The sequence below is a fragment of the Bradyrhizobium septentrionale genome, assembly GCF_011516645.4.
Taxonomy (GTDB): Bacteria; Pseudomonadota; Alphaproteobacteria; order Rhizobiales; family Xanthobacteraceae; genus Bradyrhizobium; species Bradyrhizobium septentrionale.
Genome location: NZ_CP088285.1, coordinates 1 through 56,398, shown reverse-complemented (window position 1 = coordinate 56,398; position 56,398 = coordinate 1). Strand labels below are relative to the sequence as shown.

Sequence of the window (56,398 nt, the reverse complement as noted above, 5' to 3'; positions counted from 1 at the left end):
AGGCGGATGTTGGCGTAGCCGCTGTGCAGGATCAGCGAGTCGACCAGCGCGTAGACCACCAGATCGTATTTGCGTTCGGTGGTGCGCAGGAAATGCCTTCCGTCATCGAGATGCGGCACCACCCGCGGATCCTGATAGGGCTTGTCGGGGTGGTTGTTGATGCCGATGTTCTGGATCACCGGATCGATCTCGACCGCATCGATGCGGTCGACGCCGAAGCGCAAGGCGTGCGCCAGATCGTTGCCGGAGCCAGCGCCGATGATCATGACGTCCTTGAATGGCGCGCCGCCGCTGTGCTTCTGCAGCAGATGGATCAGCGAATAGGACGAGCCACGGTCGCTGAACGGCATCATTTCCTGATGGCCGATATTGTTGACGGTGATCTCGCCGCTCGATTTGTTGAGGTCGACGGCGTAGTAGGGCGACCAGCGGTTTTCATGGGTCTCGGAACGATCGGTGTAGAACCCGATGAAACCCACCACCACGATCAGCGTAACCAGACGCAGGATCGACAGCGCCTTGTCCTGGTAGAGCAGATAGACGATGCCGGCGCAGCTGATGCCGAACCAGACCATCGGCGGCGCCTGCGCGAACGACAGCAGCGAGAACCCGACGATGCCCGCGAGGCTGCCGCCGATGTTCAGCGAATAACCGGCGACCCGGTTGGGGTAGGCGTCGAAGGCGCGGCCAAGCGCCTGGCCGGGGCCGACGAACATCAGCGCGATCAGCACGAAGAACAGCCCGGCGATCGCCTCGATCGGTACGACGAATTGGGCGAGATCGGGGTTGCGATACTCGGTGCCGAAAAACACCTCCTGGGGCGAAGCCTGATTGCCGACGTCGACCGCGAGCCCGCCCCAGTAGGAATACAGCAGCATGATCGCGACCACGGTGGCGAAGGTCACGAAGGCGAGCCCCGGAAACAGCGCAAGCCAGTTGGTGCTGCGCCGCGCGGCGAGGCAGCCGCAGGACATGCCGAGGAAGGCCGCGAGCAGCACGATGTTGGTGAAGAACTGCAGGAAGACGACCTTGGCCGAGAACCAGCGGATGCAGGCCAGCTCGAGGAACAGGATCAGGAATCCGACGAGGAAGAGATTGAAGCCGACCTGTCGCTGGTTGAGCTCTTCTCGCTGGTTGAGCCCTTCGGCCAATTTCGTCGCGGGCATCATATCTCCTTAACCAAAAAGTCTTCGCCTGGATCGTCGGCAAATGCGCCGCGGCTACCAGGTGGTCGTCTCGTCGGCCATGGATATGAGTCCGCTCGGGTCGCCGCCCGCAGCCTAGGTGCAACCCGTTGAACAAAGATTGATTGAGCCGGCGGCGTACGTGCCGTGGGTGGCGCCCGATGATGTCGCTTATGGTGTCATGGTGTACGTCAGGTTTCGTCGCACCTGTCCCGGCACGGGTGTGAGCGCGCGCTGCGCGGGATGTCCGGCTTCATACGTGCAGCGCGCTCAGCGCCTAATAGCGCCGACGATGCGCTGATCGGGTGACAACGTCGGAAGGCGATGGGTTTCGCTGCGCTCTACCCATTCTACGATTCTACGATTCACGGCGTCGATATCGTGAGGTGACCACGCAGGTCAGGCTCCCTCTCCCCTTGTGGGAGAGGGTTGGGGCGAGGGGTGGCCCCGGGCGAGATGATCGGTAGGGACGGCCGTTCTCACAATCTCGATCGCATCGTGATGATCCAGGCAGACATTGGAGAGAGCACGTTATGCGGCCACCCCTCTCCCTGACCCTCCCCCGCAAGGGGGGAGGGAACCCTGGTCCTAACCGGCTACATAGGTAACAGAATAGACCGGCGACATAGGTAACAGGTCAACTGATCGGCAAGGAGGAACTTGCCGATGGGGTGGATGGAGACCTGTGCTGTGGATGAACGGATGCGGTTTGTGGTGGCGGCACAAAAGCACGAGGAGTCGTTTGCGGCGGTGTGCCGGCGGTTCGGAGTGAGCCGTCGGGTGGGCTACAAATGGCTTGCACGGTTCGAGGAAGAAGGCGCGGCCGGACTGTTCGATCGTCCGCGAGCTCCGCTGCATCGTCCACAAAGCGTTGCGGAGAAGATCGCTGAGCGCTGCCTTGAGGTGCGTCGGGCGCATCCTAGCTGGGGGCCGATCAAGGTGCTGGCCTTTCTCGAACGGAAGTCACCTCGGACGGCATGGCCCGCGGCAAGCACGATCGGCGAGCTGTTCGATCGTGAGGGGCTGACGGTGAAGCGCAAGCTGCGCCGGCGCGGGCCGCCCTCGAGCGCGCCCTTTGCCGGTTGCGAGGCGGCCAACGACGTCTGGTGCATCGACTTCAAGGGCTGGTTCCTGACCGGGGACGGCATGCGCTGCGAACCGCTGACGCTCACCGATGCCTATAGCCGCTATCTGCTGCGCTGCCAGGCCTTGGCACGCACCGACACGGATCATGTCTGGCCTGTGCTGGACGCTGCGTTGCGCGAGTTTGGGTTGCCACTCTACATGCGCTCGGACAACGGCTCGCCGTTTGCCTCGCGCGGCGCCGGAGGATTGTCACGACTGTCGGTCAAGCTGATCAAAGCCGGCGTGACGCCGGAGCGCATTGCACCGGGCAAACCTCAGCAGAACGGCCGCCATGAGCGGATGCATCTGACGCTGCTGCAAGACGTTGCCAATCCGCCGGCTCCCACCATGCGCGAGCAGCTCAAGCGCTTGCACAGCTTCCAGCATCTCTACAACGAAGAGCGTCCTCACCAATCGCTCGACAACGCCACGCCAGCCGACCGTTACCAGGCCTCCTCGCGCCGCTTCGACGGTGTCTTGCGCAAGCCGGAATACGCTGACGGTCAGGACGTCCGCTCGGTCCGGCACAACGGAGAGATCAAGTGGTTGGGCAACACGATCTATATCAGCGAAGCGCTGATCGGTGAGCCCGTCGGCTTGGCCGAGGACCCGGACGGCTGGACCGTCAGCTATGGCCCGATCGTGCTCGGCACGATCGCCCATCGCGGTGACCAACTCCGCAGACCCAAACGCAAGGCAAAAGGCTGTGGACTTGAGGACAACGCTACGCGTTGCCCTCAGGGTCCACAGCCCCAACAACAGACCTGAACGAAACGAGAATTGTGTTACCCATGTCGTCGGTCTGAACCGTTACCCATGTCGCCGGTTGCTCAACCCTACTGCTGGTGCGTCCCCCACGTGTGCCGCGACCCCGCGCCAACCCGCCGCCCGCCGTTAGGTCAACCCGACTGACCATCTTTACCCATTGCGGCAGCTTGCCATAATCGTCTAGAACGACGGCGCGTAAGCGCTCCCGGCAACCAACCGTCAACGGTTTTGCCCGAGGATTTTGGCGCTCAACAGGGTCTGGCAATGCTGATTCGCGGCCAAATCGATGGGATTACGGGGGAGGTGGCCCAGGCTACCGCCACGATCCCGGCCGCGCGGCCCACCCTGCTTATTGGCGGCCTGCTTCTTACCTGCCCCTGAGGGCCGGCTGGGCGTTTGCGCCTGGGCACTCAGGGGTTTGTACGAGATCACCGGACCCTGATAACCGCCCAGGCAATCGCTCAAGCAGCAACATGACGGGCGCAAAAGCTCAAAGGAATTTCTGACATGACCACCGCGAACAAGTCCGACAAGGACCGCGTCATCATTTTCGACACCACCCTGCGCGACGGCGAGCAGTGCCCCGGCGCCACCATGACCTTCGAGGAGAAGCTCGAGGTCGCCGAACTGCTGGACGATATGGGCGTCGACGTCATCGAGGCCGGCTTCCCGATCACCTCCGAAGGCGACTTCCAGGCGGTCAGCGAGATCGCCCGCCGCTCCAAGAACGCGGTGATCGCCGGCCTGTCCCGCGCCCACCCGGCCGACATCGACCGTTGCGCCGAAGCCGTGAAGTTTGCCCGCCGCGGCCGCGTCCACACCGTGATCGCGACCTCGCCGCTGCACATGCGGGTCAAGTTGAACAAGACCCCCGAGGAGGTCATCGAGACCTCGGTCGCGATGGTCGCCCGCGCCCGCAACCAGATCGACGACGTCGAATGGTCGGCCGAGGACGGCACCCGCAGCGAGATGGACTATCTGTGCCGGATCGTCGAAGCCGTGATCAAGGCCGGCGCCACCACGGTGAACATCCCCGATACCGTCGGCTACACGGTGCCGGAGGAATACACCCACTTCATGCGGACCTTGATCGAGCGCGTGCCGAACTCCGACAAGGCGGTGTTCTCGGTGCACTGCCACAACGACCTCGGCATGGCGGTCGCGAACTCGCTGGCCGGCATCGTCGGCGGCGCCCGGCAGGTCGAGTGCACCGTCAACGGCATCGGCGAGCGTGCCGGCAATGCCGCGCTGGAAGAGATCGTGATGGCGATCAATGTGCGGAACGACAAGTTTCCGTACTGGAACAAGATCGACACCACGCAGCTGACCCGCGCCTCCAAGGTGGTGTCGGCCGCCACCTCGTTCCCGGTGCAGTACAACAAGGCGATCGTCGGCCGCAACGCGTTCGCCCATGAGAGCGGCATCCATCAGGACGGCGTGCTGAAGGACGCCTCGACCTACGAGATCATGCGGCCCGAAATGGTCGGCCTGAAGCAGTCCTCGCTGGTGCTCGGCAAGCATTCCGGCCGCCACGCCTTCATCCACAAGCTGGAGGAGATGGGCTACAAGCTCGGCGCCAACCAGCTGGAGGATGCCTTTACGCGGATGAAGGCGCTCGCCGACCGCAAGAAGGACATCTACGACGAGGACATCGAGGCGCTGGTCGACCAGGAGATGGCGGCCGCCCACGACCGCATCAAGCTGACCTCCCTGACCGTGATCGCCGGCACCCATGGCCCGCAGCGCGCGACCATGAAGCTCGACGTCGACGGCCAGATCAAGATCGAGGAAGCCGAGGGCAACGGCCCGGTCGACGCCGTCTTCAACTGCATCAAGCGCCTGGTGCCGCACGAGGCCAAGCTGGAGCTGTATCAGGTGCACGCGGTGACCGAAGGCACCGACGCGCAGGCCGAGGTCTCGGTGCGGCTCGCCCATGAGGGCCGTTCGATGACCGCCCGCGCCGCCGATCCGGACACCCTGGTCGCCTCTGCAAAGGCCTATCTCGGCGCGCTGAACAAGATCGTCATGAAGCGCCAGCGCGACGTGCCGGCCTCCAAGGTAGCGGGCTGACGAGCGCGCGCGATCGACGCATTCGGAAACGCGGCGTCCCGGCGCCGCGTTTTTCGTTTGAGCACACATTCAACCCGTCATCCTGAGGAGCGCGGAACGCGCGTCTCGAAGGATGCACGGCCCCCACGATCTGGTGGGAAGAGCCGGGCCGTCGCCCTTCGAGGCTCGCTTCGCTCGCACCTCCAGCGACAACGGCGAAGCCGTCGCGCGGGGGGACGGTGGGAGATTGCCCTGAGCGGCTTGGGATGAAATTCGCTTTCTTGGCGCATTCTTGGAATTATTTCCCAACAATCGACGCCATCCCGCGCCGCTTTGGAATCTTCCGTGCCACCCCCGGGGCTAACCTTGCGTCCTCTCCCGCCAGGACGCCGCCCATGCCGCTCGCCTCGCTCGTATCAGACACGCAACGCAGCCCCACGCCCGCAGAGACCGCGCTGACCCGCCGCGTCGATCTCACCACGCTTCGCCTGTTCGTCGCGGTCTGCGACGAGCAGAACCTCACCCGCGCCGCGCAGCGCGAGGGGATCGCGGCGTCGGCGGTGTCGAAGCGGATGAACGATTTCGAGCTGGCGTTCGGCGTCACGCTGTTCAAGCGGCTCGCCAAGGGCATGGCGCTGACGCCGGCCGGTGAGGCACTGCTGCATCATGCCCGGGTCACGCTGCTCAATGTCGAAAAGATCGCGGTCGAGCTGTCGGAATATTCGCACGGCGTGCGCGGCCATGTCCGCATGCTCGCCAACCTCTCGGCGATCGTGCAGTATCTGCCCGAGGATCTCTCCGCCTTCTTCGGCGCGCATGAATTGCTCCGCGTCGACCTGCAGGAACGGCCGAGCGGGCAGGTGGTGCGCGGCATCGAGGAGGGTGCGGCCGAGATCGGCATCTGCTCCGTGGAGGCCGACAGCCGCGCGCTCGAAGCCTTCCACTACCGCTACGACAATCTGGTGGTCGTGATGCGGCCGGACCATCCGCTGGCCGGCCGCGCCAGTCTGCTGTTCACCGAGACGCTCGATTTCGACCATATCGGCCTGCACACCGCGAGCTCGATCTATCTGCGCTCGCAATATGCGGCGACGCAGGCCGGCAAGACGATGCGGCTGCGCATCAACGTGCCCGGCTTCGATGCGGTCTGCCGCATGGTGCAGGCCAATATGGGCCTCGGCCTGATCCCCGATCGCGCCTTCGAGGTGGTCGGCGCCGGCATGGGGCTTCGTGCGATTCCGCTGCGCGATGCCTGGGGCCGCCGCGAATTGAAGATCGTGGTCCGTGACACAGCCCATCTGTCGGCCACCAGCCGCCTGATGCTGGACTATCTGCGCGCGGCGGAGACCGATGGAGCTAAACCGCTATCATCAATGCCAGCAAAATCACGAACAGCATGCCCGTCATGACGACGGCCGTCACTGCTCCGGCCGTAATCTTGGCGTTTTGACTTCGGACCCACGGAAGATCCTTCCAGCGTGTCAATGCGCCTTTCCCAACGATTCAAGCCGCCGGAAGGCCGCGCAAAAACTCGAGCAGCGCCGCGTTGACTTCGGCCGGCCGCTCCTGCTGCAGCCAATGGCCGGCGTCCTCCATGATCCGGACCAGGCGAAGGTCGGCGCAGCGCTGCCGCATCAGGTCGACCATATCGACGCCGGGGATCATGCGGAGGATCGGTTCGAGGCTGCCGGCCATGAAGGCGGTCGGTTGCGTGATCTGCCTGCCGTCGAAAACCGCCATGTCCTCGAAATCGCGCTCGGAGTTGCGGTAGCGATTGAGCGGGCCGCGGAAGCCGCTGTTCTGAAACTGGCTGGCGAAATAGTCGAGATCGGCCGCGCTCAGCCAAGCCGGAAGCGGATCGGGATCGACGAGGCGATCGAGCAGGCCGCGCGCTGCCGGATTCTCGATCTTCGCGCCGGCCTTTTGCCCTTCGCCGGAGCTCCAATAGTAGAGCTTGCGCAGGCTGGTCGGGACGTCGCCCTCGAGTTCGGCCTCGGCCACACCGGGCTCCTGAAAATAGAGCTGGTGGAAGAAGCGGTCCTTGTAGATGTTGCGAAACAGCTGGACGCTCGGCATCGGTCCCCGGCCGAGGGCCGGTGCGCTCAGTCCCGCCACGGCGCGCACGCGCTCGCGATGAAACGAGGCCGTGCCGTAGGCGATCGGCGCGCCCCAATCGTGGCCAACCACGACGGCGCGGTCCGCGCCGAGTGCTGCGATCAGGCCGTCGATGTCGGCTGCGATGGTCTTGAGCGCGTAGGCCTCGATGGCGTGCGGCTTGTCGCTGCCGCCATAGCCGCGGACGTCAGGCGCGGCAACGCGATAGCCGGCGGCTGCGAGCGCCGGGATCTGGTGCCGCCACGAATACCAGCCCTCCGGAAAGCCATGGATCAAGACCACAAGCGGGCCCGCGCCGGCCAATGCCACGCGAAGGCGGATGCCGTTGGTCTCGATGGTCTGCAAGTCTGGCGTGATGTCCGGTGTGATGGCCGGCGGCATGGGCTGTTCCCGATTCAGGGCGAGGTGAGGACCATTTTCGGTCCACCAAGGACAACGCGTGCCGACAGCTTAGCGCAATTTCGTGTCAGAATTGATCCAGATCAAGCCCAGGATTGCCCTGCTTGGAATTCTCCTCGGCGTTGAATGACCCAACAAGTTATTTGGCGGCAATAAATTATCAATGGAGGGGAAGATGCCTGCAGTTGTCATGCAGTTCGTTTCACATCCAAAACCCGGTGGCGATCTTGCGACGGTCTTGCAGCTTGCAAAGGAAGGGGCTGTCCTCTGGAGGAAACACGGGGCCGACGTGAGCTATTGGTCGGTGATCGGTGGCGAGGTCGGAAACTACGCCTTTGTCGCTCGCTTCGACAGTATAGAGGCTTATGGGCGCAGCTTGGCCTCACTTGGTGCCGATCCGGCTTTCGCGGAATTTCAAGCCAAGCGGCTGAAGGCCGGACAATCGGATTGGGTACGCTCCAACCTTACCATCCAGGTCGATATTTGACGGAGCGCCTTCTTCCTTGAGTGCGAGACCGCCTTCGGGCGGTCTCTTGCTGGCCATCGCGGTGGACGCGCGGAGACAAGTGGTCGCGCCACGGGGCTTGCGGCCTGCGCGGGATGCTGCATCCGGCTCAATATCCCAGTGTCGAATCTTCATGCGGCACGAGGCTTCCGGTCCATCATTTGCGCGCTAGGTACTGATCGACGATTTATCGCAGCAGACAGGAGCGCACATGGCCGAGATCATTTCCGGCGTTCGAATCCCGGATAGCAGGATCGCACGCGAAGCCGCCGAGCTGGTGCGGCAGCACGAGACCGAGATGTTGTTCAATCACTCGGTTCGCGTGTTCGTGTTCGGCGCGCTCAAGGGCATCAGGCAAAATCTGAAGTTCGACCCCGAACTGCTTTATGTCGCCGCGCTGTTCCATGATTTGGGTCTTGCCGACGCTTTCCACACCGAGACCAAGCGGTTCGAGGTCGACGGCGCCGATGCGGCGCGCGAATTTCTCCGCAGCCACGGCATTCCCGAGCCGAAGGCGGATCTGGTGTGGGAGGCGATTGCCTTGCACACCACGCCCGGCATCCCGCAATACATGCGGCCGGAAATCGCGCTCACCAATGCCGGTGTCCTGGTCGATGCCGTCGGCGTCGGATACGACGACTACAAGGCAGAGCAGCGCGACGGCGTTATCGCGGCGTTTCCCCGCGGTGATTTCAAGAACGAGTTCATCGCGGTTCAAACCTGCTCGGCGTTGAAGAAGCCGCACACCACGTTCGGCACGGTCAACTTCGATTTTGTCTGCGAGCAAGATCCGACGTTCCACAGGCCGAACGCCTGCACGCGGATTCGCAATACGCCGTGGCCGAGCTAGGTCGTCATCAACACCGGTGAGGCGTTGCCGTTGATGGTCAGTGGGCGCCGCCGGCGTCGAGACGATCGGGCTTCGTGAGCATGAGCGCCGCGATCAGCGCGACGATCTGCGAGACGCCGAGCAGATAGAAAGTATCGCTGAAGCCGAGAATGAAGGCCTGCTTCTGGATCACCTTGCCGATCGCGACATAGGCGTGGTGGACGGCGTCCACCCGGTCGACCACGCCATGGTTGATGAAATACTGCGTGAGCTGATCGAGCCGGGCGCGGGTTGCATGCTCGAGCATGGTGACGTGCTGCGAAAGCACGTTGGAGTGGTATTGCTCGCGCTTCGTCAGCAACGTCTGCAGCGCCGCGATGCCGATTGCGCCGCCAAGGTTTCGCATCATGTTGAATAGGGCGGAGGCCGAGCCGGCGTTCTCCTGCTCGATTCCCGCGGTCGCAACCGCGGAAAGCGGCGCGAACACCAGTGCCTGACCAAAGGCGCGGATGACATTCGGCCAAAACAGCTGGTCCGCCGCATAGTCGTTCGTGATATGGATGTTCATGAAGTTCGAACCCCCGAACAACACGAAACCGATGCCGATCACGAGACGCGGGTCGAAGCGCTTCATCAAGCGAGGCACCAGCGGGATCAGCAGGAGCTGCGGCAGGCCGGTCCAGGCCAGCACCATGCCGATCTGCTCCGAATTGTAACCCTGGATCCGCGACAGGTAGACCGGCAGGACATAGACCGAGCCATACAGTGAGACGCCGAGCAGGAAGTTCGCGAGAACGCCGAACCCGAAATTGCGGCGGAAAAGGATACGCAAGTTGAGCAACGGCCGCTTGGTGGTCAGTTCGATCGCGAGGAACAGCGCCAGCGCGACCGCAGCAATGATGGCCAGCCGAACGATGAAGGGCGACCCGAACCAGTCGTCCTTGTTGCCCTCTTCCAGCACTGTCTGCAGCGCGGCGAGCCCGATCGCCATGGTGACGATGCCGGCCCAGTCGCCCTCGCGCAGCAGCGACAGCTTCATCGGCGCAGCCTCCAGCGAGACGTACAGCATGGCGATCATGACCGCGCCGGGGACGACGTTGACGTAGAAGATGTACTGCCAGCCGAAATTCTCGGTGAGATAGCCCCCGATGGTCGGGCCGATCGCAGGCGCGAAGGTCGCGGAGATCGCAAACATCGCGAGGCCAATCGGCTGCTTCGCCTTCGGCAACAGCGTGATGATGAGCGTGAACGCCATCGGGATCAGCACGCCGCCGGTGAAGCCCTGCACGGCGCGCAGCACGATCATCTGCGGCAGGTCATGTGCCAGCGCGCACGCCGCTGAAAACACCAGGAACAGGAATGCATTGGTCAAGAGATAGATGCGGACCGAGAACACCTGGGCGAGCCAGCCGGAGAGTGGAATCACCACGATCTCGGCGATCAGGTAGGACGTCGAGATCCAGCCGCCGTCGTCGATGCCTGCACCGATCCCGCCCTGAATGTCGGCAAGCGAGGCATTGACGATCTGGATATTGAGCACCGCCATGAAGGCGCCCAGCGTCGCGCCTGTCACCGCGAGCCAGGTCTTTGCGGAGACGGCGGGATGTGCGGCCGGCAGCTGACTTTCGCTGGCGGCAACGGCATCGCCGGTAGCTTGCATTGTGGTCATGGTGGTCTCACCGCGTGCGAGGGATGATGCGTCAGTCGACCGTGGGACCGGCGCCACGCGTTGCGAGCCGCTTGTCGGAGAGTCGCTCGGCGACAGCAGCCGATTTCGTATCGACGGTCGGCTCAGCCGACATGCCCGGCCGCAGGCGGCCGCTCAGCCTCGCATCGTCGAGGACGATCTTGACCGGCACGCGCTGCACGATCTTGGTGAAGTTGCCGGTGGCATTGTCGGGCGGCAGCAGAGCGAATTCCAGGCCGCTCGCCGGCGACAGGCTGTCGACATGACCTTTCAGCCTGGTCGAATGGAAGCTGTCGACCCGCAGCTCGACCGGCTGGCCGTTGCGCACATGGGTAAGCTGGGTCTCCTTGAAATTCGCGACCACATAAACCGCGTCGAGCGGCACCACCGCCATCAGCTGGGTCCCGGCCTGCACATACTGGCCGACGCGGAGCGTTCGCGCGCCCACCGTACCGCCGACCGGCGCCGTGATCTCGGTATAGGAGAGGCTCAGAGCAGCCTGCTGTTCGACCGCCCGGGCGTGGCCGAGCTGCGCGACGGCCTGCGCGCGCTGCGTCGCGAGGACCTCGATCTTCTTGTTGGCCGCGATCAATCCGGCCTTGCCTTGCTGCAGCTGCGCAGTTTGTGCGCGCAACGCGGCGTCGGTCTGCTGGGCGCGCTGGATCGTGCCGGCACCGGTTTTCATCAGCTCGTCGTATCGGGCGCGTTCCTGCTGCGCGAATTTCAGGCTGGCATCGATCGCATCGACTTCGGCCGCCTGTTGCTGAATCAGCGGCTCCTGCAATTCGATTTGCACGTTGAGGTTCTTGACGGCAGCGTCGGAGGCGGCGACATCCGCCTCGGCCTGCTTCAGCGCGGCCCTGAAGTCGCGATCGTCGATCCGCGCCAGCGTCTGGCCGGCCTTGACCGGCTCGTTGTCGGAGACGAGCACCTCGGCGATGTAGCCCGAAACCTTGGGTGCGATGATCGTGGAGTCGGCCTTGACATAGGCGTCGTCGGTCGTTTCCAGGTAGCGGCCGGTGGTGATGTAGTAGTAGCCGAAATCGGCAGTGCCCGCGACGCCGAGCGCTGCGGCGAGTGCAAATGCTGCGCGTCGGATGGCATGGCGCGACGGAGACGGATGCGTGGTGATTTTCTGCTCGGCGGCATAGGGAAGGCTCGACATGGGATTCTCCGAAAGTTGTGGCGCAAGAGTTCAAACGGGTGAGAGGCGCAGGCCGTGAGGCCGGATGCACGCGTCACCGTCGCGTCTCGGAGAGACCCGCGATCGCCAACGGTGCGAAGCTGTGAGAGGAATCTATCCGGCGCTTACGGAGCGCCGCATGTCGGCGCCAATGCCATGGGTATGGCGCGTCCACACCCCGCATGACAGCGTCCGGCAGCCGGCGGCTGGGTGAGTCGCAGAGCGATCGGCTGCGCCAGCCTCAGCGGCCAGCCATTGTCGGATGTTGGCGTATCGTCTGTTGTCATGATGGACGCCGTGGCGAGCGAGTGAACTTCCACCTGTTCGCCCGTGGCTGAGGTGAAACGGACGCCCAGTGAGAGACCGTAGACGAGGGCGGTCGCAAGGGCTCGCCGTGGCGGAACGATTGCAGGAAGGGCGGCGACACATGTCTTCCAGTTCATCGCTAGTCTCCATCCGTTGCAGGTCTTTGCCATGCTGATCTACCGGATCGACATTGCGGCTGCTCCAGAGCGATTGCCGTACTTGCAGATCAATTGCGGCTAACGGGCGCGTCGCCGCCAATCGCGCGGTGCTTCGCCGGTCATCTTCTTGAACGCGGCGGCAAAGGCGGTCTGCGAGGCGTAGCCGAGCTCCGCCGCCACCGACACGATTGGCTCATCGGTGTTTTGCAACATGTTCATCGCCTGCTCGAGCCGGTGCTGGCGCAGCCAGGCATGGGGTGACAGTCCGGTGCTCTCCCTGAAGGCGCGACAGAAGTGGAAGCGCGACAGGCCGGCCTCCGACGCGAGCGCGGCCAGGGACACGTCAGCATCGCTGTCGGAGCGCAAGCGCTCGATCGCGCGAAGCAGCGCCTTCGGCGCCAGTCCTCCCCTGACCGGCTGGATCGTGGTTGGCGAACTGGCGTGCGCCAGCAGGAGGCGGGTGGCCAGCAGCTCGGTCAGTTGCTGCCTGAACAACGTATCCAGCGCGTCATTGCTCTCCACGATCTCCGATGCGCTGAGCAGCAATCGAGATGTGATGGCATCGGGATGCCCTGTGCGCTCCAGGATGTCCTTCGGCGCGGCCGCGTCGGCTTCGTTCGCAACGCGTGTGAGCATGGCGTGCGGAAGATAGAGCTGAACCACGTCAACAGGTTTTGGAATATCCCATCGTGAGCTCGATCCTTCCGGAATGATGATCACGACGCCGGGCCGGAACGTTCCTGTCGCAACCGATTGTCCCGACCGCCGCTCCACGTGCTGGACCGTGCCGTTGTAGGCCATGATGACGTGATGGGTCATCGGCTCGACGACGTCGTGCAATGGATCATGTTTCCAGTGCGCGATCCCGGCACCCGAGGAGTCCAGAGCCATGTGAAACGGCGTGGTCCCGAGCACGCGCGCCATCTCGGCATCGGCGGTACGGTGCTCGTTGCCCGGCACGTCGGTTTGACGCGCCTCGGGCGCAGCCTGCGAATGCTCGGGCGCATCGTGCTTGATCGGTTTGCTCATCGGCTTGTACTCGTATTGTGAGGCCATGCGCGCGCCACCGGCTCGACGTCCCGGGCTGGCGTGAAGCCGTTGCTTCGGGTGTTCGGTATTGTTGCCGGTTAATGCTGCGAGCTTTGGCTGCGCGTTTTAGGCCCGGAGAACTACGGGTTCTTTCCCAAAACGGCCGCGCCTTGCCTGATCCTGCTGCAAGCGTCGTGTGACGGGTGGGCCCGCGGGCGTTAGGTCAGCATCGTTGATCGATGTCGTCGGCGCGATCGCATGCCGCGCGTTGAAATCACTGCGGAAATCGTCCCCGTCACGAGACGGTCACAATGGCCCCGCGATACGCCGCGGACCTAGGAGCTTGTCTGGATAGTCGCTGTTCAAATCTGGTCGGGTCTGATTCAACATTGGGCGATGAGCAAGTATTTTCGGCCTTGGAACATCGATCAGACGCTGCTTCTGCCGCCGAATGTGCAGGACTTCGTGCCGAAAGGCCATGTCTCGCGGTTTATGGTTGATCTGGTGCGGGAGAGCCTCGATCTCAGGGAGATCATGGGCAGCTATGTGAGCGGGCTTGGGCAGCCGCCGTTTGATCCGCGGATGATGGTGGCGCTGCTGCTGCATAGCTATGCGAGTGGGCTGTATTCGTCGCGTCGGATTGCCAAGGCCTGCCGGGAGCGGAACGATTTTGTGATGATCGTGGCGCTGGATGCGCCGGATTTTCGGACGATCAGCGACTTTCGCAAGCGACATTTGAAGGCGCTCGGCGCGCTATTCGTGCAGGTTCTGAAGTTGTGCGAGACGGCCGGGCTGGTCAAGCTCGGTCATGTCGCGCTGGATGGTACGAAGATCAAGGCGAACGCGTCGAAACACAAGGCGATGAGTTATGAGCGCATGAAGAAGCGCGAGGCGGAATTGAAGGCCGAGGTCGCTCGCATGCTGGCGGCCGCCGAGGCGGCGGATGCCTCGGAGGATGAGACTTTCGGCAACAGCGACGAACTGCCGGACTGGACCGTCGACAAGCAGAAACGGCTGGCGAAGATCCAGCAAGCGATGGCGGCGCTGGAAGCGGACGCCAAACTGGCGGCGGAGGAAGAGCGCCGCATCGAGGCCGAAAAGGAACAGCAGCGCCAGGCCGAAGGCCGCAAGAAGCCGGGCAAACCGGCGGCGCTGCCATCGGAGGAACCCAATCCCAAGGCGCAACGCAACTTCACCGATCCGGAAAGCCGCATCATGAAGTCGAAGGATGGCTTCGTTCAGGCCTATAATGCCCAGGCGGCCGTCGATGCACATGCCCAGATCATTGTCGCGCAAGAACTGACCCAGCACGGCAGCGATCAGGGCCAGTTGGTGCCCCTGATCGAGGCCATCGAGAGCAATCTTGGCCGCAAGCCGCGGCAGGCCTCAGCGGATTCCGGCTACTGCAGCGAAGCCAATCTCGAAGCGCTCGACACACGCAGCATCGATGGCTATGTCGCGCCCGGACGCGCCAAACACCCGACAGTAGCGAACGGAAAAGTCGGCGGCCCGCTGACACAGGCCATGCGAAAGAAGATCGACGATGGCGGCTTCGAAACACCCTACCGATTGCGAAAGCAAGTGGTGGAGCCGGTGTTCGGGCAGATCAAACAGGCAAGAGGCTTCCGCCAGTTCCTGTTGCGGGGCATCGAGAAAGTGCGCGCCGAGTGGACAATGATCTGCACCGTCCATAACCTCCTCAAGCTGTTCAACCTCGCAAACGCAGCCTGAGCCTGCTACTCTACAACAAATGCCCGTCACGAAAACATATCTGGACGGGCTCCTAGACCACAGCGTGACGATCCCGGATAATGCAGGCGACGGCGCAGGCGACCCAGAGCCGCCTGGCCCAGCTCCTCACGATGAGATCGACCCACATGACCCAGGCGAGCACCTTCGGGCAGAGGGTAGGGCGTTACCTGCATTTGAAGGATGCGCCGAGCGCGGTGATCACGCGCTCAATGCGCGGCATCGATCTCGCTGCCGCCGAAACGCAGAATGATAACCCCGTGCCGGGTCTTTCCGGGTCCATGGCAGACGAGGCCTATATCGTCAGCCTGAAACTCCATGACTATCCGGACTGCGAACTCTGGAAGCACGGCAAGTGTGTCACCAAGGCGGATGTCAGGGCTGGCACGACATGGCTGTACGATCTCAGGCAGGATCCGCGCTATGTCATCGACAAGCCATTCCATTCCATCCAGTTTTATCTGCCGCGTTCGGCGCTCGATCGTATCGCTGAAGAAGCCGGCGGGCCGCGCGTCGAGGACCTCGCCTGTCAATTCGGTACCGGCAATGACGATGAGGTGATGCGCCATATCGGCGCGGCGCTGCTACAGGGGCTGCGCCGGCCGGACGAGGCGAACCAGCTTTTCATCGATCACATGATGCTTGCGTTCGGCGCGCACATCGCACAGGCCTATGGCGGACTGCAGCGCGTCACCAATTCGGCCCGCGGCGGTCTCGCGCCCTGGCAGGTGAAGCGCGCCTGTGAAAGGCTCGACTCCGATCTGGGCGGAGAGCTTTCGCTGCAACAAATCGCGGCTGAATTCGGCCTCTCGGTCGGGCATTTTTCACGGGCCTTTCGAGCTTCCACCGGCCTGCCGCCGCATCAGTGGCTGCTTCGTCAGCGCGTCAAGGCCGCAAAGGAGTTGATGACGGTGCGCGAGTTGCCGCTGGCCGAGATCGCGATATCGGCCGGCTTTGCCAACCAAAGCCACTTTACGCGGGTGTTTTCGGCCGCGGTCGGGATCAGCCCGGGACTATGGCGCCGCGAAAAGCTCGGCCTGTCCGAAGGGGGCACGAGACGGCTCGTCTGATCAGCGGCGAGTCTTCAATGAGATGGCGCGGCGACCATGCGAGTGAGAGCCGCCTGGCCCAGTTCCTGACGATAGGACGGCCCACATGACGCAGAGGGGTTTCTACGGTCAGAACGTCAGGCGGTTCTTGCACCTGGAGCATGAACCACCCTCGTTGATCACGCGTTCGCTGCGCAATACCGAGATCGCCGTCACTGAAACCCGGGATGATGCCCCCGTGCGGAGCCTTTCCGGCGGGATGGTCCTTGAGGGTTCCTATGTTGTCAGCCTGAAGCTCAACGATTATCCGAGCTGCGAGCTCTGGGCACGCAGCAAATGCGTCACCAAGGCCGATATTCGAGCGGGCGCAACATATTTGTACGACATGAAGATCGACCCGCGATCGTCATCGACAAGCCGTTCCATTCCCTCCATTTCTATCTTCCGCGCTCGGCGCTCGACGGCATCACGGAGCAGTCCCGCGCACCGCGCGTTGGCGATCTTCCCTGTCAGTTCGGCGTCGGCCATGACGACCCGATCATCCGTCATGTCGGTGGGGTGCTCCTGCCAGCGCTGCGTCGGCCGACTGAGACCAATCGGCTCTTCATCGACTACTCGCTGCTCGCATTTACAGTTCATGTCGCGCAGACCTATGGCGGAATGCGCGTCACCAAGTCGGCCCGCGGCGGTCTCGCACCCTGGCAGGTGAAGCGCGCCTGTGAAAGGCTCGACTCCGATTTGGGCGGCGAGCTTTCGCTGCAACAGATCGCGGCTGAGTTCGGCCTCTCGGTCAGCCATTTTTCACGGGCCTTTCGCAGCTCCACCGGCTTGCCGCCGCACCGGTGGCTGCTCCGCCAGCGTGTCGAGGTGGCCCAACAACTGATGACGGTGCGCGACCTGCCCCTGGCCGAAATCGCGATATCGGCCGGCTTTGCCAACCAAAGCCACTTCACGCGGGTGTTCACGGCCGTGGTCGGGATCAGCCCGGGCGTGTGGCGTCGCGAAAAGCACGGCGTGTCCGGAGGGGATGCGTGATTCCGGGCGATGCGCAACGGCGCGTCTGATCAGCGACGCATCTTCAGTGAGATGGTGTAGGCGGCGGCGCGCGCTGCGAAGATCTCGTCATGCGGGTGACCGATGCCATCGGCGAGATTTGCCGGATCGAAGATGGAGCCATCGCAGGTTTCGTTTGGCTCGATGCCGGTGATCACGATCGTCCCCAGTCGCACGGCTTCGCGATGGTCCTCATCGGGCCATCGGACAGTCGGGTCCATGGTGGGGTCGCCGGGGCGGTCGAGCAATGCGAGCACGCTGAAGCGGATGTTGCCCGTAGCAACCCGCTGTTCGAGCTCGTCGTGCAGGAAGTCGGCAGACCTCGCCTTGGCTTCCGGTCCCGTCAGCGTCACGTCACCGCCGACCGGCGCGATCTTGAATTTGATGAATCGTGTCTCGTCCATCGCATTGGTGGCGGGAAAGGCGTGCACACCCCAATAGGTCGTACCGGCAAAACTCGCAGGCGGCCGGGCGGCGATGTAGTTCATTTGATGCAGCGTTTCCGGATTGGCGGCGGAGAATGCTCTGACCTTCTCCATATCCGGCTTTCCATCGGGGCCCGGGATGCGCGCCTCCAGGAACGCCAGCATCTGCGCGAGCGTCCGTGCATAATGAACGGGAGAGTTTTGCGCGATGATATCCGTGCGATGGCCGATGTCGCCGAGCCTGAAGCTGAAGCCGCGCGGCACGAGACTTTCGGTATCCGCCACATCGGGATTGCCGCCGCCCACGGAGAAGCGCGCCAGCACGCGGGATGGTCTCGTGAAGCTCAGCGATTTCGTGATTTCCTCCGCCTGGTGGGACGGTATGTAGGTGCCGTGGACGCATTGTCCCTTGGCAAAGCTCGCGCGTGCCTTTGGCGGATCGCCGGCCACAGCTCTCAGCGCGTCAACAATCGAGGCGGGCGTAACAGCGCCCCTCGGGGATTCGGACATAGCGACCTTTGTTCGAAGCTCGGTAATCGTGAATATCTACCGAGCCGTGCGTGCCGCTGCCCCCGAGCAATTGACCTGATTGCAGAGCGATTGCTGCGAACACATCAATCTTGCTCGCAGTGGTGTGTTGCCGGTTCGACACGACGGGCAACTCAGCAAAACCTGTCAATATCAGCATAAGAAAATATTCCGCTTGGCGTTTCACCCAACTCAGATGTTCAATATGCCCGTCTCACCCGATCGAGGGGCGCTGCGCATCGTCACGGGTGTTGCGGTGAGATGCGGTGGACGCCGAGTGTGCGACTGACGAGAGCACGCGAAGCGGACGGCGAAGTCGTGTGGGCCTGTTGTCCAGCCCTATTCCGGAATAGATTATGATGGCTTTTCAGTGCCTTAGAAAAGCGAAGGTGCCTGAGCGGATGGCTCAGGCCCCGAATAGGCCCCGGATCAGTATATAAAGGCTGCTGAGCCTATATGGCCCCAGCTGGGCCCTTCAGTCGGGGGTTGGCCAACGTAATGCGTGCCCGCTGAGACGCCTCCGGATCGGCATCGGAAGTTCACGGTAATTTAGGGCGGGCGCAAATAGCGCCCGCTACCCGTCCAAGAGCCAGTCTAACTGCTTCTCTTCATTGGCTCGCTTGGCTGCCTTAACAACTTCGAGGCTCATCGGAATGTCGAGCGTCTTTCCCTTTTCGACGATATCGATCACGGGAACAATGCTGATCGTATCGTAGTCACGCGCCATGTCTTCATGTCTAAATTTGCCAACGGCCCGAGCTTCGTCAAGCATCGGCTTGGACGGCTTTTCAAGCGTGATCATGACGGCCATCGCAGCCTTCTCAGGGAGCATATCGCTGTGCAGCGTGGCCACATCTTTCCGCTCAACGCCGCCGGACTTCACCTGGAGAATGATCTTGGCGTTGTCGGTCTTTCCAATCTTGAAGAATGCTCTCCCATCAATGCCGCCATCGGCACCCTTCTTCTCGTTGATGACTGCGCGATTTCGGGTGTATGTGAGAACAGCCCACTTTTCAAATTCCTTGCGCAGGCGATCGTCGTCGCGCTTTGCAAGCGCAATCGCAGAGGCCATGTCCTTCGGAATGCCATCCGTCTTGACCTTGCCTAGCTCTTGCTCGCCGAACGTCTCTTCCAGCCGCTTGAGGATCAGCGAGATGGATTGATAGGTGATGTCGATCCCGATCCATTTCCGCTTGAGCGCTTGAGCGACGGCAACAGTTGTTCCGCAACCACAGTAGGCATCTAGTACAACATCACCTTCATTCGTGGACGCTCGAATGATTCTCGCCAACAGACCCATCGGCTTCTGAGTTGGGTATCCGATCTTTTCGCCCTTTTTACCGGTTGCTCGCTTCTCAAGCCACTTCACATCCCGGTCAATCGGCTCATCGGTGTTGTAAAGCGACCCGTTTGCAGGCGGTCGCGTTTGAGGACGGCAAAAAAAAGATCAGGGCTGCGCTGGTGTTCGACACTGCTCAAGCGCGGGAGGCCCAGAAACAGATCGAAGATCAAAAGCTGCTGCTGCAGTCTTCCACCACTGCGGATCACCAGCGAATGTTGATGACGTTCAAGCAGTCCAACGTCAAAGACGGCGAGCAGAGGATCAAGCACGAGGTCCGTGAAGCTGACGAAAATGTTTACAAGAAGGGCTTCATCGTGGACGTGAATGTTCAGCTTGTCGGCGGTCGGCCTGCGGGTTACCGCGTCACCAATTTGCATCAGGTGATCGACCTGCCAGAATAGCAGTCACGCCGAGCCCTTGGTCGTCGTGGTGGCCCGCATCGCCATCTCGCGGCCGAAGGCGCGCAGCTCCTTGTCGATCAGGTCCATCTTGTGCAGATTGGCCTCGGTCTCCTCTTCGCCCGGATCGAGGATGTTGATGATGCTGGGGAACAGGTGCTGCGATTCGGCCATGAACGCCATCTTGCATTCATCGATCTGAATCTGCGGCGCGTCGGGCGGCAGCACCAGCATGCGGTAACCGGCCCAACCCGCTCGATCAGCTTGCCCTCATCGGCCAGCTTCTTTGACAGCTCGGTGGCGATGCGTTCGATCTCTGCTCGGTCAAGCATTTAGTGCTCCTTGCTCCAATTCCTTGATGCGCTGATGCAGCTGCGCGTTGAGCTGCATCGAGCGGGCCAGCTGCCGCGCCAGCGCGTGATCGACGCGGTCGATGCGCGCAGCTTGCGCGAGCGCCGCGCGGGCGATCTCGCCAGCGCCTCGCACGACATCGCGCATGCAGGCGGCGCTGATACTGTCTAGCGTGAGGCCCGCCGCCTTCAGCACTTGCGCGGCCTTCTTCCAGTCGGGCTCGGGGAAGACGCTCAGCGGATAGGCTTCGCTCCACTGCACGATCTTCTGCAGGGCCTCCTCCAGTATTTCGGTCTCGTGGCTCACAGCCAGACCTCCACGATGCGCGGCTCGTCCTCGGGATATCGTGCCAGGCGCGTGAGGCCGCGCGCCATCAGCTCGGCGCGGATCGCCGCGAAGTCGGACGACACCAGCAGGTGCTCGGTCATCTCGATCTGGCCGCGCCCGCCGATCAGCGACAGCCGCGCGACGAAACTTTCCGGTATTATGGGCAAACGCCACAAGCCCGTATGTATACGGATATACGGTGCTAGAATAATAGCGCCTTGTCGTCCCATTGTCTGATTGGAAGATATTTGCGTTCGCTCGGTGCCTTAGCAAGCACCGAGCTTTGCATTTTGGCCGGTTTCTTAAAGCCACGCAGAACCGGCAGGTTCTCGATGGCGCGTCGCGTGCGGATGTCGTCGGCGGCCTCGTCGAGTTTTCTGGCGAGCGGCTTGGTGCCGGACAGACCGAAGATGTAGTCGATGCCGTTGGTCTCGCACCACGCCATTGCCTCCGGCCGGGCATAGCGCCCGTCGCCACGGAACGTGATTCGCGTGTTGTGCCACCGCGTCCGGATATGCCGTATCAGGCGGCGCAGATGGGCACGCACCTCGACGCCGCCCGGCGTCTTGCCGGGCCGCAGCACGACCGCCACGGGCCGGCTCTTCTCCGTGTCGTAGACGTGGATCGGCAGGAAGCAGCGTTCGTCATAATGAGCGTTGAACAGCGAGAGCTGCTGATGGCCTGGACGACATCGCAGGTATCATCGATGTCAAGCGTGACGGATGCCGGCTCGCGCGGGTAGCTATCCATCCATGCGTCGACCAAAGTGTAGGTCAGTCGGATCACGTCGCGCAGGCGCGGAGCATTCTCCAGCCGCGACAGCGTCGGTTGGGAACACAGATCGCGACCCGTGTCCGGCAGCCGTCCGCAGGCCAGCTTGAATGCGGGATCGGACCGCAGATGATCGAGGTCGTCGGCGTCCTCGTAGCCGCAGCAGATCGCGAACATGCGCGCGCGGAACATATCGACAAGGCTGTGCACGACCCGCGTCGGATCGCGCCGATCCGGGAACACCCGGGCCAAATTGTCGGCCAAGCCGAGACGCCGCTCGGCCTCGCCAGAAGCATCACGCCCCCGTTCGAGGTCAGCCGACCGCCATCGAAGGCAGCTGTGACTTTCTTGGCGTGAACGGCTGGAAACGAGAAGGGCAGAATCGTATCGTCGGTCATGGCGGGCGTGGTGTTCGCGGCTGAAGGTGATGGGGTTGGCTTTGCAACCGAATCCTACGCCGCATCAGCACGCTCGCCAGCCTCTCAGGCGCCCTCTGACGAATAAGACGGGCTAGAAGGAAAAAAAAGGCCCCAGAGCGGTACGAGCCGGGGCCGTTGGAGTATTTGTGTATCTAAACATTTCCAGCTGACATCAGGCTTACGCCATCCCGAAAACTTTCGTTCACCCACGGTGAAATCCCAGATTGCGCTCGGCTATAGGGCGGGCCGCATGGGCCCGGGGCATGGCTATTCGTTCTCGACCCGAGCGTTCCTTGCGCTAATGCGGCACCGGCTTTCCCACCCTGCCAGACCCCAAGCTTCCGCAGGCTTCCAATCTCGACTGACGCGGGACCGGCCTGTGGCCCCAGCAATCGCCCCTGGGCCTCCAAGGGTGGCTTGGGGCCACATCGTGCTGTGATGTCTCAAGACGCGACGAAATGAAGAATAATGGCACCTATGACGCAGGTCGCTATGGCAACGAGCGCGCCGGTACGCCTATTCGGGAAAACGCCAAAAGCCAGGATCGCAACGGCTAACAATATGGCGATCTTGATGAAGATCGAGGCCAATGGGATTGCTTCCTGGGTAAATCATCCGCAATTATGGGACGTCTACAGTCAACGTTCCAGCCCGAAACCTGCCGATCGTTCGTCGGAATATAACGAATGGAACTGTTCCTCCGCCCACGGTCAGTCGGTTACAAGCTCGAGAACGACCACGTCGTAATCCACGAGGAGCGCGAGGTCGGCCGGCTATCCTCTTTAGGATGAGCGGTCGCTCAGGATGATTTGTTTATATACGAGAACGCAGGTTGCGCCATCGGACTTGGGCCTGATCGACAGCGTGATGGTGTCGCCCGCCGCGACACCATCGGGCAGATCAAAGTCCTTCTCAGTGCCCGGAGACACTATCTCATTGACAGCCTCGCGTCCGTTCACGGCCGCGACGAGGACGTTCGATCCGACGCAGCCGCGGCCGATCTCGTCGATCCGGCCGTGAACCACATGGGCCGCGGCGCGCAATCCTACCGAGGCGTTTCCGACATGCGAGGTCGAGTAATCGGCGCTCACTCCGATGTGGTTCGGTACCCCGTCGGGCGAGTAGACCCAAGCGCCGCCGTTACTTCGCGGCGCCGCAAGAGTTATGTTCCCGCTCTTGCCGCGCAGGTAGCCATCCGCCTTCGTGAAGTAGTCGAACGGATCAAGGCTGTTGATGAGCTGAAGTCGAAAAGAAAGTTCCGACTCATTGGTGACGGCGTGAGCTGCCCGATCAGGCAAAGCTTTCGCCTCATCGAAAGACAGGATTTCGAGCAGAGATGCCTGTCCCGAAGCGGTGGGATCACGCCTGAAATAGGTTCCCCAAGTCACATCGAAGAAGGCCCATTTGCCGCTAATTTTCACTTCTGCCGCGATATGCGAGTGACGAACGTCGGCTTCATCCGGCCAGTAGAATTCGAGGCTGCGTGCCTCGAGGCCAACTCGTGTCGCGATGTTGAGAAATGCAGAAACCTGATTCCCGCAAATGCCGATCCCGCGCGACAGGGCCTCTTCATCGTTGGCGGGCAGATCCTCGGGGGATGTATTCGCGACAGCGCCATATCGCGTCGAGCTGACCTGCTGCTGGACGAGGTTCATAGCCGTGAGCGCCAGCCCAAATTGCCGCACGCGGTCCAAGTCGACATCTTTATCCCAGGTCAAACGCTTAGTGAGATAATCAGCATCTACGCGAACCTGTTCGACTACTTTCGAGATGGCTGGCTCCGTAACCGTTTGCGCCTGAACACTCGAACTCGCGATCAAAACTAGAACGGCCAACGATGGCGCGCATCGCATTCGGAACTCCGTCAAGACCTGAACAACAGCAGCGGACTCGGGAATTCACGCTAGCCAAACAACAGGGCCAAAGTGAGTTAAACGAAAGCCATGGACCTCTTCCTCCGCCCCACCGTCATAGCCGGCGATAAACTCGAGGACGACTTCGTCGTGATCCATGAAGGCCCGGACGGTCGGCCGGATCAGGCTGGCGACCGAGCGAAGCCCGGCGTTTCGGACCTCTGGCTTGAAGGATGGAGGAGCATGCGCCTGGTGCCGACCGCGATCCGGTCGGCCGGCTGCCCCCCTAGAGTAGGTAGGAGCCCGATCCAATGTTGATGCAGTAACGTCAGCCGCCGTTAGCCTTTCGGGCTGGACCCGTGGAGCATCAGGAATCTGTCGGATGTCTGAAAAGACTACTAACTTGCGCGCCGAAGTTAAGAAGCGCATTGCCCAGATCGAAAGTATGACGCTAGTCGAGATTCAACGGGTCATGATGGATTGTATGTCCGAGCTGTCTGCTGGCAGGATGACGGCATGTGAGGGCAATGCGTTGCACCACGCGCTGAACAAACGGGTCAGCATTCTCGGACGAGACCTTGTCGCGACGCGGGAGAGCTAAGCGCAGTGAGAGGCCGCGATCCCGAAGCCGCGACGCCCAAAGAAAGAACTCGCCGGCATGGAGACACAAATACAGGAAAGGCGGCCAAGATAATGGCGCCCGATTGAACTATAATACCCGCCAGGGCCGCTATAATGACATTGTCGGTTATCGTCTGATGGTCCGGCGGAACTACAAACTCAATCGCCCACATCACGGTGATGACTCCTCCCGCGATTCCGTTAGCCCACATGAAGAACGTTAGCCCGTCCTATTCGTGAGAGTGCGTTTTTTTGGTCCGATTGATGTGGCCGCAGATCTGCTCTGACGAGGCGCGCGGGATTGCCTTCGGCTTTTCACCGCCTGACGACCGGTACTTTGCAACGCGCTTGAGGTGTAGGTTGGGCGAACGGGGGGCGGACGCCCCGCCGGTCAAGGACCGAGCGGCAGCTGCGCGCTTGGCAAGCCGCGGATCAGGTCGGCTTCCGGACAGGCCGCGGCAAACGCAACGCGGCAAACGCAAGGCGAATGCGGCTCGTGGTCTCGACGACGCGGGCAGCGAGTTTCAAGAGACGAAGACGCAGCGTCGCGAACTCGGCAGTGGCCAATTCCCGGACTTTGGGAATTGAGAAGCAGTATTTTGTCTCTGAATCTTCGGTCTATCGGCTGTTGACGGCGAAGCGCACAGGTCATGCACCATGCTCGCGGCACGTTGTCGTCATCAGTTTCTCGACAGCTTCCCCATTTAACAGGGTTGGCCGCACTGGAAGCACATCGGCTGCCGATGCTCACGGTGCGTGCCTGTCGAGGGCTGTAAAGGGTGGTTTGTTGCTGATTCCCTGCATGTCAGATCGAAGGCTCGGTTCATAATTTGAAAGGGAGAAGGGATGGATTTCCCCTCGAACAAGTGGGTGCGTGAACAGCCGGACAGCACGGGCCCGCAAGAGAGTTCACCCGCGGCGCCGTCCGCAGAAGCGGCGACCTTTGAGCGGCAACTGAGCGAGATCGCCAATTCAGGTGGAGGTGGTGGAGCAATGCCCGCCGCCGCTGCGCTGCAGCCGGCTCAGTCAACTGGGGTTTTGATAGGGCGGCAGAGCAAGCAGCCCCTTTATTCCGAGGATGCTCGCCTTATTTCGGGGGGGCTTAAGAAGGCCCTCATCGATCGCAACGCCAATGAACGCACCGCTGCAGAATATGAAGGTTCTCTTCTCAGCTTTGGCCGCTGGCTCTTCGCAAATAACAAAGATCCGATTGCTGCTCGGCTCGACGACAAGTCGCTGACCGATGATGCACGCGAGTACAGAAAGAGGCGTCCCGGTAAGCTCCTTACGGCATTGTACCATCTCCGGACCTTCCAGTCGACGGGCGGAGTCGTGCAGATCGCAGGCCGTGTTGAGCTAAATCCTCACCCCCAGGACGCTGCTCTCATTAAAGAGTACAAAAACGAGGCGGTGTCAGGTAGTACCGCCAGCAACTATGCAGTTGCTCTTCGCAGTTTCAGTGACTACCTGCGTGAAAACTACAAGGAGGGCATTGCTGGTCGGCTTTCCGGCAATGCGCTGGATGGAGATGTCGAGAGCTATAGGAAGGACGCCGGTGCTGATTCGAGGATCGGTGCCGCGCTGGCCCATCTCCGAAAATCGCAGGCCGGCGCTAAAGCGATGGAGCGCGAGCGCCATATTCCCCCCGTTCCTGCTCCCGAAGACGCCGCACTGACGGAGTCGAGGCGGGTCGGCGCCGCCGCTGCGCAGCACAGCGCGTCGCAGGGCGCGGGCAGTTGGCCAGAGGAGCTGCTTCCTGCGGAAGGCTACGATCAGGATTTGGGCCGGATGGACGAACCCGGCCCGTCGTCCTCGGCGCCGCAGCCGGCTCAGTCAACTCGGGTTTTAATGGGGCGGAACAAGCCTCTTTATTCCCAAGATGCTCCCCTTATTTCGGGGCTTGAGAAGGGCCTCATCAAGGGCACCGGCGCCGAGCGCACCGCCAAGGACTATGTATATTCGCTTCGCGGCTTTGGCCGCTGGCTCTTCGCAAATCACAAAAAGGGCATTGTTGCTCGGCTCGACAACGAGTCACTGACCGATGATGCGCGCGAGTTCGCCGGAAACGGTAAGCCCGGTCTCCTCCTTAGGGCAATAGATCGTCTCCGGACCTTCCAGTCGACGGGCGGAGTCGCGCCGATCGCAGGCCGCGCTGAGCTGAATCCTCACCCCCAGGACGTGGCTCTCATCAAAGAATACAAAAACGAAGCAGCGACAGGGACCGGCAAGAGGCGTGCAACTGCTCTACGCAATTTCAGTGACTACCTGCGTGAAAACAACAAGAAGGGCATTGCTGCTCGGCTTTCCGGCAACACGTTGGATGAAGATGTTGAGCGCTATAGGAAGGACGCCGGTGGGGATCTGACTATCGGCGCCGCACTGGCTCATCTCCGAAAATCGCAGGCCGGCGCTAAAGCGATGGAGTTCGAGCGCTATATTTCCCCCGTTCCTGATCCCGAAGACGCGGCATTGATGGAGCCGTGGCGCGTCGGCGACGCCGCTGCGCAGCACAGCGCGTCGCAGGACGCGGGCAGTTGGCCAAAGGAGCTGCTTCCTGTAGAAGGCTACGATCAGGATTTGCTTTGGGAGCTGATGGACGAACCCGGCCCGTCGTCATCTCTCGAGCCAGCCGCGCGCCATGACCAGTCATCGGATCCCGGAGAGACCATTCGTCCCTTGAACTGGGGCTACGACCGCCAGCAGTTCCTGGACGAGCCGATGGCTGCACTTGCCAGGAGCAACCTCCTGCCAAGCGAGGAGGTCCTCATCAACGATGAGCATGACACAGCTGAGTTGAGGCCAGCGAAGAGGCCGAGGCCCCTAGACAATCTGCACGGCCTTGCCAGCGAGCGGCAGCTGAGCGAGATCGCCAATTCAGGCGGTCGCCTGCTGACGTCGGCCCCCACCCATCAACTGGGTGCATCGCCATGGCAGGCGCAGCCGATGATGCAGGCGAGCGGGCACGAAGATGCCACGGCGCCGCATGCGGTCGCGACGTACGTCGGAGGCGCCGCTGCGCAGCACAGCGCGCCGCAGGGAGCTGTCAGTCGGCCATTGGTCCTCCCGGAAGGTTACGATCAGGATCTGCGTTTGATGGTGGAAGACGGCCCACCGTGGTCCGGGGTTCCCCCTGAGCAGGCGCAGGAGATAGTCCAAGCTGGAGAGCAGGAACCTGCCAGGTCCACCTCGACCTGGTCGCCGCAGATGCCGCTCAACTTTGATTGGAGTATGTGGCCGATCCTGGAAGCAGCGTCAGCGCCCGCTGCCAGGGCTCGCTCAGACACCTACCGTGGTTTTCCATTGGTTGATCTGACTGCGCCCACGCCGTCCGAATCACGCGACGATGCTAATTCTGTACAGCCGTTTCCGAGCACCTCCGCTGATGCTCAGATCGGGGCTTTAGGTCCGACAGCCTCCTCCCACGGCCGCGGGCTGGTGCTCGAGGACACGGAATGGCTGGGCGACGAGCATATCGACAGGGATTACCGGCTCCAGGAGCAGGATTTGCGGAGGAACCATCCGGATCTCGCCGCCCGGACGCGGTTCGTGAATCCCCTCATCGTCCTAAATTATCTGCGCTCTAACGACGATGGCGCCGTGCGAACCGAATTCCAGCGCATCGTCGATGATGATAATGGTAATGATGCAGCCGACTTCCTGTTCCTGCCCGTGATTAATGCCGCTCCTGAAGATCCTAATAGCCTCGGCAACCATTGGTCGCTGCTGTTCGTTGATCGCAGCGACCGGGGCCGGCCGGTCGCCTATCACTACGATTCCTACGGCGGACTCAACGACACGGATGCAGAACATCTCGCAGGTCGGCTGGACCTCCGCCTGGAGCCAGCCGGCATGGCCCAGCAGCGGAACGGGTATGATTGCGGTGTCTTCGTGGTGGACGGCACGCGGGCGCTGGTTAGGCAATTGGAGCAAGGACGGGAACCACACCTGCTGAACCTCAGCAACCTCGTTGCCAATCGGCAGGCACTGCAGAACCGACTCAGGGGCTGATGTCGCCATGGGCGGATAGCTCAGGCTGGAGCGGCTCACGCCGACGGCCTGGGCCCGGGGCACGAAGGACCGGAACCAGGCCGCCGCCCAGCAACACAGCCCGGCGCAGCCATCCGGCGAGCGCAGTCTGGGGGAGCGCCGGCGAAACCCACTGTGCACAAGACCGACGAAAGCCTTCTCGTTGCCATCGCGTCATGTCTGGATCGGATCACATAGACAAGTGGAGTATGGCTTCCTCGGCTTTGCCGGGGCGTCGTTCCTCGCGCTTGTCGTCAGCATCGGCTGGTTGCTGACCGAGTGACGATCCTACGTCATGGATGAACGTAACTCGGCCTCAGCGTGTACCCCTCGTTGGGGCCGCTTCTTGCCGAAGGAGTTAAGCCCAACGGTCTAAGGCGGCCCTACTTTGGCCGCCGAAGGCAACTCTTTAGCCAGCCGATAAACTTTCCAGCTTTCATCGGATCATCGGGCTTGAATATCGCAATCCTGCGGTGGGATTCCCACAGCTCGATGGTGCGCCAGTCTACTAGCGCTCTGGCCCGTTCTTTGGCCGTATCGTCGTCGGGATAAGTTAAATCGATGCGCTTTTTAATATGTCCGTCTTCGCCCAAGACGTAAGCTTGATACGCGGGCATGGCCGTCTCCCATAGGAGCAACCTATGGAACTCACTAGGCACCCGAACTTGGTCTTTGGCAAGGGGCCTTTAGGAAACTTGCCGCGCATCAATGGGTCGTGGCTGGGATCGTCTCGATCAGGCGCAGAGTGTCGTTCAAGGGTCTTGGCCGTGTAAAAACACTCTTCCCAGGGAGGTCTGAGAGAGGCCAGGATCGGTTCGGTCTCAGGCCACGATCGCGGCCATCAGCGGCTTGGCTCCGACGATGTTCATGACCCGTGTCAGATTATAGGCGAGGACCGAGAGAGCCATCTCGGCGGCCACTTTTGGAAGCGTTCTGGTGAGGAAGTGTGTCGCCCCATGCGGGCTTTCATCATGCCGAACGGGTGCTCGACCGTCTCGCGACGCTGGCGCATGGCTTGTGGGTCTGCATCAAGGCGCTGCTGCACAGCATCGAGCGGGGTGCCGTCGGCCTTGCCGAGATCGGGCGCATCGTCCGCTATCTCCGTTTCCCATTCACCTCGGCCAAACTGCGCAGCGTTCGCCCACTTGACCGTCTGGATCTGCTTGTCGCCATCTTGCCGCACGCGAAGTGAAAGGCCATGGCGCTTCAGCTTGTGCTTTCCCGTATCGAAGTAGGTCGACACCAGATCGCTCTCGGTCCGCTCACCAACCTTGCCGCCCGCAATCTGCGATTTCGTTAGTGGCTTCAGGCTGGGCGCCGGTATGCGGAATTTCAGTTCCGTTTCGACCGCCATTGTGCCCTCCTCAAGGCTTCGTCAGGCTGGACTATATCCCCTGCATCGATAGCGCACGAGAGCCATTCAGGACGGCCGCACGGCGGCAATGTTGTCAATTCACCGCTTCCTTGCGATACGTCAACAGCCGTGACTTCTCTGGACCGGCAAATTACGTCCACTTCGCTCGACCTCAACCTGAGCCCTCAAACGAAAAATATTCCGCTTTTAGATCCCCCAAGCCAAACTGAACCGACTCCGCTTCAAATCGCCAGCATGGCTGTCTGCGCCGCGCCACCGAGAAACTTGATAAGTCTCGCGTCGCCAGCGCGCTGTAGAAGCCTAAGGCCAGACCAAACGCAGCCTGAAAGGTTACATGACTTCGTAGAGCTGGCTGTTCAGCGCTCCAGAATGTCGCTTTTGGGTCAAGAAGCCACATCGACCACGGATGGCAGCTCAGTCAGCTGGGACGTAAACTGAAAGAGAGCACTCCGCGGCCAATGCGGCTCACAGAACCTCAATACTCGAAAGCAACGCGGGCAACTCTCAGCGGAGCCTCAGAGATCGATGCCGACCGCGATGTTACGGCCCGTCAATTCGGCAAAGGTAGCTGTGTGCGCGTACAGCTTTGCGAATGCCTCGTCCTTTGCCAATGCCTCCTGTACCTTTCCGTATACTTCCCAACTGGAATAGCGCGTAGAGATAAGAAACTCCCCGGCCCACGTACCAGTGTGAAACCGAGAAAGCCGAAGAAATTCTGCGCCGTGCTTTTCGAAGATTGCCTTCGCCTCCTTGGCGGTCTTGATCATTTCCTCAGGTTTGTCGCTCTTGAAGCGTGTAAATTGTACAATGGCCATGACCTAATCCCTCCGTTGAGCCCCCACTGATTAGGTCGAGGAGTTACCGCAGAGGTTCACAGGAGTTCCCTATGATGCAGGGTCCGGTTGGGTCAAACCCGGACTTCCTCCTTGGGCGCTGCACGTCCGCTTCCGCCGAGTGCAGACATTGGTCCGGGAGGGGCGTCCGTTGGTCAAGCTGCGCAATTCTGCTTAGCCCAACTGGCCAGCTTTGGCCCTCCGCTCGGCCCGCTTGCGGCGGCTCTCGGCTGGCAGGCTTCCCTAGAGCTGGCGCCGGTTGTTTGGACAGCGCCCCGCGGGATTTAAGTGGATTCCTGCCGGGTTATGCTGAACGCGGGGCCTTACGATTTTGTCGTTGCGTCGGGAGGGCGTAGCCCGACCAGAGCGACGACAAAATCGTCGGCGACGGTCATGCGGCCATCACCATAGCTTGCGTGCCGAAGTAAGCCTCGTCGGGCGTGCGCCCGTCAAGGCTCGAGTGAGGGCGTCCCTGATTGTAGAAGGCCAGATACTTGGCAATTGACGCTCGCGCCTCGGACACGCTGTCGTAGGCGCGGAGATAAACTTCTTCGTATTTGACCGTGCGCCAGAGCCGCTCGACAAACACGTTGTCGCGCCAGGCGCCCTTGCCGTCCATGCTGATGGCGATCTTCGCGTCCAGCAGCACATCGGTGAACTCGAGGCTGGTGAACTGGCTGCCCTGGTCCGTGTTGAAAATCTCGGGCCTGCCGTGCTTCGCCAACGCCTCCTGGACCGCTTCGACGCAGAAGGCCGCCTCCATTGTGATCGAGACGCGATGGGCCAGGACCCGTCGGCTGAACACATCGACGACCGCCGCGAGATAGACGAAGCCACGCCGCATCGGAATGTAGGTGATGTCCATTGCCCACGCCTGGTCGGGCCGCTCGATCTTCAATCCGCGCAACAGGTACGGGTAGATCTTGTGACCCGGTGCCGGCTTACTCGTGTTCGGGCGACGATAGACCGCCTCGATCCCCATGCGCTTCATCAGCGTCGCGATGTGGCGGCGACCGGCGTATACGCCCTCCCGCCGCAGCAACGATCGCTGCATACGCGCTCCCGCGAAGGGATAATCGAGATGCAGCTCATCGAGCCGACGCATCAAGGCAAGGTCCTCGGCCGAAACTGGCCGAGGTTCATAGTAGACCGTGCTGCGAGCCAGCTTCAGGACCTTCGCCTGGCGCACGATAGAAAGATCATGACCGCGGTCGATCATCGCTTTGCGCTCAGCAGGCCCGCCTTGGTGAGCGCGCCGGACAAAAAATCGTTTTCCAACGCCAGCTCGCCGATCTTGGCATGTAACGCCTTCAAATCGACCGGCGTCTCGGCCGACGCCTTGTCATGCCCAAACACGCCGGCGGCGCCTTCCAGGAGCTGGTTTTTCCAGATCGTGATCTGGTTCGGATGAACATCAAACAGTTGCGCCAGCTCCGCCAGCGTCTTGTCGCCTTTGACCGCAGCCAAAGCAACCTTCGCCTTGAATGCCGGAGAATGCATCCGGCGGCTCTTCTTCGTCATCTTCGCTCCTGATTCGCGGCAAGAATCCTCGCCGCTGTCAGGCAGAAAATCCACTCAAGCTACTGTCCGAATTTGCGGAGCCAGCTCTCTGCGCTGTTCTGTCACAAACCGCATAAGATCGAGGCACCCGATGGCACTGATGCTGCCGAGAGGAGCTGTGCGGGAATATCTGGCGATCTACGGTGTGGTCGCGATCTATGTTGCCGCGCTGCCTGCAGGTGCTTTCGTCTCATGCTCGCGCGATCTGCTGCACAGCCTGCTGGCCTTGCGCCGCAGATGGCCCGCATTGCAGATCACCTGCGCGTACTGGGTGAAGGATAAAACCGACGCGAGGCTGATCTGCCGCGAGGTCAACGCCAGCCTTTCGCGAGGCGACGATGGCCTGCTGGTAGCCACCGCCAGGACCGCGCAGCGCAAGGTCGAGAACGTCGCCGCGCATATGGGCATTGCGCTTACCGAGCACGACACCGTGCTCGCGCGGGCGCGCACGGCGGTCGCATACATCGAGCAGCGGATCGCGCAGGCGCAAGCCGCAGGCGAGCTGGCGTGGTTCAATTCGGCCTATCGCGCGTGGCGGCTGGAAGCCAAGCAGCAAGGGCGCGGCATGTCCTATGCCGAGGCCCGAGCCCGCCTGCGACAAAATATTTTTCGACAGATTTTGACCAATGAGGTCCAGACAGGTCCACATCACATCTTCCCGCCGCTGCCGGGAATTGATTTTCCAGTTCCAGAGTGATCTCTTCACGCGCGCAGGTGCGGCTCGAAGTGTGACTCGCCCCTGTGTCCAGACGCTACACAACATTGCTTTCACCGGCTTCACACTGAGGCCGGTTTTTTGTGGAGGCGCGGCATGTCGATCCCTGATCTCGTTTCTGGACCTGCTGCTCTATCTCGCGATCATCATCGTGATCGCCTATGCGATGCGCTGGCTGATCACCGGCTTCCTCGGCTGGAGCATCGATCCGATGGTCTACAAATGGGCGCAGATCATCGTTGGCCTGCTGTGCATCATCGCCATCGTGACGTGGCTCGCTGGCGTGCTGGGCCTGGGCGGTGGCCTGCCGCACTTTTGGGCCTATCAATAGGAAGCAGTCGCGGTTTGATGCGCTGCCGCCAGCTGAGCCGCCACCACCGGACATTTGCAAGGGCTGCTGAATGATCCTGCTTGCTGCCGTCGTCGCGCTGCGCCTCGTCTCGTTCCATGGCCCTGATGGGTATGCGGTCGAGATCAACCCGGATCAGGTCACCACCCTGCGCGCCTCACGCGAGGCCGATCAGCAGAGCAAGTTCTTCACCAGTGAGGTCCACTGCATGATCGGCCTTACCGATGGCAAGTTCGTCACTGTGTCAGAGAGCTGCGAGGAGGTCCGCAGCAAGCTGGTGGCTCCGCGCTGATGCCCCATCGTGGGCTCCGAATGGTAGCCACAAGCCATTGATACAGCGACGCTATTTGCGTGGAAGTTGGTTCTATTGCGAGTGAACGGGGCGCAAGGAGAGCCAGATCAGGCCGTTTGGGCCCGGTCTGGGCCTTCCGGTAGTCCGAATTTGACCATGCATTCGCATCGTTCGCGCCTCGAATGCGATCTAACCAATTGAAAACATGGGGGAATAATATGCCACGGGGGCCGGGGGAGGATCGCTAACTGTTGGCGAGACGGGTCCGAGCGCTGGCGGCGCTCCAAAATTAGCGCCTGCACATTCAGAAAACGCTCAAGGACGAAAGTTCTCCGCCTGCAAAATCTGCAATATGATCATAGGCTTGCTCCGAAAATACCGCTCCGAACCTGACGCAGTTAGCAGGAAGCGATCCCGGCTAACTTACTGATCAAAACGGCCCTTTCCATCGGTATCACGTTGCCGCGTGGAAGATCCTTCTCAACGCCAAAAACGCAGCGTTTTCAGTGGCGTGACCATGGGAGCCGGAATGCAGCAGTCGAGCAAAAAGGGCGTTTGTCCCGACAAAAACAGCCATTTCGGAGGGTCCGAAATAGCCCGGAACTGGCCTGCGGATCAGGTATCGCGCCGCCCGATCAGCGAGCTGGTGCCGAACGCCCGCAACGCCCGCCTGCATTCCGAGGAGCAGATCGAGCAGATCGCGGCCTCGATCAGCGAGTGGGGCTGGACCATCCCGGTGCTGATCGATGAAGCCGGGTCGATCATAGCTGGCCACGGGAGAGTGCTGGCTGCGGAGCAGTTGGGCATCGATCAGGTGCCGACGATGGTAGCTCGCGGCTGGTCAGATGCGCAGAAGCGGGCCTATCTGATCGCCGACAACAAGCTGACCGAGAACGGCAAGTGGGACGATGCGCTGCTGCGCGTCGAATTGAACGACCTCGCCTCGCTCGGCCTCGCCGATCTGACTGGCTTCAGCGAGACCGAGCTGCGCGAGATGGGCATAGGCGTCGAAGGCCTTGGCGGCATGCCGATCATCAGCGACGGCGAGCGCTCGCCCTTCCAGCAGATGACCTTCATCCTGCACGAGACGCAGGCCGAGCTGGTAGCGAAGGCGATAGAGCGCGCATCGGCGATCCTCGGACCGCCGAGCGAGGCCTCGGAAAACAAAAACCAGAACGGCAACGCGCTGGCGGAAATTTGCCGCGCGTACCAGGACGACCGATGACCGAAACCACCAGATTTGAAATTGCAAAGCTGGAGCTGCGCGAGGGCGACCGACTGGTCGTGAAATGCGATCAGGTGCTGAGCCGCGAGCAGGCCAGATGGATCGAGGATCACTTCCGCAAGCTGATCCCCGAGAGCGTCGGCCTCATCGTGCTCGGCGCGGGCATGACCCTTGAAGTGCTGCGGCGCGAATGACCAGCGCGAAAGAGATCGAGGTCCGCCCCATCGCCAAGCGCGATGCTGACGCGCTGATCCGGCGCGTCCATTACAGCGGCAAGGTCGTTCGCAATTCGAAGCTGTCGCTCGGCGTCTTCCTGCACGGCATGCTGGAGGGCGCGATGCAATTGGGGCCCAGCCTGCAGAAGTCGAACATCGTGCATCTGGTCCGCGATACCGGCTGGAACGGCTTCCTCGAATTGAACCGGCTCGCCTTCACCGATGCGCTGCCGCGCAATTCGGAAAGCCGCGCGCTCGGCATCGCGCTGCGCATGATCAGGAAGAACTACCCGCATATCGAATGGATCATCTCTTTCGCCGATGCCTGCCAATGCGGCGACGGCACGATCTATCGCGCGGCGGGCTTCCTGCTCACCGCGATCAAGATCAACAAGGACCTGCACATCGCCGAGGACGGCAGCATCATTCACAAGATGAGCCAGATCACCGGGCGCAATAAGCTGCAGCATCTGGCGGCGACGGGCGGGCGATGGCGCGGCACCGGCCCGACGCTCGAAGGCCACACGCTGCGCTACATCTATTTTCTCAATCCGGCGGCTCGCGCTCGCCTCGTCGGCGAGCCGCTGCCCTACAGCGCAATCGAGGCGCGCGGCGCAACCATGTATCGCGGCGTGCGTGGGAAGCAGGCGATGGCTGGCTCCAACCGGCACAGCGACGGCGCAGCACCGATCCCCACGCTCCAGCGACAGAGAGGAATGGAAAATGAAACCCGGCAAGCGACCGCTACCGACGCATCTGAAGCTGCTGCGCGGGAATCCAGGCCAGCGCAAGCTGCACGATGAGCCGCAGCCCGAGCAGCTGCCGGATGTCCCCGAGCCGCCGACCTTCATCACCGGCTATGCCGCCGATGAGTGGTGGATCACCGCGACCGAGCTGCATCGGCTCGGCCTGCTGACGAAAGTCGATGTCCCCGCGCTCGCCTGCTACTGCCACGCTTTCGGGCAATGGCGGATGGCCTCGGAATCGCTGGCGCGGATGCAGAGCAATGATCCGCTGATGAACGGCATGATCATCAAGACCAAGTACGGCGATGCCGCCGTCAATCCGCTGGTCTCCATCGTGCGCAAGCATGCGGGCGATGTGGTGCGCTTCGCCGCCGAGTTCGGCCTGACGCCAGCGGCGCGCAGCCGCATCAGCGCGGGCTCGCAGGCTACCAATTCGCAGAGCAAATTTGCAGGACTCATCGCAGGCTAGGCGCGACAGGGCTCGCGCAACGGCGGTCATCAAGTTTATCGAGAAACTTACCGTGCCCTCGGGCAAGGGCCAAGGCGAGCCCTTCAAGCTGGAGCCGTTCCAGAAGCTGTTCATCCGCGCCGTCTATGAACCCCAGCTGAAGCTGCGGCGCGTAGTGCGGCGCGCGATCCTCTCGATGGCGCGCAAGAATGGCAAGACCGCGCTGATCGCGGCCATCGTGCTCGCGCATCTGGTCGGCCCCGAGGCTATCGTCCACGGCGAAATTTATTCCGCCGCGAATGATCGGGATCAGGCCGCCATCGTCTACAAATTTGCGCGCCAGATGGTCGATCTCGATCCCGAGCTGGGCCAGATGATCGAGCTGGTGCCCTCGACCAAGACCATGATCGCGCGGCGCACCGGCTCGGTCTATCGCGCGATCTCTGCCGAGGCTGGCACCAAGCACGGCTATCTGCCGAGCCTCGTGATCTATGACGAGCTGGCCCAGGCGAAGAACCGCGACCTCTATGACGTGCTCGATACTTCCTTCGGCGCTCGCGATGATACTGGCGAGCGCGGAGAGATCGGGCCCATGGGCGAGCGCGGAGAGCGCGGCGAGCAGGGCCCGCAAGGGGAGCGGGGCGACAACGGAGAGCGAGGCCAAGATGGCAAGCAAGGCGAAAAAGGCGAAGCGGGCGAGCAAGGCCAGTCGGGCCCTGCAGGCGATCAGGGTGTCCCCGGTGAAAAGGGCGAAACCGGCGAGCGCGGCGAAAAAGGCGAAGCGGGCGAGCAAGGCCAGCCGGGCCCTGCAGGCGATCAGGGTGTCCCCGGTGAAAAGGGCGAAACCGGCGAGCGCGGCGAAAAAGGCGAAGCGGGCGAGCAAGGCCAGTCGGGCCCTGCAGGCGATCAGGGTGTCCCCGGTGAAAAGGGCGAAACCGGCGAGCGCGGCGAAAAAGGCGAAGCGGGCGAGCAAGGCCAGTCGGGCCCTGCAGGCGATCAGGGTGTCCCCGGTGAAAAGGGCGAAACCGGCGAGCGCGGCGAAAAAGGCGAAGCGGGCGAGCAAGGCCAGTCGGGCCCTGCAGGCGATCAGGGTGTCCCCGGTGAAAAAGGCGAAACCGGCGAGCGCGGCGAAGCGGGCCCGCCCGGTGAGAAGGGCGCACCGGGGCAGTTGAAGACGGCGCGAGCCTATGAAGACGGTTCGGTCCATTACGATGGCGATCTCGTCCTGCATCAGGGCTCGACCTATCAGGCTCGATGCGACACCGCGAAAGCGCCGCCGCACGAGGACTGGCAGCTGATCGCCGCCAAGGGACGCGATGCAGTGATGCCGAAAATTCTCGGCACCTACCGCGAGGGAGAGAACTATTCGTTCCTCAACATCGTAGCCCTTGGCGGCTCCAGCTTCATCGCACGCAGCGATGATCCGGGGCCGTGCCCCGGCGAAGGCTGGCAGCTGATCGCCAGCGCTGGCCGCCCCGGCAAGCAGGGCCCGCCCGGTGCGCGTGGCGAAGCGGGAGCGCGCGGCGAGCGCGGCCTGCCTGCGCCCTCGATCATCGGCTGGACAATCGACCGCGAGGCCTACACCGCAACGCCGATCCTGTCGGACACCAGCGAGGCCGCACCGCTGCAGTTGCGCGAGCTGTTCGTGCAATTCCAGGACGAGGCGAGCTGATGGCCGACATCTGGGTCAAGGTGATCACCGAGGCCGAGAGCTACGATCTGCTGACGCTCGACGAGCTGAAGCTAATGCTGAACATCAATCCCAGCGACACCAGCGAGGACGCCGCGCTGCAGCAGGACATCGAGCACTACAGCGATGTGGTCGCGACGATGTGCAATCGGGTCTTCGGCTTCGAGAAGGTCGCCGAGACATGGCGCGGCGACTCGATGCCATTCGATTGTCCCCGGCTTTTCCTCACGCATTACCCGGTCGCCGATGGCGATGTGACGACCGTGGAATCGCCGCGCGGTGCGCTGGTCGATCCGACCGCTTATGAGATCGAGAACCGATCCGGCACGATGCGGATCGATGGCGCGTGGTCGGAGCCGATCACCGTCACCTATAGCGGCGGCTACAATCTGCCCGACGAAGCCCCACCCGCGCTGAAGCAGGCGACCGCGCTGCTGATCCAGGCGGCGCGCATGCAGCGGGTCCGTGCAGCTGTCGCCGGGATCAAATCGATCACGCACCGCGAGTCGCGCGTGCAGTTCATGGATACCAACAAGGCCCTGACCAGCGGCGTGATGGGGATGCTCGGCGATGCCGCCGAGACCGTCAACGCGCTGCTCTACAAATATATGCGCTTCTATGTTTGAGGTCAGGATCGAGGGCGTCGATCAGCTGCTGGCCAAGCTGAACAAGTACAGCGCGCAGATCACCGAGCTGCACACCAGCATGCCGCAGGAGCTGGAGAACTGGCAGCGCGAGGACATGAAGCGCCAGTATCCGAATATGCAGGTCGATGCAGGCAGCGACCAGACTGTCGCAGCCACCTCGATCTGGCCGCGCTCGCGCACTGATGTCAGGCAGCGGCGGCATCAGGCACCGCAGCAGCATCGGCCCAAGCAGGCGGGCCCGGTGGTGCGCAGCAATCGCCCGATCCTGCGGGCCTCGCTGTTCGATCAGCTCGTTGAGCGAATGAAAAGGCTGCTCGCTGGGGCAACCAAATGGCCGTGAATCTCGATGTGCTGCTGCAGGGGCCGATCTTCGACTTCTGGGCGGTGCCTGTCGTGTTCAAGCCGATCAAGTCGCAGCCGGGGCAGCCTGACTACACGCGGCGCGGCATCCTCAATACCTACAGCCTCGATGTCGCTGGCCTCGATGGGCAACTCTATTCCGACCAGCGCACGATCCTCGATATCCGCGAGAGCGAGTTCAGCGTGCTGCCGCAGCAGGACGATCATCTGGTGATCCCCAAGGACTGCAACAACGTGCCGCGCGGCGAATACCAGATCACCGATGCATCGAGCGATGGCGGCGGCCAGACCATGCTGACCATCCGAAAGTTCGAAACGATCATGTGACATGGGCCTCACCGACACGCAGTCCTACTCGCTGGTGATTCGCGACGGGCTGTTCGATGCGGTGAGCACCGATCCGTTCTTCGCCAGCTACACCGCGCGCAAGACCAAGATGCTGAGCGTGCAGCATCAGTTGCTGCCGTACCTGGGCGTCTACATCATCGAGGAGCAGATGCTGCCGGATGGTGATGGCAACGCGGGACATATCCGCTTCAGCCATACGCTGCGCATCGGCTTCTCGGTGGTGGTCGCGAATAACGATCAGGTTGCCGCCGAGGCGCAGATCGATGCGGCTTGGTGGAGGATCATGAACCGGCTTTGGCCGGATCAGAAGCTGATGAACGTGGTGCTCAGCAGCCTGCCTGACAACACCATGATCGAGAGCCTGCCACGCGGCGTGCGCCGCCATGTCTTCGGAGCCGCTGGCCTCAATAACGAAACGCCGGTCGCCGAGCTGCAATACGACGTTTCAATTTTCTTCCGCAGCGGCTGGCCGCCGATCATCACCGACGATCTCAACACCATCGATGTGGTCACCGGCATCAAGCCCGGTGACTCGCAGGCCGACATGGATCAGCGCCAGCAGATTCACGTCCAGTACCAGTTCGATCAACTTCGCAAGGCCATGAAGAGGGAGACAAAGCAATGAGGGTTATGAGCAAGGTCGCGCTTCGCGGAAAGCGCCAGAACGAGCGCGTGCAGATGATCGCCGAAACCGTCGCTCCCGGCATCCGCGTCTCACCGGCCAAGGAAGAATACCGCGCGGTGCTGAAGCATCCCAAGGGCGGCGGCTTCCCTGCAGAGGGCGGCAAGGTCTGGCCGAATGATCGCTTCACCAAGCGCAGGCTGGCCGAGGGCTCGATCACGCGCGACGAGCCCGCCGAGCAAGAGCAATCGAAACCGCAAGAGCGCCGCAGACCGCAGCACGGCGCACGCCCCGAGGGCGGCAACGACGCTGCGTAACCAGGCGCGATCATAGGAGGACGCTATGCCGATTAGCTTTGCCAACATCCCCGCCAATATCAAGGTGCCGCTCTACTGGGTCGAAGTCGATCCGTCGATGGCAGGCCTGCCGACCATCAATCTGCGGGCGCTGCTGGTCGGCATGAAAGTCGCCGCAGGCAATGCCACCGAGGACATCGCGATTCCGATTGGCAGCCAGGCGCAGGCCGATCAGGCTTTCGGTGAAGGCTCTGAGCTGGCGCGAATGTTCAAGGCGTTCTTCGCCAACAACTTCGCTAACGAGGTCTGGGGCTTGCCGGTCGCCGAGCCGGTCGGCGCGGCAGCTGCCACTGGCGACGTCACGATCACCACCGTGCCGACTGCTGCTGGCACCATCCATCTGTACATCGCGGGCGAGCATGTTCCGGTGCAGGTCTCGACCACTGACACCATCCCCGAGATCGCCGACGCCATCGCCGCTGCGATCAATGCGGACGTGGCGCTTCCTGTCACTGCTGCATCCGTCACTGGCGCGGTCACCATCACCTCGGTGTTCAAGAGCGTCAACGCCAACGACATCAGCGTCTCGCTGAACTACTACGGCAGCCGAGGCGGCGAGCAGACTCCCATCGGGCTCGGCATCGATCTGCCTTCGACCGCATTCCTGACTGGCGGCACCGGAGCGCCTGACTTCGACAACGCGATCATCAACCTCGGCGAAGAGCCGTTCGAATATGTCGCAATGCCGTACACCGACAGCAACTCGCTGTTCGCGTGGGATCAGGAATATGGTTTCACCGATCAGGGCCGCTGGGGCTGGCAGCGCGAGTTGTTCGGCCATGTCTTCTCGGCCAAGCGCGGCACCTATGCCGATCTCGTGCTGTTCGGCGACCAGTACAACAGCGGCGTCGAGTCGGTGATGGCGCTGGAAGTCGCTTCGCCCTCGCCTTCATTCGAGTGGGCGGCGGCCTATGCTGCGAAGGCGCAGCGAGCCCTGATCAACGATCCGGCGCGTCCGCTGCAGGCGCTGACGCTGAACCAGATCAAGGCCGCGCCGATCCACGAGCGGTTCGACTTCGTTGAGCTGAACTCGCTGGCATCCAATGGCCTCGCCATCGCAAAGATCGGTGCCGACAACCAGCCGATGATCGCGCGAGAGCAGACCACGTATCAGACCAACCTCTACGGCCAGCCCGATGATGCCTATGAGCTGGTGACGACGCTCGCGACACTGGCGAAGCTGCTGCGCAATCAGAAGCACGCCATCACGTCGAAATTCCCGCGCCACAAGCTGGCTGATGACGGCACCAAGTTCGGCGCAGGTCAGGCCATCGTCACTCCCGGCATCATCAAGGCCGAGCTGGTCTCCGAGTATCAGCAGGATATGTATGTCGGCCTTGTCGAGAACCTCGCGGCCTTCAAGCAGCACCTGATCGTTGAGCGCGACCCCAACGATCCGAACCGCGTCAACGTCCTGTATCCGCCTGACCTGATCAACCAGCTGCGCATCTTCGCGGTGCTGGCGCAGTTCAGGCTGCAGTACGACCGAGGCATCGACAGCCAGATCATCGGCCAGCCGTCGCCGCCGTTCAACGCCGCGTCGGGCGCTTCCTGATCTCACCCCGCAACTCCAGAGGAGACTGAACAATGGCACAAAGAATCGCGGGCATCGCCTTCCTGACCGTCGATGGCGATCAGCTGGCGCTGCGCGGCAACTTCACGGTCAGCCCGTCGCCCGTCGAGCGCACCATGATCGCGGGACAGGACGGCGTGCATGGCTATCAGGAGCTGCCGCGCGTGCGGTACATCGAGGGCGATCTGTCAACCGTCCCCGGCCTGTCGCTGGAGACGCTGCTCGCCGAGACCGATGTCACGGTGGTCGCGCAGCTTGCCAACCGCATGCAGTACGTGCTCACCAGCGCGACCTGCAAGGGCGGCTTCGAGAACAACACCCGAGATGGTCAGGTCCGCGTGCGCTGGGAAGGCCTGACGTGTGAGGAGATGGCCCTGTGAACGTCAAGCCGAGACATGAGGGCTTCGTGGACGACAAGCCCGAGCCCGAGATCATCCCGCCGAGCGGCACCAAGCGGGCGGTGCCGCCGCCCGAGATCGAGCCGTCCCCGGATGAAGTGGGGCCGCTGGAGCAGGATGAGTGGCCCATCATCGTCAAACTGATCTATAAGCCGATCCGCAACAATCGCGGTGAGGATGTCAGGGAAATCTCGCTGCGCGAGCCGCGAGCTGGTGACATCAACCGCTATGGCAATCCGATCCGCGTCAATCAAGACGGTGATGTGCTGATCGACGAGCGCAAGATGTCCTACATGATCGCAGCGCTGTCGGGAGTGCTGCCGCCGTTCATCGAGGAGATGGACCCGCGCGACTGGAACAGCTGCGCCTACCGGCTGCGGCGTTTTTTTCTTCCCGATCCAGCGGCCTGGTAGGCAGCGAGGAGGAGATCATCCTCGACTGCTACCGCCTGGCACGCTGGTATCACGTCAGCCCTGAAGTGTTTTTGTCGATGCCGCTGAGCGATGTCTGGTTGCACCTGCATCGCACCGCGCAGATTGACCGCGCGCAGCAGGCAGCAGCAGATGATGATGACTGATGGCCACTGAACAGGAAGAGCTGCGCCTAACAGTTACGCTGGCCGACAACGCTTCGGCTGGGCTGACGAAACTCAATGAAGAGGTCAAGCTGCTCGGCAGCGGCGCTGGTCAGCAGCATCTCGAAAAGTTCAAGCGCGAAACCGGCGAGCTGCAGCAAACGATTAAGGGCCTCGGCAACGAGATCGGCGAGACCTTCAAGGGGCTCGGCATGCTACGCGGCGGGCTGGCCGCTGGCGCCGCGGGGCTCGCGCTGTTCGGCTTCGAGATCATGCGGCAGAGCAAGGCGCTGGTCGAATATGCCGAGAAGATCAGGACGCTGAACCAGCAGGCGAAACAGATCGGCGTGAGCCCCTCGCAATACAAGGATGTCATCGAGCAGCTGAAGGCCTTCGGCATCTCGGGCGAGACCGCCGCCAATTCGGTGAGCGCGGTGTCGGCGAAGATCGCGGACCTGCAGCGCCAAGGCAGTCAGCTGCGGCTGGAGCTGCTGAAGAACGCAGGGCCCGATGCGCAGTCGGTCGCCAACATGCAGGCCTATCTCGACCGCCTGACGCATGCGAAGGACATCACCACCCAGCTCAACATCATCCGCGAGGGGGGCGAGCAGGTCTATCGCAACGCCATCAGGGCGGGAGCCAGCGAGCAGGAAGCCGCCAACCGCCGCAACAATTTCTGGCAGCTGCAGGGCTACAACGCGCAGCTGGCTGCGGCTGGCGCGCTCACCAAGCTGAGCGCCGAGGAGCAGAAACTCGCCGATGCGCGACAGGCCAACGCGGTGGCGCTGGCCAACCAGTGGGGACAGGTCACCAAGAAGTACGACGATCTGGTCGAGTCGATGAAGCAGCCCTTCATCCCGTACCTGATCACCGCGCTGAAGCTGGCCGAGGGCGCGCTCGATTCCCTCACCAAGAAGATCACACAAGTGCAGGAGGAGCACCTGCTGCGGCCCGACAAGGCCAAGGAGAGCATTCAGGAAAAGTTCGACAAGTTCGGCATCGGCGGCGGCGGTGGCGGAAGGTCATTCGAGGATCGATGGAAAGATCGCGTCCCGCAGGAGCTGGAGAAGAACACCGAGGCCACCAAGCAGCTGACCGAGCTGCTGCGCGGCGGCGGCTACCAGCCGACCGGATTCGGTGGCGGCGCTGGCGGCGGCGGCATCATCCCTGCAGCCTACAGTCCGGGCGGCGGCGGGCCCTTTGGGCCGCGCGGTGGCGGCGGCATGGGCCGCCCCTTCGGCGGCGGCGGCTATGCCGACCTCGGCCGGAGCGCGCCCTATGGCAGCGATGTCGGTGCAGGCTCGGGCGCAGGCGCAGGATCGACACCAGCGCATGGCGGCGGCGGTGGCGGCACGCCGAACACCAAGGGACCGATCTCGCTCGGCAAGGGCGACGATCCGCGCGGGATGGAGCCCTATATCCGCGAGACCGCAAAGAAGTATGGCGTCGATCCCGATACAGCGGTTCGCGTGGCGAAGTCGGAAGGCCTGCGGACCTTCCTCGGTGATCGCGGCAAGTCCGGCGGTGCATTCCAGCTCTATACAGGCGGCGGGCTCGGCAACGAGTTTCAGAAAAAGACCGGCCTCGATCCGCTCGATCCGGCGAACGAGAAAGCGACCATCGACTACGCGCTGTCGAATGTGGGGAAGACCGGCTGGCGTCCGTACCACGGTGCAGCACGCGTCGGCGTCGGGCCGCGCGAGGGATTGCCGGGAGGTCCAGCACCGAACGGGCAGACCGCTGGCCCAGGTAGCGGCGCTGGCGCTGGCGACACACCAGCGGGCGATCTGCCGCCGAGAGTGAGCGCAGTCGGCGGCGGTGATCCTGCAGCCTTCATCACCCATCATACTGGCGGGCGCGGCAGCGTTGCGGGCGTGCAGAACACGCTGCGCCAGCGCGGCCTCGGCGTTCAGTATGTGATGGATCGCGAAGGCAACATCGTCCAGACCGGCAGCCCCGGCGCGTCGCACATGAGAACCGGCTGGGGCAAGGGTGCAGGCCTCTCGAACCGCAATGTCGTCGGCATGGAGATCATCGCCAAGGACGACAAGGATGTCACGCCGCAGCAGGCGCAGGCCTATGCGAAGTTTATGGCGTTGCGATATCCGAACACGCCGATCTTCGGACATGGCGAAGTCAATCCGGGCCACAAGGAAGCCGACGAAGGCTTGACCGCGAAGCGCGCCGCGCTGGCGGTTCGGGATCGCCAGCAGATCGACAAGACGCAGGCCGCATCCACCAAGGTCGAAGGCACCGGCAAGATCAGTGTCGATGTCAACGCGCCGAAGGGCACCAGCGTCGGCGCTGAAGGCGGCGGCCTGTTCAAGAATGTCGAGATCAATCGCCAGACGCAGATGGAGCCCGCGCGCCGAGGGCCGGGAATGGAGAGCCCGCCGATATGAGCAACATTTTCGATCTGCCCGCGCTGTGGCGGCAAAGCCTGATGCCCGCCTCGTTCAATGGCGCTCGCTTCCATTGCGAGGCCAACGGGCGCGAGAGCGGGCGCAGGATCGTGCAGCATCAGTTCCCGAAAAAGGACCTGCCCTATGCCGAGGACATGGGCCGAGCTGCGCGCGAGTTCAACGTGCGCGGCTACTGCATCGTGTTTCCCTACGACAGCGGCGACTCGCTCTATCAGCGCGACTACCGCCAGCCGCGCGATCAGCTGGTCAGGCAGTTGGAGGCCGAAGGTCCAGGCACGCTGCAGCTGCCGACGCAGGCCTCGCAGCTGGTGATCTGCCCGCGCTATCGCCTGACCGAAGAGGAGCGCTTCGGCGGCTATTGCGTGATCGACATGACGTTCATGGAGTACGGGCTCGATCCGCAGACCTTTGCGCCAGCCGCCGCCACTGCCACCGCGATTGTGCAGACCAGCGAGGCGCTGCGATCTCAGGTGCTGCGCTCGCTGTCAGCTCTGCCGCTGCCGCCAGCGATTGGGCTCAACCGATGAAGCGGCTCGACGCCAATGAAGCCGCACCGATAGTTGACCGGATGCTGACCAATCTGCTTGGCACCGTGCCATCGCAGGGCCGCGCCGGATCAGAAGCCCGCACCGCCATCAGCGACACGCGGGCAAACGCTTACAAACTTTGCATCGATGACGCGCTGGGCCCGCCGCTCGATGAATGCTTCGAGCTGGCGCGGCAGGCTGGCGCGAAGGCGCAGCAGCTGGAGTATGTCCGCCAGCAGATCGAGGGCGAGGCCCCGGTAACGCTGGGCGGCGCGCTGGTGATGGACGCGGGCATCCGGCTTTGCCTCGCCGCGCAGTGCCGCATCATCGCCAGCATGACCTTTGTCAGCCGACAGGATGTCACCGCGATCAAGCAGCAGCTGCAGCAGCCGTTCCAGGACGCCGAGGAGATCGCCGCCGACGATATGGACCAGATGACTTTCCAGATGCTGGTGGCGCTGCATGGTGCCGTCACTCAGCATCTGGCAGCGACCGCGCGACCGCTGCCGCGCGTGGTCAACTTCAGATTTTACGAGCCGCTGCCGAGTCTGGTGATGGCTTACAAACTCTATGCCGACGCCTCGCGCAGCGATGAGCTGCGCGCCGAGAACAAGGTCGTGCATCCGGCTTTCTGCCAGCCGAGCGGCCAAGCGCTGTCGGCCTGATCATCATGCCGAAACCGCAAGAAGTCGCCGTTCTTGAAGTCAACGGCCAGAAGTTCGAAGACTGGGAATCGGTCTGGGTGCAGCACCGCTGGGCCGACAGCTTCACCTATTTCCGCTTCACTGCAGCCGAGCGCGACCCGATCATCAACAAGAAGGGCGGGCCCTTCCCGCTGATCGCAAAGCTGCAGTTCAAGCCGGGTGATCAATGCACCATCGATCTGGCTGGGCAGCGCGCGGTCAGCGGCTACATCGAGACGCGACAGGTCGCCTATGACGCGCACGCGCACGGCGTGATGCTGATCGGCAAGAGCGCCACCGCCTGGGCGGCGCGCTCAAGCGTTGATACCAAGACCGGCAACTTCGACAAGAAGAACATCGTGCAGGTGGCGCAGGAGGTGATCTCCTCCTATGGCGTCGGGCTGAAAGTGATCGGCTTGCCCGACATGACGCCGTTCGACAAGCTGCAGAACGAAAAGGGCGAGCTGGTCTGGGACTTCCTTGAACGCATCGCGCGACCTCGCGGCGTGGTGATGGGCTCGGATAGTCAGGGCAACTTCCTGCTGATCGGCGATCATTCCGGGGCTGTCGTGGCCCAGCTGGTGGAAGGCCAGAACATCAAATCATGCCAGTGCGTGATCACGCACGAGCATACCTATACCGAATATCGGGTCGATGGGCAGGCACCAGCCAGCGACGACAATTCAGGCACTGCCGCCAGCGAGCTGACCGGCAAGGTCGGCGGCTCATCCCCGGTGTTCAGCAAGCTGATCACTGCCGCCGAGCAGCCGGTGAAGACGCAGGCCGAGATACAGGCCCGCGCGAAGAACGAAAGCGTCTGGCATGAAGGCACCACGATTCAGGCAACCATCGTGGTGCAAGGCTGGCTGCGCGATGGCTCCAGCCTCTGGCGCGCAGGCGATGATGTCTTCGTCTACTCGCCGATGGCGATGCTGAACAACAATATGAAAATGCAGAACTGCACATTCACCCAGGACAACAATACCGGGACGCTGACCACGCTCGATCTGGTGAACCCCGAGCTGCTGCGAGATCGCGCGAACTTCAACCCCGGCTAGAGGAGCAGACTATGCACCGGGCCACGCCGCTTAATACTTCGATCCGCGCCTATACCGCAGGCGGGGCGCGCAGCGTCGTCGATAAGGTGGACGACACCAAGCTGATGCAGGAGATGGGCGGCAACTTTATGGCCAACGAGACCCGCTCCGAGATCGAGGCCGCGCAGAATTATGGTTTCACCAGCGTGGTGTTTGATGCCGAGAAGGGGCAGGACGGCAAGATCACCGCGAGCGCCGAGACCTTCATCGGATTCATGGGCGGCAACCGATCCTTCCCGGCATCGGGCCCGATGGATGATCGGCGGCATCGGCTCTACAAGCTGGACAAAGGCGACACCGCGATGTTTCGCGGGCGCGGCGACAAGCAGCAATTCCACATGACGCAGGATGGTGGATTCTGGAGCGCGCCGCAGAACAAGACCGTGCGCATGGCGCTGGTCGATCAGGACAGCGAAGGCAATTCCAGCCAGAGCAGCGGTGGCGCGGGCGTGCAGGCGCTCGATGGCAGCGCTGGCGGATCGCAGGGCGGCCAGCAAAAGCGCGGGCAGGAATCGCTCAAGAAGGACAACCAGAAGGCCAGCCGCTTTGTCGATGTCACCGCTGGAGCCACGCGCCTCGCGGGCAAGGAAGCGCACCTGATGCTCGATGACGGAAAAATCTATGTGCATGTCGTCGGCGGCGAGGTCTACCTCGGGGCCAAGAAAGGCGAAGCCACTTTCGGGCGCGTCGGCACCGACGCAGGACTCTCGGTCAACGTCTACGCCAAGGTCGGGTGAGCGATGAGCAGCGCCGCGAATGTCCCCGACATCCGGCTGGTCCAGAACAATATCTTTCCGAAATATTCCGTCACGCTGGACTGGCTGCTGCTGCCCGATGGCACGCTGGACGACTCGCAGGCGTTGGCGACAGCGGTCTGCGTTGCGCTCGGCACCAACGCGCTGGCCGCGCCTGATGATGTGCTGCCCGATCCTGACAGCAACGATCGCTGCGGCTGGTGGGGCGATCTCGACGCCGAGCTGATCTGGAACGGCTGGCCCATCGGCTCGAAGCTGTGGCTGCTGCGCCGCGCCAAGATCAACCCGGCATCGGCGCGCGAGGGCTCCACCGTGATGATGGTCGAGAACTACATTCGCGTCGCCATGCAGCCATTCGTGGATCGCAAGGTTTGCTCCAGCTTCGATGTCTGGGTGAACCGCGTGGACACGCAACGCATCGACGCACTGCTGAGAGTTTATCGAGGACCCGCGCAGCCGATTGATCTGCGTTACGAGGTGCTCTGGGACGCGATGGGGCCGTAGCGGATGCCTTGGTCAACACCAACACTGCGAGAAGTCCGCTCGCTGGTGCGCGATGCCGTGAATGCATCGCTGCCTGGAGCTGATGCCAATATTGGCAACAGCGTGCTGCGCGTGCTGTCGGACAATCAGGGCGCGCTCTGCCATCTGACCCTGCAGTATATCGACTGGCTCGCGCTGCAGCTGCTGCCTGACACCGCCGAGACCGAGTGGCTCGACCGCCACGGCGATATCTGGCTGGTCAATTCCGATGGATCGACGGGCCGCAAGATGCCCGCGCTGGCGACCGGCACCGCCAACATCATCGGCACCATCAACGGCACCGTGCTGCCAGCCTTCACGCAACTGCAGAGCGGATTCGGCATGCCTGCCAATACCGGCTCGCCGAACCAGAGCGTGACTTTCGAGACGATGGAGGACATCACCGTCTCGGTCGCCGCGCCTGTCGTCGCCAATATCCGCGCGCTCGATCCCGGCACGCTCGGCAATATTCCCGATGGCTCCTCGCTGATCATCGTGCCGCCCGTCAATGGCGTCGGCTCGGCCTCGACCATCCACGTCAGCGGCGGCACCGACATCGAGACCGATGCGCAGCTGCGATCCCGCATCCTGCACCGCATCCAGAACCCGCCGATGGGCGGCAGCATCGCCGACTATGAGCAATGGGCGCTTGCGGTCCCCGGCGTGACGCGCGCATGGGCCGCGCCAGAGCAAGGCGTCGGCACCATCACCGTGCGCTTCCTGATGGACGATCTCTATCCCGATGACGATGGCTGGCCGCAGCCCGACGACATCCAGCGGGCCGCCGACTACATCGACAAGATGCGCCCGGTCACGGTCAAGGATTGCTACGTGCTCGCGCCGATCAAGCAGTTCATCGATGTCAACGTCGCCGAGCTGGTGCCTGACACCGATGAAGCCAAGGCCGAGATCGAGGCCAGCATTCGCGACATGCTGTTCCTGCAGGCCGCGCCTGGACAAACCATCTTCGCGGCGTGGGTCAGTTTCGCCATCATGAACGCCCCGCATGTGCAGTCCTTCCGGCTGATCTCCACCAGCGATTACGTGATGGCATCGGTCGGCAGCATGGCGGTGCTCGGCACCATCAGTTACGTCTGATGAGCGACCGTCACATCCGGCGCAGCGGCAGCGACTACACCGAGGCCTATCTCGCGCTACTGCCGCAGGGCCAAGCATGGCCGAGGCACGCGCCTGACAGCACTACGGTGCGCGGGATCACCGGCCTGTGCGATTACTGGGGCTTCGTGGATGGCCGGGCCGCCGATCTGCTGGAGCGCGAGAGCGATCCGCGCCAGACCATCGAGCTGCTGCCGGACTGGGAGCGCAACTGGGGCCTGCCCGATCCCTGCTATCAAAGCCCGCAAAGCATCGCGGAGCGACAGCAGGCGCTGATCATGCGCATGACGATGCAGGGCGCGCAGTCGCGCGAGTTCTTCATCGGCATCGCCGCGCAGATCGGCTACTCGGTCACGATCACCGAATACCGGACCTTCGTGGTCGGCCTCGACCGCGTCGGGGACAATCGCGTTCACGGCGACGGCTCCAACCCGATGTACAACGAGTGGGGCCAGCCGATCAAAAATCCGGACGGCGAGAACGTCGCGCTCGGCGAGCTGTCGGAATGGTCATACTACGGGCTCGGCCCCGACACCAACCGCTTCTATTGGACGGTGCATGTGCATCAGGCGGGCCTCGTCTGGTTTCGCTGCGCATCGAGCCAGTGCGGCGCCGATCCTCATCTGCGCATCAAGTTGGCCGATGACCTTGAGTGCCTGCTCAACCGTTGGAAGCCAGCGCACACGCAGATCATCTTCGACTATTCCGGTCTCAGCGATCCGGGCGATCCGATGGCTGGGACGCCATAGCGGCGGGGAAAGCAAATGAAGTACAACGCACCATATGGCGTGAGCGATCCGAACGGCCCGTACATCAACGGCGATCCCTCCACCGGGCAGATGGGCTCGATCCCGCCAGCGGCTTCGATTGAGTATCCGCAGCGCGAGCTGGTCAACTTCTTCACCGATGCGGGGCTGGTGCCTGACAATGCGGACCTGCACCAGACATCGAAGTCGGTGCAATCCGCTGGCGTGATCAGAGGCATCGACAGCGGCGCGGTGAACATTCTTTCGATTGCCCTGACCCCGGCGCTGACCGCGTACATCGACGGCATGTTCGTCTGGGTGCGGGTCGCGATCACCAACACCGGCCCTGCGGTGCTTTCGATCAACGGGTTGAGCGGCAAGAACATCGTGCGGCGCGGCGGCCCTGCGCTGCAGGCCGGTGATCTTCCGGGTGGCTACTGGGCGCTGCTTGTCTACAATGGACCGCACGGAAATTTCGAGCTGTACGGCGCATCGTTCGCGCCTGCGGCCTTCGTGCCGATCCTCGCCGCCAACACCAATCTTTACGTCAACCCAGTGACCGGCGACGACGCGCTGTACGATGGCTCGCAGGCGGTTGTCGCCGCGCCGCACGGCCCGTTCAGGACCATCGTTCGCGCGATGCAGGAGACGTTCAAGTACGGGCCTTCGGTCTACACGATGACCATCAATCTGTCGGCTGGCACCTTCAATGAGCCGTGCGTGACGCCGAACGTGATTGGCCCGTCGATCATCGTCAAGGGTGCCGGTCCAACCCAGACCTTCGTGATGGGAGCCAACAACCAGCACACCTTCCTCTGCACCAGCGCCAACAACATGGTGGTGCGCGATCTCTGCACCCAGACCGGCACCGGCCAAGGCCCGCCGTGCAATTTCGCCGCATCAAGCGGCGGCTCGATCGCCACGATCAACACGGCATCGCAGGGCGCGACTGCCGGTTATATTTTCGAAGCGTATGGCGGCTATCTCTATCCCGGCAGCCACACCTTCAACACGGGCAGCTCCTGTCAGGAACTCTTCGCGGCCTTCTTCAGTGGCTTCATCGGCCTGCAGCAGGGTTCAGTGTTCAACTTCGCCGGTTCAATGAACGTCACGGCGGCGATTGCCGTCGCCAGTTCGAACGGATCGATTGCGGTGCCGGTGCCAGGCGCACCGACCTTCCCCGGCGCAGGCTTCGTCACCGGCCAGAAGTATTTCGCCGCCCTCAACGGCGTCATCAACACGCAGGGGTCTGGCGCGAGCTACTTCCCCGGCAACCAACCGGGCGTCCTCACAAGCGGCGGCCAGTACAATTAAGGGAGCGCTTCGATGTTCAACCCGAAAGATTGGTATTGGCACGTCGCGGGCGATGCAGCCAACGTGCTTTCGTCGGCGCGCAACATCTATGTGCCGACCAGCGACAGCGATTATGCGGCGTGGCTCACGAGCAACGGCATGGCTGACGCGCCTTCGGTGCCGGATGAAGCCGACATCTACCACTATGTCAGCGACTTCCTGCCGCTGTATCTATGGGACGGCGCGAACTTCTCGCAGCCTGCGGCAGGCCAGTACAGCAAGGCGCAACTGCAGAACTACAACGGCACCGCGCGCCTCAACAAGGTCAACGGCGGCATGACGGCGGCGGGCATCCCGGTCAAGACCGATGATCGCTCGCGCGGCCGGATCTCCGATGGTCGTGCCTTGGCTCTGGCCGACAGCACCTACACCACGAAGTGGTTCGGCTCGGATGGGCTGTTCTACGATGTCGATGCCCCGACCATGATCCAGATGTCGGCCAAGGTCGCCGAGCACACCAACCAGTGTTACATGGCCTTTGAGCAGACCAGCGCGGGCATCTCGGGCGGCAGCATCACAACGCTGGCGGCAATCGACGCGGCCTATCAGGGATTCTGAGCGATGGCCACGGTCAACATCACCGTTGCGAACGATGCGGACTTCTTCCGCAGCTTCCTCTATCGCACGCTCAGCGGTGATCCCATCGACCTGACCGGCGCAGCGTTCGTGATGAAGGCGCGCAGGCATGCGCAGGATGCGACCGCCTTCCTAACGCTCTCGACCGACACCGGAGAGATCGACATCGCCGATGGACCGGGCGGCAGCTTCACCGTGCTGATCACGCGCGAGCGGCTGCTGGAGATGACCATCGGCCCCTATGACCAGTCGCTGGTGATGACGCTGAACGGCGTCAAGCAGCAGCTCTGGTCTGGCGTGCTCACCGTCAACCCCGGACCATCGCGATGAACGACTTTTCGATCACGCAGACGCTGGATGTGACCGGCGAGGTCGAGATCATTCAGGACGATGTTGCGATCATCATCTCACCCGATCAGGGCCCGCCTGGAGCGCGCGGCAATTCGGTGCTGAGCGGCACCAGCGATCCCACCAGCTCGCTCGGCGTCGATGGCGACTTCTACTACAAAGAGGAGACCCATCAATTCTACGGGCCGAAGGAAGGCGGCATCTGGCCGCCGCCTGTGCTGCTGACAGGCCCGCAGGGGCCGCAGGGCGCGCAAGGCATCCAAGGCCCTGTCGGCCCGGAAGGCCCTGTCGGCCCGACCGGCGCAGCCTCGACGGTGCCGGGGCCGCCGGGGCCGCAGGGCGTGCAGGGCAATACCGGCCCGCAAGGCGTGATCGGCAATACCGGCCCGCAAGGCGCGCAGGGCGTGCAAGGGCCGCAGGGCAATCCCGGCGCGGATGGCAACACCGTGCTGTACGGCACCGTTGCGCCGACTGCCGGGATCGGCGTCAACGGCAACTTCTACATCAACACCGCAACCAACTTCATCTATGGGCCGAAGGCTGGCGGCGCGTGGCCGTCAGGCACGTCGCTGGTTGGTCCGCAAGGCCCGCAGGGCGTTCAAGGCGTGCCCGGTGCAGGCAGTCCAGGCACCGCTACGCCGATCATGGACAGCGTCGGCGCTGTCGGCGTCTCGGGTAACTTCTCACGTGAGGATCACGTTCACCCATCCGACACCTCGCGTGTCATCAAGGCGGGCGACCGAATGACCGGCGCGCTGCGCGTCGGCTCAGTGCGACCTGCACCGGCCTACCCCGCGTCTGTCGGCAGCTATTCAATGTCGATTGATGCCAGCTTGGGGTTCAATGTCTTCGTGAGCGCCGATGGCTCGCAATGGTTAGCGCAGAGCGCTGGTTATGGTGTCGCGATCATTGATGATCCACCGACAGGCAATCTGAATTTCTATGCGTCAGCCGCTTCGGTCGCCGCTGGCGGTCAGTCGACGCTGAATGTAACAGCGACGCTGACGCAGCAGGGGCAGTGGCAGCCGAAGTCGATTGCCATGACCGGCGATAATGGTTTCGGTGCCATCACGCTCTACCGCACTGGCGGCGTGACCTACGGAACGCTTGGCGTCGATGCGACCGGCTACAACATCAATCTGAGCGCTGGCACGATACCGATCAACATCTGCTTCTCTGGCAACGTCAGGGCGGTTTTTGCGAGTTCCGGTGGGCTGTCGATCAACCAACCGATTGCCACCAATCTAACCGCGTTGACCGTCTTCGGCGCAACGGCAAGCTATGCCGCCGACTGTCGAGCCAATGGGCCGGGCTTCGCCGGGGTCGTCGGATGGGCGAACGGCACCAGCCTCTACGGCATGAGCGGCGAGAACCTGTCCGGCACCACCTATTCGTTCTACGGCAACACGGGCGCTTTCCTTGCTGCAGGCGCTTGGCAAACATCGGATGCCCGCGTCAAGAGCGTCACCAGACAGACTGATCCCGCTGCCGCGCTCGCCATCGTCAATGCGCTGCCGGTGAACGAATTCACGCCAGCGAACCCAGCGGCGCGCGAGATGTTTTTCGGGCGCGGTGATGTCGCCAACGAAACGCTGTACGGCTGGACTGCACAGGATGTCGAACTGCTCGTGCCGATTGCCGTTCGCGACATTGGCATCCCGGCTGTGGACCGTGTGATGCGCGCGGCGCTCAAGCACATCGACATCCCGGAGCTGGACAGCAAGGAAGCCGAAGCGCTCGGCGAAGAGGAGATGTCGATCAAGGCGATCAACGACCGCTACATGCTGACGACACTGTGGTCGGCGGTGCAGCGGCTATCGACGCAGAACGATGAGCTGCGCGCGGAGATCGACGCGCTGAAAGCAGCAAGCTCATGAGAGCTGCGGCACCGGGATGACGCCTGTCACAAACCGCATATTCTCCCTAACCTTGGCCCCGCTTCGGCGGGGCTCGTTTTTTGAAATCACGCATTGGTGGCAGTGTGTACTCGCCCACGACCGAAGATATTTTGCTCCGCTATACAACCGCCACGGTGTCACTTATTTTAACAGCTCCTTGGGGTCGGTCTCGTTCTCGCTGGGGCAGCACGAGACGCCCTTGGGCAAAACGTGTGTGCGACAAAGGCGAGGAAAAACTCGTGCGGCATCTCAAGCTGCCTCTACCCTTCTGCCCCAATCTCACATCGCCGACCTGAAACCTGATCAACGCAAAGGTGATCAAAGCGATGCCTAAAACGTTTCCTATCAGACTCGAAGTAGAAGAGATCGCGCTCGGCCCCGTGCTGCGCAAACTAAATGACATGCCCGGAATAGTAGACCTGCATCTCGACCTCGGCCACGGCGGTCAAGGAGCTGGACGGAAGCAGCTAGAGGAAGCAGCTGCGAAGGCTCGCAACGGCGAGAGCGCTGAGGAGCTCACCGTCAAGCTGTTGTTGTTGGGGCCGACGCACATCAGCGAGATCAGCGCCGCACTCGGCGGAAACAAGACGCGCGCTTACGGGGCTGTGCATCAGCTGCGCAAGAAAGGCCTTGCTGAAGCTGGTGCGAATAAGGGCGTGCACCAACTCACCGCCCAGGCGCGGGCTCAGCTCGGCGGCGCAGTGCCTGCGCTGCCAGCTCCTGATGTGAAGCATGGGCCTGTGGGCCGCGCCTCTCCCGGCTCAGGCAACATCTTGCTGCGTGCTGCGCTTGAAGCAGGCCCGGTGTCGCCTGCCGATCTGCGCAAGCACATGGCGGCGAAGGGCATGTCGCCGAAGAGTGTTGCAGGTGTGCTGGACCGCGCCAAGCGCGGCGGTCTGATCAAGAAGAACGGCAGCGGCTACGAGCTGACGGCGAAAGGACATAAGATCGAGATGATGGGAGCAGCGCACAATGGCTAGGGGGTTTTTGCGAACTTACCGGACGTACTCCTACATCGACAAAAATCCGGTCATCGACAAGATGCGCACGCTGATACAGGACGAGGGTTTGATCAAGAAGCTGAAGATCGTTCACGAAATCTCGGGCGTCTCGACTTCGACGCTCGACAATTGGTTCAACGGCACGACGAGATCGCCGCAGCATGCGACCATCGCTGCCGTGATCACCTCGCTCGGTTACGAGGAAGAGTTCGTCAAGAAAAAGGAGATCGACGTCGAGTCCGAGCGCAAGGTGGCCGCCGATTGGCTGGCGCGGCAAGAGCGCAAAGCGCAATCCAAACCGAAGAAGCGTACCAACGGTCACTCAAGGAGAAAGTAGATGCCAGCACGCAAAACCCACCCGCGCACGGTCACCGGGATCGACAAGATCATCGGCAACCGGCTGCGGCAACGCAGACTGGAATTGCATATCAGCCAATCCGAGCTGGCCGATAAGCTGGGCGTCAGTTTTCAGCAGGTCCAGAAATACGAGAAGGGCGTCAACCGCATCGGCGCCGGACGGCTGCAGCAGATCGCCAACATCCTCGAAACCGACATCGCATATTTCATGGGCGATGTGGTTGACGGCAAGCGACCGCCGACGGTGACGAAGCTCGCCAGCTTCATGGCGACGAAGGAAGGCCTCGAGATCAACGAGGCGATGATGCGGCTCGACCAGCCGCATCGGAAGGCGGTGATCGCGCTTGGCGCGGACGCTCGGCACTGCCTACGGAGCCGAAGCATGAGCGCGACGCAGCTTCGCCAAATGTTCGACCGGGCC

Annotated in this window: 55 protein-coding genes and 5 pseudogenes (1 of these 60 cut by a window edge); 42 read left to right on the top strand and 18 right to left on the bottom strand. The window is 62.4% G+C overall.

Translation table 11 applies throughout. The features are described 5' to 3' along the window. On the bottom strand, window positions 1-1,166 hold the 5' portion of the coding sequence (locus HAP48_RS02200) for a spermine/spermidine synthase domain-containing protein (RefSeq protein ID WP_166215143.1). The gene continues 1,072 nt to the left of window position 1, outside the view; the window shows 1,166 of its 2,238 coding nt (coding positions 1-1,166); the start codon lies at window positions 1,164-1,166; its stop codon lies beyond the left edge, outside the window. 684 nt (window positions 1,167-1,850) lie between these two features. Here HAP48_RS02200 and HAP48_RS02195 point away from each other — a divergent pair. The 3 genes from HAP48_RS02195 (at window position 1,851) to HAP48_RS02185 (ending at window position 6,535) form a co-directional block, all read left to right on the top strand. Beyond that, window positions 1,851-3,077, top strand: coding sequence for an integrase core domain-containing protein (locus HAP48_RS02195; RefSeq protein WP_420869824.1), 1,227 nt, complete (start codon window positions 1,851-1,853; stop codon window positions 3,075-3,077). A 507-nt stretch (window positions 3,078-3,584) separates the two neighbouring features. Next, window positions 3,585-5,147 (top strand): 2-isopropylmalate synthase, encoded by a 1,563-nt coding sequence (locus HAP48_RS02190; RefSeq protein WP_166215145.1) that lies wholly within the window; start codon window positions 3,585-3,587, stop codon window positions 5,145-5,147. 374 nt (window positions 5,148-5,521) lie between these two features. Then, window positions 5,522-6,535, top strand: coding sequence for a LysR family transcriptional regulator (locus HAP48_RS02185; RefSeq protein ID WP_224496882.1), 1,014 nt, complete (start codon window positions 5,522-5,524; stop codon window positions 6,533-6,535). 94 nt (window positions 6,536-6,629) lie between these two features. Here HAP48_RS02185 and HAP48_RS02180 read toward each other — a convergent pair whose 3' ends face one another. After that, window positions 6,630-7,622: an alpha/beta fold hydrolase gene (locus tag HAP48_RS02180; RefSeq protein ID WP_166215147.1), complete on the bottom strand. Its 993-nt coding sequence runs from the start codon at window positions 7,620-7,622 to the stop codon at window positions 6,630-6,632. Window positions 7,623-7,815: 193 nt separating this feature from the next. Here HAP48_RS02180 and HAP48_RS02175 point away from each other — a divergent pair, with 193 nt between their 5' ends. After that, window positions 7,816-8,127: a hypothetical protein gene (locus tag HAP48_RS02175; RefSeq protein ID WP_224496881.1), complete on the top strand. Its 312-nt coding sequence runs from the start codon at window positions 7,816-7,818 to the stop codon at window positions 8,125-8,127. A gap of 229 nt (window positions 8,128-8,356) precedes the next feature. After that, complete coding sequence (locus tag HAP48_RS02170) at window positions 8,357-8,995, top strand: HD domain-containing protein (RefSeq protein ID WP_166215149.1); 639 nt, start codon at window positions 8,357-8,359, stop codon at window positions 8,993-8,995. A gap of 37 nt (window positions 8,996-9,032) precedes the next feature. Here HAP48_RS02170 and HAP48_RS02165 read toward each other — a convergent pair whose 3' ends face one another. The 3 genes from HAP48_RS02165 to HAP48_RS02155 form a co-directional block, all read right to left on the bottom strand. After that, entirely contained in the window at window positions 9,033-10,643 is a 1,611-nt protein-coding gene (locus HAP48_RS02165; protein ID WP_166215151.1) for an MDR family MFS transporter, read from the bottom strand. Window positions 10,644-10,674: 31 nt separating this feature from the next. Beyond that, window positions 10,675-11,826 carry an HlyD family secretion protein gene (locus tag HAP48_RS02160; protein ID WP_166215153.1) on the bottom strand — a complete coding sequence of 384 codons (1,152 nt, stop codon included), beginning with the start codon at window positions 11,824-11,826 and terminating at the stop codon, window positions 10,675-10,677. 560 nt (window positions 11,827-12,386) lie between these two features. Continuing rightward, a complete protein-coding gene (locus HAP48_RS02155) occupies window positions 12,387-13,337 on the bottom strand; it encodes a helix-turn-helix transcriptional regulator (protein WP_166215155.1) in 951 nt (316 codons plus the stop codon). 396 nt (window positions 13,338-13,733) lie between these two features. On the opposite strand from HAP48_RS02155, the gene HAP48_RS02150 reads away from it, so the two are divergent. From HAP48_RS02150 to HAP48_RS02140, 3 genes are all read left to right on the top strand, one after another. Further along, window positions 13,734-15,068 carry an IS1182 family transposase gene (locus HAP48_RS02150; protein WP_166202952.1) on the top strand — a complete coding sequence of 445 codons (1,335 nt, stop codon included), beginning with the start codon at window positions 13,734-13,736 and terminating at the stop codon, window positions 15,066-15,068. 146 nt (window positions 15,069-15,214) lie between these two features. After that, entirely contained in the window at window positions 15,215-16,156 is a 942-nt protein-coding gene (locus tag HAP48_RS02145; RefSeq protein ID WP_166217067.1) for a helix-turn-helix domain-containing protein, read from the top strand. A 315-nt stretch (window positions 16,157-16,471) separates the two neighbouring features. After that, window positions 16,472-17,170, top strand: coding sequence for an AraC family transcriptional regulator (locus HAP48_RS02140; protein WP_338028975.1), 699 nt, complete (start codon window positions 16,472-16,474; stop codon window positions 17,168-17,170). 29 nt (window positions 17,171-17,199) lie between these two features. On the opposite strand, the gene HAP48_RS02135 is transcribed toward HAP48_RS02140, so the two are convergent. Further along, the gene (locus tag HAP48_RS02135) at window positions 17,200-18,123 is read right to left on the bottom strand and encodes a catalase family peroxidase (RefSeq protein WP_166215157.1); all 924 of its coding nucleotides are present in this window, start codon (window positions 18,121-18,123) and stop codon (window positions 17,200-17,202) included. Between the two features lie 592 nt (window positions 18,124-18,715). Beyond that, window positions 18,716-19,510: a DNA methyltransferase gene (locus HAP48_RS02130; RefSeq protein ID WP_166215160.1), complete on the bottom strand. Its 795-nt coding sequence runs from the start codon at window positions 19,508-19,510 to the stop codon at window positions 18,716-18,718. Window positions 19,511-19,551: 41 nt separating this feature from the next. Between HAP48_RS02130 and HAP48_RS02125 the strand changes: the two genes are divergently transcribed. Further along, a complete protein-coding gene (locus HAP48_RS02125) occupies window positions 19,552-19,884 on the top strand; it encodes a hypothetical protein (protein WP_166215162.1) in 333 nt (110 codons plus the stop codon). A 3-nt stretch (window positions 19,885-19,887) separates the two neighbouring features. Here HAP48_RS02125 and HAP48_RS02120 read toward each other — a convergent pair whose 3' ends face one another. The 5 genes and pseudogenes from HAP48_RS02120 to HAP48_RS02100 all read right to left on the bottom strand — a co-directional run bounded on the left by HAP48_RS02120 (window position 19,888) and on the right by HAP48_RS02100 (window position 23,584). Next, window positions 19,888-20,115: a hypothetical protein gene (locus HAP48_RS02120; RefSeq protein WP_166215164.1), complete on the bottom strand. Its 228-nt coding sequence runs from the start codon at window positions 20,113-20,115 to the stop codon at window positions 19,888-19,890. Between the two features lie 90 nt (window positions 20,116-20,205). After that, window positions 20,206-20,538, bottom strand: coding sequence for a hypothetical protein (locus HAP48_RS02115; RefSeq protein WP_166215166.1), 333 nt, complete (start codon window positions 20,536-20,538; stop codon window positions 20,206-20,208). After that, window positions 20,535-20,735, bottom strand: coding sequence for a hypothetical protein (locus tag HAP48_RS02110; protein ID WP_166215168.1), 201 nt, complete (start codon window positions 20,733-20,735; stop codon window positions 20,535-20,537). Before HAP48_RS02110 ends, HAP48_RS02115 begins: the two co-directional genes overlap by 4 nt. 128 nt (window positions 20,736-20,863) lie before the next feature. Then, a pseudogene (locus HAP48_RS02105) lies at window positions 20,864-21,728 on the bottom strand (IS1380 family transposase); the annotation flags it as partial. Window positions 21,729-22,531: 803 nt separating this feature from the next. Then, a complete protein-coding gene (locus HAP48_RS02100; RefSeq protein WP_166215170.1) occupies window positions 22,532-23,584 on the bottom strand; it encodes a transglutaminase-like domain-containing protein in 1,053 nt (350 codons plus the stop codon). 400 nt (window positions 23,585-23,984) lie between these two features. Between HAP48_RS02100 and HAP48_RS02095 the strand changes: the two genes are divergently transcribed. After that, complete coding sequence (locus tag HAP48_RS02095; RefSeq protein ID WP_166215172.1) at window positions 23,985-24,203, top strand: hypothetical protein; 219 nt, start codon at window positions 23,985-23,987, stop codon at window positions 24,201-24,203. Window positions 24,204-24,614: 411 nt separating this feature from the next. On the opposite strand, the pseudogene HAP48_RS02090 reads toward HAP48_RS02095, so the two are convergent. After that, window positions 24,615-24,811 (bottom strand): annotated as a pseudogene (locus tag HAP48_RS02090) (transposase); the annotation flags it as partial. Window positions 24,812-25,069: 258 nt separating this feature from the next. On the opposite strand from HAP48_RS02090, the gene HAP48_RS02085 reads away from it, so the two are divergent. After that, a complete protein-coding gene (locus tag HAP48_RS02085) occupies window positions 25,070-28,231 on the top strand; it encodes a C48 family peptidase (protein ID WP_166215174.1) in 3,162 nt (1,053 codons plus the stop codon). Between the two features lie 401 nt (window positions 28,232-28,632). On the opposite strand, the gene HAP48_RS02080 is transcribed toward HAP48_RS02085, so the two are convergent. From HAP48_RS02080 to HAP48_RS02060, 5 genes and pseudogenes are all read right to left on the bottom strand, one after another. Further along, window positions 28,633-28,866: a hypothetical protein gene (locus HAP48_RS02080; protein WP_166215176.1), complete on the bottom strand. Its 234-nt coding sequence runs from the start codon at window positions 28,864-28,866 to the stop codon at window positions 28,633-28,635. A gap of 204 nt (window positions 28,867-29,070) precedes the next feature. After that, window positions 29,071-29,303: pseudogene (locus HAP48_RS02075) on the bottom strand (transposase); the annotation flags it as partial. 36 nt (window positions 29,304-29,339) lie between these two features. After that, a pseudogene (locus tag HAP48_RS02070) lies at window positions 29,340-29,603 on the bottom strand (CYTH domain-containing protein); the annotation flags it as partial. 536 nt (window positions 29,604-30,139) lie between these two features. Beyond that, window positions 30,140-30,439 carry a hypothetical protein gene (locus tag HAP48_RS02065; protein ID WP_166215180.1) on the bottom strand — a complete coding sequence of 100 codons (300 nt, stop codon included), beginning with the start codon at window positions 30,437-30,439 and terminating at the stop codon, window positions 30,140-30,142. 409 nt (window positions 30,440-30,848) lie between these two features. After that, window positions 30,849-31,978, bottom strand: a protein-coding gene (locus tag HAP48_RS02060) for an IS3-like element ISRj2 family transposase (protein ID WP_166204126.1) whose coding sequence is annotated in 2 segments (ribosomal slippage) — window positions 30,849-31,726 and window positions 31,726-31,978 — 1,131 coding nt in all. Because the reading frame shifts where the segments join, the coding sequence is not laid out codon by codon here. Window positions 31,979-32,108: 130 nt separating this feature from the next. Between HAP48_RS02060 and HAP48_RS02055 the strand changes: the two genes are divergently transcribed. The 31 genes and pseudogenes from HAP48_RS02055 to HAP48_RS50620 form a co-directional block, all read left to right on the top strand. Further along, the gene (locus tag HAP48_RS02055) at window positions 32,109-32,714 is read left to right on the top strand and encodes a hypothetical protein (RefSeq protein WP_165125142.1); all 606 of its coding nucleotides are present in this window, start codon (window positions 32,109-32,111) and stop codon (window positions 32,712-32,714) included. Continuing rightward, window positions 32,692-33,063, top strand: coding sequence for a hypothetical protein (locus HAP48_RS02050; RefSeq protein ID WP_166215182.1), 372 nt, complete (start codon window positions 32,692-32,694; stop codon window positions 33,061-33,063). Before HAP48_RS02055 ends, HAP48_RS02050 begins: the two co-directional genes overlap by 23 nt. A 70-nt stretch (window positions 33,064-33,133) precedes the next feature. Beyond that, the gene (locus tag HAP48_RS02045; RefSeq protein WP_166215184.1) at window positions 33,134-33,373 is read left to right on the top strand and encodes a hypothetical protein; all 240 of its coding nucleotides are present in this window, start codon (window positions 33,134-33,136) and stop codon (window positions 33,371-33,373) included. Window positions 33,374-33,902: 529 nt separating this feature from the next. Then, a complete protein-coding gene (locus HAP48_RS02040; protein ID WP_166215186.1) occupies window positions 33,903-34,598 on the top strand; it encodes a ParB/Srx family N-terminal domain-containing protein in 696 nt (231 codons plus the stop codon). After that, window positions 34,595-34,792 (top strand): hypothetical protein, encoded by a 198-nt coding sequence (locus HAP48_RS02035; protein ID WP_165125131.1) that lies wholly within the window; start codon window positions 34,595-34,597, stop codon window positions 34,790-34,792. Before HAP48_RS02040 ends, HAP48_RS02035 begins: the two co-directional genes overlap by 4 nt. Then, the gene (locus tag HAP48_RS02030) at window positions 34,789-35,616 is read left to right on the top strand and encodes a Mom family adenine methylcarbamoylation protein (RefSeq protein WP_175612368.1); all 828 of its coding nucleotides are present in this window, start codon (window positions 34,789-34,791) and stop codon (window positions 35,614-35,616) included. Before HAP48_RS02035 ends, HAP48_RS02030 begins: the two co-directional genes overlap by 4 nt. Continuing rightward, entirely contained in the window at window positions 35,537-36,028 is a 492-nt protein-coding gene (locus tag HAP48_RS02025) for a phage terminase small subunit P27 family (protein WP_165125129.1), read from the top strand. Before HAP48_RS02030 ends, HAP48_RS02025 begins: the two co-directional genes overlap by 80 nt. A 52-nt stretch (window positions 36,029-36,080) precedes the next feature. After that, the gene (locus HAP48_RS02020; RefSeq protein ID WP_166215188.1) at window positions 36,081-37,679 is read left to right on the top strand and encodes a terminase large subunit domain-containing protein; all 1,599 of its coding nucleotides are present in this window, start codon (window positions 36,081-36,083) and stop codon (window positions 37,677-37,679) included. Beyond that, on the top strand, window positions 37,679-38,323 hold the full coding sequence (locus tag HAP48_RS02015) for a phage head-tail connector protein (RefSeq protein WP_029085674.1): 645 nt from the start codon (window positions 37,679-37,681) through the stop codon (window positions 38,321-38,323). The genes HAP48_RS02020 and HAP48_RS02015 overlap by 1 nt, the downstream gene beginning before the upstream one ends. Continuing rightward, window positions 38,316-38,684 (top strand): hypothetical protein, encoded by a 369-nt coding sequence (locus tag HAP48_RS02010; RefSeq protein ID WP_029085675.1) that lies wholly within the window; start codon window positions 38,316-38,318, stop codon window positions 38,682-38,684. The genes HAP48_RS02015 and HAP48_RS02010 overlap by 8 nt, the downstream gene beginning before the upstream one ends. Next, the gene (locus HAP48_RS02005) at window positions 38,675-39,031 is read left to right on the top strand and encodes a head-tail joining protein (protein ID WP_029085676.1); all 357 of its coding nucleotides are present in this window, start codon (window positions 38,675-38,677) and stop codon (window positions 39,029-39,031) included. The genes HAP48_RS02010 and HAP48_RS02005 overlap by 10 nt, the downstream gene beginning before the upstream one ends. Before the next feature lies 1 nt (window position 39,032). After that, window positions 39,033-39,677 carry a hypothetical protein gene (locus HAP48_RS02000; RefSeq protein ID WP_029085677.1) on the top strand — a complete coding sequence of 215 codons (645 nt, stop codon included), beginning with the start codon at window positions 39,033-39,035 and terminating at the stop codon, window positions 39,675-39,677. Then, window positions 39,674-39,991 (top strand): hypothetical protein, encoded by a 318-nt coding sequence (locus HAP48_RS01995; RefSeq protein ID WP_166208400.1) that lies wholly within the window; start codon window positions 39,674-39,676, stop codon window positions 39,989-39,991. Before HAP48_RS02000 ends, HAP48_RS01995 begins: the two co-directional genes overlap by 4 nt. 25 nt (window positions 39,992-40,016) lie before the next feature. Further along, a complete protein-coding gene (locus tag HAP48_RS01990; protein WP_166208398.1) occupies window positions 40,017-41,585 on the top strand; it encodes a phage tail sheath C-terminal domain-containing protein in 1,569 nt (522 codons plus the stop codon). 32 nt (window positions 41,586-41,617) lie between these two features. Beyond that, complete coding sequence (locus tag HAP48_RS01985; RefSeq protein ID WP_166208396.1) at window positions 41,618-41,983, top strand: phage tail tube protein; 366 nt, start codon at window positions 41,618-41,620, stop codon at window positions 41,981-41,983. Then, window positions 41,980-42,414 carry a phage tail assembly protein gene (locus HAP48_RS01980; protein ID WP_029085679.1) on the top strand — a complete coding sequence of 145 codons (435 nt, stop codon included), beginning with the start codon at window positions 41,980-41,982 and terminating at the stop codon, window positions 42,412-42,414. Before HAP48_RS01985 ends, HAP48_RS01980 begins: the two co-directional genes overlap by 4 nt. A 163-nt stretch (window positions 42,415-42,577) precedes the next feature. Further along, on the top strand, window positions 42,578-44,977 hold the full coding sequence (locus HAP48_RS01975) for an N-acetylmuramoyl-L-alanine amidase (protein ID WP_166208394.1): 2,400 nt from the start codon (window positions 42,578-42,580) through the stop codon (window positions 44,975-44,977). Next, on the top strand, window positions 44,974-45,525 hold the full coding sequence (locus tag HAP48_RS01970) for a DNA circularization N-terminal domain-containing protein (protein WP_166208392.1): 552 nt from the start codon (window positions 44,974-44,976) through the stop codon (window positions 45,523-45,525). The genes HAP48_RS01975 and HAP48_RS01970 overlap by 4 nt, the downstream gene beginning before the upstream one ends. Beyond that, a complete protein-coding gene (locus HAP48_RS01965) occupies window positions 45,522-46,190 on the top strand; it encodes a hypothetical protein (RefSeq protein WP_029085681.1) in 669 nt (222 codons plus the stop codon). Before HAP48_RS01970 ends, HAP48_RS01965 begins: the two co-directional genes overlap by 4 nt. Before the next feature lie 5 nt (window positions 46,191-46,195). Then, on the top strand, window positions 46,196-47,266 hold the full coding sequence (locus HAP48_RS01960; RefSeq protein WP_166208390.1) for a phage baseplate assembly protein: 1,071 nt from the start codon (window positions 46,196-46,198) through the stop codon (window positions 47,264-47,266). Window positions 47,267-47,277: 11 nt separating this feature from the next. Further along, window positions 47,278-48,042 carry a phage baseplate assembly protein domain-containing protein gene (locus HAP48_RS01955; protein ID WP_029085683.1) on the top strand — a complete coding sequence of 255 codons (765 nt, stop codon included), beginning with the start codon at window positions 47,278-47,280 and terminating at the stop codon, window positions 48,040-48,042. 3 nt (window positions 48,043-48,045) lie between these two features. Next, on the top strand, window positions 48,046-48,564 hold the full coding sequence (locus tag HAP48_RS01950; RefSeq protein ID WP_051346913.1) for a phage GP46 family protein: 519 nt from the start codon (window positions 48,046-48,048) through the stop codon (window positions 48,562-48,564). 3 nt (window positions 48,565-48,567) lie between these two features. Continuing rightward, window positions 48,568-49,680: a baseplate J/gp47 family protein gene (locus HAP48_RS01945; RefSeq protein ID WP_176399239.1), complete on the top strand. Its 1,113-nt coding sequence runs from the start codon at window positions 48,568-48,570 to the stop codon at window positions 49,678-49,680. Beyond that, the gene (locus HAP48_RS01940; protein WP_166208386.1) at window positions 49,680-50,447 is read left to right on the top strand and encodes a YmfQ family protein; all 768 of its coding nucleotides are present in this window, start codon (window positions 49,680-49,682) and stop codon (window positions 50,445-50,447) included. The genes HAP48_RS01945 and HAP48_RS01940 overlap by 1 nt, the downstream gene beginning before the upstream one ends. Window positions 50,448-50,462: 15 nt before the next feature. After that, a complete protein-coding gene (locus HAP48_RS01935; RefSeq protein WP_029085685.1) occupies window positions 50,463-51,758 on the top strand; it encodes a hypothetical protein in 1,296 nt (431 codons plus the stop codon). Between the two features lie 12 nt (window positions 51,759-51,770). After that, entirely contained in the window at window positions 51,771-52,355 is a 585-nt protein-coding gene (locus HAP48_RS01930) for a DUF4376 domain-containing protein (protein ID WP_166202942.1), read from the top strand. A gap of 3 nt (window positions 52,356-52,358) precedes the next feature. After that, on the top strand, window positions 52,359-52,703 hold the full coding sequence (locus tag HAP48_RS01925; protein ID WP_166202944.1) for a hypothetical protein: 345 nt from the start codon (window positions 52,359-52,361) through the stop codon (window positions 52,701-52,703). Continuing rightward, a complete protein-coding gene (locus HAP48_RS01920; protein ID WP_166208384.1) occupies window positions 52,700-54,598 on the top strand; it encodes a collagen-like domain-containing protein in 1,899 nt (632 codons plus the stop codon). The genes HAP48_RS01925 and HAP48_RS01920 overlap by 4 nt, the downstream gene beginning before the upstream one ends. 347 nt (window positions 54,599-54,945) lie before the next feature. Beyond that, window positions 54,946-55,599: a hypothetical protein gene (locus HAP48_RS01915; RefSeq protein WP_176399240.1), complete on the top strand. Its 654-nt coding sequence runs from the start codon at window positions 54,946-54,948 to the stop codon at window positions 55,597-55,599. Next, window positions 55,592-55,957, top strand: coding sequence for a hypothetical protein (locus HAP48_RS01910; protein ID WP_166208381.1), 366 nt, complete (start codon window positions 55,592-55,594; stop codon window positions 55,955-55,957). Before HAP48_RS01915 ends, HAP48_RS01910 begins: the two co-directional genes overlap by 8 nt. Next, window positions 55,958-56,125 (top strand): annotated as a pseudogene (locus HAP48_RS50620) (helix-turn-helix domain-containing protein); the annotation flags it as partial. Window positions 56,126-56,398: the final 273 nt, after the last annotated feature.

Bases quoted from the DNA above. Each gene is read 5' to 3' on its own strand.
- HAP48_RS01940 (WP_166208386.1), top strand. From the start codon at position 49,680: ATGAGCGACCGTCACATCCGGCGCAGCGGCAGCGACTACACCGAGGCC.
- HAP48_RS01945 (WP_176399239.1), top strand. From the start codon at position 48,568: ATGCCTTGGTCAACACCAACACTGCGAGAAGTCCGCTCGCTGGTGCGC.
- HAP48_RS01975 (WP_166208394.1), top strand. From the start codon at position 42,578: ATGGCCACTGAACAGGAAGAGCTGCGCCTAACAGTTACGCTGGCCGAC.
- HAP48_RS01960 (WP_166208390.1), top strand. From the start codon at position 46,196: ATGCCGAAACCGCAAGAAGTCGCCGTTCTTGAAGTCAACGGCCAGAAG.
- HAP48_RS02035 (WP_165125131.1), top strand. From the start codon at position 34,595: ATGACCGAAACCACCAGATTTGAAATTGCAAAGCTGGAGCTGCGCGAG.
- HAP48_RS02065 (WP_166215180.1), bottom strand. From the start codon at position 30,439: ATGGCCATTGTACAATTTACACGCTTCAAGAGCGACAAACCTGAGGAA.
- HAP48_RS02055 (WP_165125142.1), top strand. From the start codon at position 32,109: ATGGCACTGATGCTGCCGAGAGGAGCTGTGCGGGAATATCTGGCGATC.
- HAP48_RS01935 (WP_029085685.1), top strand. From the start codon at position 50,463: ATGAAGTACAACGCACCATATGGCGTGAGCGATCCGAACGGCCCGTAC.
- HAP48_RS01930 (WP_166202942.1), top strand. From the start codon at position 51,771: ATGTTCAACCCGAAAGATTGGTATTGGCACGTCGCGGGCGATGCAGCC.
- HAP48_RS01925 (WP_166202944.1), top strand. From the start codon at position 52,359: ATGGCCACGGTCAACATCACCGTTGCGAACGATGCGGACTTCTTCCGC.
- HAP48_RS01955 (WP_029085683.1), top strand. From the start codon at position 47,278: ATGCACCGGGCCACGCCGCTTAATACTTCGATCCGCGCCTATACCGCA.
- HAP48_RS01915 (WP_176399240.1), top strand. From the start codon at position 54,946: ATGCCTAAAACGTTTCCTATCAGACTCGAAGTAGAAGAGATCGCGCTC.
- HAP48_RS01910 (WP_166208381.1), top strand. From the start codon at position 55,592: ATGGCTAGGGGGTTTTTGCGAACTTACCGGACGTACTCCTACATCGAC.
- HAP48_RS02085 (WP_166215174.1), top strand. From the start codon at position 25,070: ATGGATTTCCCCTCGAACAAGTGGGTGCGTGAACAGCCGGACAGCACG.
- HAP48_RS01965 (WP_029085681.1), top strand. From the start codon at position 45,522: ATGAAGCGGCTCGACGCCAATGAAGCCGCACCGATAGTTGACCGGATG.
- HAP48_RS02080 (WP_166215176.1), bottom strand. From the start codon at position 28,866: ATGCCCGCGTATCAAGCTTACGTCTTGGGCGAAGACGGACATATTAAA.
- HAP48_RS02170 (WP_166215149.1), top strand. From the start codon at position 8,357: ATGGCCGAGATCATTTCCGGCGTTCGAATCCCGGATAGCAGGATCGCA.
- HAP48_RS02045 (WP_166215184.1), top strand. From the start codon at position 33,134: ATGATCCTGCTTGCTGCCGTCGTCGCGCTGCGCCTCGTCTCGTTCCAT.
- HAP48_RS02190 (WP_166215145.1), top strand. From the start codon at position 3,585: ATGACCACCGCGAACAAGTCCGACAAGGACCGCGTCATCATTTTCGAC.
- HAP48_RS01995 (WP_166208400.1), top strand. From the start codon at position 39,674: ATGAGGGTTATGAGCAAGGTCGCGCTTCGCGGAAAGCGCCAGAACGAG.
- HAP48_RS02005 (WP_029085676.1), top strand. From the start codon at position 38,675: ATGGCCGTGAATCTCGATGTGCTGCTGCAGGGGCCGATCTTCGACTTC.
- HAP48_RS02030 (WP_175612368.1), top strand. From the start codon at position 34,789: ATGACCAGCGCGAAAGAGATCGAGGTCCGCCCCATCGCCAAGCGCGAT.
- HAP48_RS02155 (WP_166215155.1), bottom strand. From the start codon at position 13,337: ATGAGCAAACCGATCAAGCACGATGCGCCCGAGCATTCGCAGGCTGCG.
- HAP48_RS02145 (WP_166217067.1), top strand. From the start codon at position 15,215: ATGACCCAGGCGAGCACCTTCGGGCAGAGGGTAGGGCGTTACCTGCAT.
- HAP48_RS02140 (WP_338028975.1), top strand. From the start codon at position 16,472: ATGCGTCACCAAGGCCGATATTCGAGCGGGCGCAACATATTTGTACGA.
- HAP48_RS02195 (WP_420869824.1), top strand. From the start codon at position 1,851: ATGGGGTGGATGGAGACCTGTGCTGTGGATGAACGGATGCGGTTTGTG.
- HAP48_RS02135 (WP_166215157.1), bottom strand. From the start codon at position 18,123: ATGTCCGAATCCCCGAGGGGCGCTGTTACGCCCGCCTCGATTGTTGAC.
- HAP48_RS02120 (WP_166215164.1), bottom strand. From the start codon at position 20,115: ATGCTGGTGCTGCCGCCCGACGCGCCGCAGATTCAGATCGATGAATGC.
- HAP48_RS02175 (WP_224496881.1), top strand. From the start codon at position 7,816: ATGCCTGCAGTTGTCATGCAGTTCGTTTCACATCCAAAACCCGGTGGC.
- HAP48_RS01920 (WP_166208384.1), top strand. From the start codon at position 52,700: ATGAACGACTTTTCGATCACGCAGACGCTGGATGTGACCGGCGAGGTC.
- HAP48_RS01985 (WP_166208396.1), top strand. From the start codon at position 41,618: ATGGCACAAAGAATCGCGGGCATCGCCTTCCTGACCGTCGATGGCGAT.
- HAP48_RS02015 (WP_029085674.1), top strand. From the start codon at position 37,679: ATGGCCGACATCTGGGTCAAGGTGATCACCGAGGCCGAGAGCTACGAT.
- HAP48_RS02010 (WP_029085675.1), top strand. From the start codon at position 38,316: ATGTTTGAGGTCAGGATCGAGGGCGTCGATCAGCTGCTGGCCAAGCTG.
- HAP48_RS02165 (WP_166215151.1), bottom strand. From the start codon at position 10,643: ATGACCACAATGCAAGCTACCGGCGATGCCGTTGCCGCCAGCGAAAGT.
- HAP48_RS02150 (WP_166202952.1), top strand. From the start codon at position 13,734: ATGAGCAAGTATTTTCGGCCTTGGAACATCGATCAGACGCTGCTTCTG.
- HAP48_RS01970 (WP_166208392.1), top strand. From the start codon at position 44,974: ATGAGCAACATTTTCGATCTGCCCGCGCTGTGGCGGCAAAGCCTGATG.
- HAP48_RS02000 (WP_029085677.1), top strand. From the start codon at position 39,033: ATGGGCCTCACCGACACGCAGTCCTACTCGCTGGTGATTCGCGACGGG.
- HAP48_RS02180 (WP_166215147.1), bottom strand. From the start codon at position 7,622: ATGCCGCCGGCCATCACACCGGACATCACGCCAGACTTGCAGACCATC.
- HAP48_RS01990 (WP_166208398.1), top strand. From the start codon at position 40,017: ATGCCGATTAGCTTTGCCAACATCCCCGCCAATATCAAGGTGCCGCTC.
- HAP48_RS02025 (WP_165125129.1), top strand. From the start codon at position 35,537: ATGAAACCCGGCAAGCGACCGCTACCGACGCATCTGAAGCTGCTGCGC.
- HAP48_RS02160 (WP_166215153.1), bottom strand. From the start codon at position 11,826: ATGTCGAGCCTTCCCTATGCCGCCGAGCAGAAAATCACCACGCATCCG.
- HAP48_RS02095 (WP_166215172.1), top strand. From the start codon at position 23,985: ATGTCTGAAAAGACTACTAACTTGCGCGCCGAAGTTAAGAAGCGCATT.
- HAP48_RS02040 (WP_166215186.1), top strand. From the start codon at position 33,903: ATGCAGCAGTCGAGCAAAAAGGGCGTTTGTCCCGACAAAAACAGCCAT.
- HAP48_RS01950 (WP_051346913.1), top strand. From the start codon at position 48,046: ATGAGCAGCGCCGCGAATGTCCCCGACATCCGGCTGGTCCAGAACAAT.
- HAP48_RS02185 (WP_224496882.1), top strand. From the start codon at position 5,522: ATGCCGCTCGCCTCGCTCGTATCAGACACGCAACGCAGCCCCACGCCC.